This window comes from Arcobacter suis CECT 7833, assembly GCF_003544815.1.
In the GTDB taxonomy this organism is placed as follows: domain Bacteria; phylum Campylobacterota; class Campylobacteria; order Campylobacterales; family Arcobacteraceae; genus Aliarcobacter; species Aliarcobacter suis.
Genome location: NZ_CP032100.1, coordinates 2,592,007 through 2,639,269 on the forward strand (window position 1 = coordinate 2,592,007; position 47,263 = coordinate 2,639,269).

45 protein-coding genes and 1 pseudogene (1 of these 46 cut by a window edge) are annotated in these 47,263 nt (G+C 28.4%); 32 read left to right on the forward strand and 14 right to left on the reverse strand.

Annotated elements, in window-relative coordinates; translation table 11 throughout:
* Nucleotides 1-789, reverse strand: partial view of a LysR family transcriptional regulator gene (locus ASUIS_RS13290; RefSeq protein WP_118887555.1) — the 5' portion only. Its footprint begins 33 nt before the window's first position; 789 of the gene's 822 nt are visible here — the first part of the coding sequence; the start codon lies at nt 787-789; its stop codon lies off the left edge, out of view.
* Between the two features lie 91 nt (nt 790-880).
* On the opposite strand from ASUIS_RS13290, the gene ASUIS_RS13295 reads away from it, so the two are divergent.
* On the forward strand, nt 881-1,756 hold the full coding sequence (locus ASUIS_RS13295) for an AEC family transporter (RefSeq protein WP_118887556.1): 876 nt from the start codon (nt 881-883) through the stop codon (nt 1,754-1,756).
* Nucleotides 1,757-1,951: 195 nt separating this feature from the next.
* On the opposite strand, the gene ASUIS_RS13300 is transcribed toward ASUIS_RS13295, so the two are convergent.
* Together ASUIS_RS13300 and ASUIS_RS13305 are read right to left on the reverse strand one after the other, a co-directional pair.
* Entirely contained in the window at nt 1,952-2,704 is a 753-nt protein-coding gene (locus ASUIS_RS13300) for a hypothetical protein (RefSeq protein ID WP_118887557.1), read from the reverse strand.
* A 222-nt stretch (nt 2,705-2,926) separates the two neighbouring features.
* The gene (locus tag ASUIS_RS13305; protein ID WP_118887558.1) at nt 2,927-4,153 is read right to left on the reverse strand and encodes a BaiN/RdsA family NAD(P)/FAD-dependent oxidoreductase; all 1,227 of its coding nucleotides are present in this window, start codon (nt 4,151-4,153) and stop codon (nt 2,927-2,929) included.
* Between the two features lie 108 nt (nt 4,154-4,261).
* On the opposite strand from ASUIS_RS13305, the gene ASUIS_RS13310 reads away from it, so the two are divergent.
* Nucleotides 4,262-5,263 carry an AAA family ATPase gene (locus tag ASUIS_RS13310; protein ID WP_118887559.1) on the forward strand — a complete coding sequence of 334 codons (1,002 nt, stop codon included), beginning with the start codon at nt 4,262-4,264 and terminating at the stop codon, nt 5,261-5,263.
* Nucleotides 5,230-6,408 (forward strand): vWA domain-containing protein, encoded by a 1,179-nt coding sequence (locus tag ASUIS_RS13315; RefSeq protein ID WP_226799935.1) that lies wholly within the window; start codon nt 5,230-5,232, stop codon nt 6,406-6,408. The genes ASUIS_RS13310 and ASUIS_RS13315 overlap by 34 nt, the downstream gene beginning before the upstream one ends.
* 1 nt (nt 6,409) lies before the next feature.
* Here ASUIS_RS13315 and ASUIS_RS13320 read toward each other — a convergent pair whose 3' ends face one another.
* Entirely contained in the window at nt 6,410-6,724 is a 315-nt protein-coding gene (locus ASUIS_RS13320) for a cupin domain-containing protein (RefSeq protein WP_118887561.1), read from the reverse strand.
* A gap of 212 nt (nt 6,725-6,936) precedes the next feature.
* Between ASUIS_RS13320 and ASUIS_RS13325 the strand changes: the two genes are divergently transcribed.
* The 9 genes from ASUIS_RS13325 to ASUIS_RS13365 all read left to right on the forward strand — a co-directional run bounded on the left by ASUIS_RS13325 (nt 6,937) and on the right by ASUIS_RS13365 (nt 15,462).
* Entirely contained in the window at nt 6,937-8,205 is a 1,269-nt protein-coding gene (locus ASUIS_RS13325) for an O-acetylhomoserine aminocarboxypropyltransferase/cysteine synthase family protein (protein ID WP_118887562.1), read from the forward strand.
* 12 nt (nt 8,206-8,217) lie between these two features.
* Nucleotides 8,218-8,631: an RrF2 family transcriptional regulator gene (locus ASUIS_RS13330; protein WP_118887563.1), complete on the forward strand. Its 414-nt coding sequence runs from the start codon at nt 8,218-8,220 to the stop codon at nt 8,629-8,631.
* Between the two features lie 20 nt (nt 8,632-8,651).
* Nucleotides 8,652-9,584: a cysteine synthase A gene (cysK, locus tag ASUIS_RS13335; protein WP_118887564.1), complete on the forward strand. Its 933-nt coding sequence runs from the start codon at nt 8,652-8,654 to the stop codon at nt 9,582-9,584.
* Between the two features lie 42 nt (nt 9,585-9,626).
* Nucleotides 9,627-9,857 carry a DUF2061 domain-containing protein gene (locus tag ASUIS_RS13340; protein WP_118887565.1) on the forward strand — a complete coding sequence of 77 codons (231 nt, stop codon included), beginning with the start codon at nt 9,627-9,629 and terminating at the stop codon, nt 9,855-9,857.
* A gap of 8 nt (nt 9,858-9,865) precedes the next feature.
* Nucleotides 9,866-10,570, forward strand: coding sequence for a phosphoadenylyl-sulfate reductase (locus ASUIS_RS13345; RefSeq protein WP_118887566.1), 705 nt, complete (start codon nt 9,866-9,868; stop codon nt 10,568-10,570).
* 12 nt (nt 10,571-10,582) lie between these two features.
* The gene (gene cysD, locus ASUIS_RS13350) at nt 10,583-11,497 is read left to right on the forward strand and encodes a sulfate adenylyltransferase subunit CysD (RefSeq protein ID WP_118887567.1); all 915 of its coding nucleotides are present in this window, start codon (nt 10,583-10,585) and stop codon (nt 11,495-11,497) included.
* A gap of 1 nt (nt 11,498) precedes the next feature.
* Nucleotides 11,499-12,956: a sulfate adenylyltransferase subunit CysN gene (gene cysN, locus ASUIS_RS13355; protein ID WP_118887568.1), complete on the forward strand. Its 1,458-nt coding sequence runs from the start codon at nt 11,499-11,501 to the stop codon at nt 12,954-12,956.
* Nucleotides 12,956-14,050, forward strand: coding sequence for a sulfite reductase (locus tag ASUIS_RS13360; RefSeq protein WP_118887569.1), 1,095 nt, complete (start codon nt 12,956-12,958; stop codon nt 14,048-14,050). The genes cysN and ASUIS_RS13360 overlap by 1 nt, the downstream gene beginning before the upstream one ends.
* Nucleotides 14,051-14,160: 110 nt before the next feature.
* Nucleotides 14,161-15,462 carry an aminotransferase class V-fold PLP-dependent enzyme gene (locus ASUIS_RS13365; RefSeq protein ID WP_118887570.1) on the forward strand — a complete coding sequence of 434 codons (1,302 nt, stop codon included), beginning with the start codon at nt 14,161-14,163 and terminating at the stop codon, nt 15,460-15,462.
* Nucleotides 15,463-15,513: 51 nt separating this feature from the next.
* On the opposite strand, the gene ASUIS_RS13370 is transcribed toward ASUIS_RS13365, so the two are convergent.
* Nucleotides 15,514-16,104: an outer membrane beta-barrel protein gene (locus tag ASUIS_RS13370; RefSeq protein WP_118887571.1), complete on the reverse strand. Its 591-nt coding sequence runs from the start codon at nt 16,102-16,104 to the stop codon at nt 15,514-15,516.
* A gap of 264 nt (nt 16,105-16,368) precedes the next feature.
* On the opposite strand from ASUIS_RS13370, the gene ASUIS_RS13375 reads away from it, so the two are divergent.
* From ASUIS_RS13375 to ASUIS_RS13390, 4 genes are all read left to right on the forward strand, one after another.
* Nucleotides 16,369-17,487 (forward strand): metallophosphoesterase, encoded by a 1,119-nt coding sequence (locus tag ASUIS_RS13375; RefSeq protein ID WP_118887572.1) that lies wholly within the window; start codon nt 16,369-16,371, stop codon nt 17,485-17,487.
* Between the two features lie 91 nt (nt 17,488-17,578).
* Nucleotides 17,579-20,944, forward strand: coding sequence for a transglutaminase family protein (locus tag ASUIS_RS13380; protein ID WP_118887573.1), 3,366 nt, complete (start codon nt 17,579-17,581; stop codon nt 20,942-20,944).
* Entirely contained in the window at nt 20,945-23,434 is a 2,490-nt protein-coding gene (locus ASUIS_RS13385; RefSeq protein WP_118887574.1) for a circularly permuted type 2 ATP-grasp protein, read from the forward strand. It begins immediately after the preceding gene.
* Nucleotides 23,435-23,436: 2 nt separating this feature from the next.
* Nucleotides 23,437-24,330, forward strand: a complete 894-nt coding sequence (locus ASUIS_RS13390) for a transglutaminase family protein (RefSeq protein WP_118887575.1) — start codon at nt 23,437-23,439, stop codon at nt 24,328-24,330.
* Between the two features lie 6 nt (nt 24,331-24,336).
* Here ASUIS_RS13390 and ASUIS_RS13395 read toward each other — a convergent pair whose 3' ends face one another.
* The 6 genes from ASUIS_RS13395 to typA form a co-directional block, all read right to left on the reverse strand.
* Nucleotides 24,337-26,340, reverse strand: a complete 2,004-nt coding sequence (locus tag ASUIS_RS13395) for a methyl-accepting chemotaxis protein (protein WP_118887576.1) — start codon at nt 26,338-26,340, stop codon at nt 24,337-24,339.
* Between the two features lie 293 nt (nt 26,341-26,633).
* A complete protein-coding gene (locus ASUIS_RS13400) occupies nt 26,634-27,566 on the reverse strand; it encodes a M14 family metallopeptidase (protein ID WP_118887577.1) in 933 nt (310 codons plus the stop codon).
* Nucleotides 27,553-28,506 carry a M14 family metallopeptidase gene (locus ASUIS_RS13405; RefSeq protein ID WP_118887578.1) on the reverse strand — a complete coding sequence of 318 codons (954 nt, stop codon included), beginning with the start codon at nt 28,504-28,506 and terminating at the stop codon, nt 27,553-27,555. Before ASUIS_RS13405 ends, ASUIS_RS13400 begins: the two co-directional genes overlap by 14 nt.
* Nucleotides 28,506-29,171, reverse strand: coding sequence for an alpha-E domain-containing protein (locus ASUIS_RS13410; protein ID WP_118887579.1), 666 nt, complete (start codon nt 29,169-29,171; stop codon nt 28,506-28,508). Before ASUIS_RS13410 ends, ASUIS_RS13405 begins: the two co-directional genes overlap by 1 nt.
* Nucleotide 29,172: 1 nt before the next feature.
* Nucleotides 29,173-30,537: a circularly permuted type 2 ATP-grasp protein gene (locus ASUIS_RS13415; RefSeq protein WP_118887580.1), complete on the reverse strand. Its 1,365-nt coding sequence runs from the start codon at nt 30,535-30,537 to the stop codon at nt 29,173-29,175.
* Between the two features lie 186 nt (nt 30,538-30,723).
* Nucleotides 30,724-32,538 (reverse strand): translational GTPase TypA, encoded by a 1,815-nt coding sequence (gene typA / locus ASUIS_RS13420; RefSeq protein WP_118887581.1) that lies wholly within the window; start codon nt 32,536-32,538, stop codon nt 30,724-30,726.
* Between the two features lie 187 nt (nt 32,539-32,725).
* Here typA and ASUIS_RS13425 point away from each other — a divergent pair, with 187 nt between their 5' ends.
* The 12 genes from ASUIS_RS13425 (at nt 32,726) to yedF (ending at nt 41,337) form a co-directional block, all read left to right on the forward strand.
* Nucleotides 32,726-34,342, forward strand: coding sequence for a phosphoethanolamine transferase (locus ASUIS_RS13425; RefSeq protein ID WP_118887582.1), 1,617 nt, complete (start codon nt 32,726-32,728; stop codon nt 34,340-34,342).
* Nucleotides 34,323-35,030, forward strand: coding sequence for a phosphatase PAP2 family protein (locus ASUIS_RS13430; RefSeq protein ID WP_118887583.1), 708 nt, complete (start codon nt 34,323-34,325; stop codon nt 35,028-35,030). The genes ASUIS_RS13425 and ASUIS_RS13430 overlap by 20 nt, the downstream gene beginning before the upstream one ends.
* Nucleotides 35,008-35,367, forward strand: coding sequence for a diacylglycerol kinase (locus ASUIS_RS13435; RefSeq protein WP_118887584.1), 360 nt, complete (start codon nt 35,008-35,010; stop codon nt 35,365-35,367). Before ASUIS_RS13430 ends, ASUIS_RS13435 begins: the two co-directional genes overlap by 23 nt.
* Nucleotides 35,368-35,454: 87 nt before the next feature.
* Complete coding sequence (locus tag ASUIS_RS13440) at nt 35,455-35,865, forward strand: DUF1924 domain-containing protein (protein WP_118887585.1); 411 nt, start codon at nt 35,455-35,457, stop codon at nt 35,863-35,865.
* Complete coding sequence (locus ASUIS_RS13445) at nt 35,862-36,374, forward strand: diheme cytochrome c (RefSeq protein WP_118887586.1); 513 nt, start codon at nt 35,862-35,864, stop codon at nt 36,372-36,374. The genes ASUIS_RS13440 and ASUIS_RS13445 overlap by 4 nt, the downstream gene beginning before the upstream one ends.
* Nucleotides 36,375-36,385: 11 nt before the next feature.
* Nucleotides 36,386-37,189, forward strand: a complete 804-nt coding sequence (locus ASUIS_RS13450; protein ID WP_118887587.1) for a cytochrome b/b6 domain-containing protein — start codon at nt 36,386-36,388, stop codon at nt 37,187-37,189.
* Nucleotides 37,182-37,505 (forward strand): diheme cytochrome c, encoded by a 324-nt coding sequence (locus ASUIS_RS13455; RefSeq protein WP_235659481.1) that lies wholly within the window; start codon nt 37,182-37,184, stop codon nt 37,503-37,505. The genes ASUIS_RS13450 and ASUIS_RS13455 overlap by 8 nt, the downstream gene beginning before the upstream one ends.
* Nucleotides 37,471-37,860, forward strand: coding sequence for a Spy/CpxP family protein refolding chaperone (locus ASUIS_RS13460; protein WP_118887589.1), 390 nt, complete (start codon nt 37,471-37,473; stop codon nt 37,858-37,860). Before ASUIS_RS13455 ends, ASUIS_RS13460 begins: the two co-directional genes overlap by 35 nt.
* A complete protein-coding gene (locus tag ASUIS_RS13465; protein ID WP_118887590.1) occupies nt 37,853-38,518 on the forward strand; it encodes a response regulator transcription factor in 666 nt (221 codons plus the stop codon). Before ASUIS_RS13460 ends, ASUIS_RS13465 begins: the two co-directional genes overlap by 8 nt.
* A gap of 1 nt (nt 38,519) precedes the next feature.
* Nucleotides 38,520-39,722: an ArsS family sensor histidine kinase gene (locus ASUIS_RS13470; RefSeq protein ID WP_118887591.1), complete on the forward strand. Its 1,203-nt coding sequence runs from the start codon at nt 38,520-38,522 to the stop codon at nt 39,720-39,722.
* Between the two features lie 172 nt (nt 39,723-39,894).
* Nucleotides 39,895-41,097 carry a selenium metabolism membrane protein YedE/FdhT gene (gene yedE / locus ASUIS_RS13475; protein WP_118887592.1) on the forward strand — a complete coding sequence of 401 codons (1,203 nt, stop codon included), beginning with the start codon at nt 39,895-39,897 and terminating at the stop codon, nt 41,095-41,097.
* A 3-nt stretch (nt 41,098-41,100) separates the two neighbouring features.
* Nucleotides 41,101-41,337 (forward strand): sulfurtransferase-like selenium metabolism protein YedF, encoded by a 237-nt coding sequence (gene yedF, locus ASUIS_RS13480; protein WP_118887593.1) that lies wholly within the window; start codon nt 41,101-41,103, stop codon nt 41,335-41,337.
* Nucleotides 41,338-41,356: 19 nt separating this feature from the next.
* On the opposite strand, the pseudogene ASUIS_RS13850 reads toward yedF, so the two are convergent.
* Nucleotides 41,357-42,001: pseudogene (locus tag ASUIS_RS13850) on the reverse strand (HD-GYP domain-containing protein); the annotation flags it as partial.
* Between the two features lie 1,011 nt (nt 42,002-43,012).
* On the opposite strand from ASUIS_RS13850, the gene ASUIS_RS13490 reads away from it, so the two are divergent.
* From ASUIS_RS13490 to ASUIS_RS13505, 4 genes are all read left to right on the forward strand, one after another.
* Nucleotides 43,013-43,849, forward strand: a complete 837-nt coding sequence (locus tag ASUIS_RS13490) for an FAD-dependent thymidylate synthase (protein ID WP_118887595.1) — start codon at nt 43,013-43,015, stop codon at nt 43,847-43,849.
* On the forward strand, nt 43,846-44,763 hold the full coding sequence (locus ASUIS_RS13495) for a glutaminase (protein ID WP_118887596.1): 918 nt from the start codon (nt 43,846-43,848) through the stop codon (nt 44,761-44,763). Before ASUIS_RS13490 ends, ASUIS_RS13495 begins: the two co-directional genes overlap by 4 nt.
* A 16-nt stretch (nt 44,764-44,779) precedes the next feature.
* The gene (locus ASUIS_RS13500) at nt 44,780-45,394 is read left to right on the forward strand and encodes a trimeric intracellular cation channel family protein (RefSeq protein ID WP_118887597.1); all 615 of its coding nucleotides are present in this window, start codon (nt 44,780-44,782) and stop codon (nt 45,392-45,394) included.
* 71 nt (nt 45,395-45,465) lie between these two features.
* Nucleotides 45,466-45,921: a hypothetical protein gene (locus tag ASUIS_RS13505; RefSeq protein WP_118887598.1), complete on the forward strand. Its 456-nt coding sequence runs from the start codon at nt 45,466-45,468 to the stop codon at nt 45,919-45,921.
* A gap of 18 nt (nt 45,922-45,939) precedes the next feature.
* Here the strand turns inward: ASUIS_RS13505 and purN are convergent, their stop codons facing one another.
* Nucleotides 45,940-46,518 (reverse strand): phosphoribosylglycinamide formyltransferase, encoded by a 579-nt coding sequence (gene purN, locus ASUIS_RS13510; protein WP_118887707.1) that lies wholly within the window; start codon nt 46,516-46,518, stop codon nt 45,940-45,942.
* 53 nt (nt 46,519-46,571) lie between these two features.
* Entirely contained in the window at nt 46,572-47,036 is a 465-nt protein-coding gene (gene ruvC, locus ASUIS_RS13515; RefSeq protein ID WP_118887599.1) for a crossover junction endodeoxyribonuclease RuvC, read from the reverse strand.
* Between the last annotated feature and the right edge of the window lie 227 nt (nt 47,037-47,263).

Below are 47,263 nucleotides of genomic sequence, written 5' to 3' on the forward strand. Positions count from 1 at the left end.
AATCATTGGTATAAAATCTTTTCTACATATTAGATGAGTTAGTGGTTCATTTGGTATTTTAGTGAGTTTCAACTCATTTGTATAATTATACTTATCGATAATATTTCTAGAAACATAAGCGATTCCCATTCCCGCTTTTACACATCCAAGCATAACTTCATAGTTTTCAATAAATATGGTTTTAAAATCTGCATTATTATTTTGAATGAAATACTCTACTAAAAACTTATAGTGTGAACTATCTTTTTTATAGCCTATTAAACAATTTGCACTTTTTTTATTATTTGATTCCACTAAATACAAATCATCATCAAACTTATTTAAAATCATCAAATCTTTATGGTTTGGCTCTCCTGTTATAAAAGCAATATCAAGTTTATAATCCAACAACTTCTCTAAAATTTGAGGATTTGCATTGGCATATAGTTCTAATTCCATATTTGGGTATTTTTTATTAAGTTTTTCAATAAAAGGCAATAATCTCAAAGCTACATTTGCTTGTCCTGAACCAATTCGAAGAATCTCTTGATGGGTGATATTTTTCATTTTAAGTTCAGCTTCTTCGACTTTTTTTACTATTTCAACAGCCAAAGGATATAATTTTTCACCCTCTTTTGTAAGAATCACACCTGATGGAACTCTATGAAATAGTAAATATCCAAGATTTTTTTCTAATTGTTTAATTCGAAGTGTTACATTTGATTGGGTGAAGTTTAAAATTGAAGCACCCAAAGAGATGCTTTTTTTATTTGCAACTGCTACAAAAACTTTTAAAAGCGCTGATTCCATATTGTTATCCATTATATAGTATATAATTTTGTATTATTTGACATTATATATTAAATTGATTATAGTTGCAAAAATACATAAAGAAGTTACCATGATAGAACTATTATTTAATAAACTTATGCCAATTGTAATACTTATAATTATCGGTTATTATTGGAAGAAAAAAGAGTTACCTTTTGATAAAGATATGATTAGCTCTTTGATAATGAACCTTGGAACTCCTGCTTTATTGATTGCTTCTATAAACAATAAAGATTTAACTGCTGATAATATGATAACTATTTTGATCTATGGAACATCTATTATTTTTATTTATACAATATTTACAATGCTTTATTTAAAACTTGAAAAAAAGCCAATAAGACCATTTCTTCAAAGTTTTATTTTCCCAAATACAGGTGGACTTGGATTGCCAATTGTTTATGTATTGTTAGGAGAAACGGCATTTGTTTATGCTATTACTTTTTCTACTTTGATTAATATTTATCATTTTACTATTGGATTGTGGCTTGCAAATAACTCACTAAATCTGAAAAAAGCCTTACAAACACCTATTTTATATGCTTTAATCATAGCATTAGTTTTAAAAGGAACTCAAACACCTGTTCCAAATATCGTAGAAGATGTTTGTCATATGTTAGGTGGAATCGTAATACCTTTATTACTTTTAGCTTTTGGTTCTTCATTGGTTGGTATAAAAATCATGCAAAATTTGAAAGCTGTAAGAATGGGTGTTGCAAGAGTTATTATTGGTTTTATAGTAGTTTATGTAACTTTTTCTTTTGGAAATTTTGAAAAAATATTAATAGATACTTTAATCATTCAATACTCAATGCCAATAGCCTCAGCTAGTTATCTTTTTGCTCTAAGATTTAATGGACCAGCAGATGAAATAGCAGTAATGACAGCATCAAGTACTATTGCTGTGTTGTTTTTACTTCCGGTTATTATTTATGTGGTGAATTGAAAATAAGGGTGATGCTTCTCACTTTTCTTTTTAGTAAAGAAAAGTAAGCAAAAGAAAAGCGTTCGCGAAGTTCCAAAATAGCTAAAAAATCAAATGAAATCTTAAAATTTGAAAACTCGCTCAGTCGCTCAAACAGTTCAAATTTCTTAACAGATTTAATTTGATTTTTCTTTACGCTATTTTGAAAATGCTCACTTATTCATATTCAGAATCTATTTCTTTTGCCATATCTACAAAGTGTTTACAATTATCTTTTAAATAATATAAATATATATTAGCCTCAAACTCTTCCATATTATTAGTAAGAAAATATTCTTTTAGTTTTTTAATTGCAAAAAAATATTCTTCTAAATCATACTGAATATATTCATTCATTTCATTTCGCTCTTCTATTAGATTTTTAAAATCTATAAATGTTTTCTCTAATGAAAGTAACATATTATTACCAAATAATCTATAAGTATCTGAATTGTGTAATCCTTGTGCAATCTTTTCAAATTGATAACTCATTCCTGAATGAAATAAATCTGAAATTAATTTATTTTTATATTTTTCTTTATGCATTAAATCCACCTCGTCTAACTTATTTGATATATATTTATATTTAGTTTTAACTTCTTTTAATTGTTCATATAACATTTCTATCAGATTTATATCAATGTATTCCATTCTATTATTTTCTGAACTTCTATGTAAGGAGAATCCTTCTTTGGACAATGTCATTCTTGAAATATAATTAAAGTATTTTACTTTTTTTTCATTATTATTTGTAGGATGTCCTATTGAAGCATTTCTTAATTTTCTTATGTTTAATAATACTTCACCAATTTCATAATCCAATTCAAAGACTAATGATAGTTGGCTTATTGCATCTTGTTGAATAAAAAGTGCTTGTAATATTCCATAGGTACAAATATATTGTAAACCTACTCTTTCAGGATAATCCATATTAATATAATCTTTTATAGATAATATAGTATCTCCTATAACATCTAATGAACTACAAATCTGATTCTAATCATCTAAATTTAATATTAAATCCTTTTGGTATCTATTTGTATTAATATGATTTCTTACATTACTTTCAATATCAATTATTTCTTTAATTAGTACATTTATATTTTCCAGAAGATATCCTTTGAAATCGCAAATTTAGTAAAAGTTACTATTTTATTTCCCGAAGTATTTTCCAACCAAATACCCACTAGCCCACGCAAATTGAAGATTAAAACCTCCCCTATTTCCTACTATATCTAGAACTTCACCAGCAAAAAATAGACCTTTACATAACTTACTTTCATAAGTTTTATTATCTACCTCAGCAGTTCTTACTCCTCCGCCACTTGCTTCTGCGTGACCGAAACCTTGGGTGTCTATTATTTTTAGTTTCCATTGATTTAATTGAAATGCTATTGCTTTTATCTGTTTTGCATTTATATCAGAGGCTTTTGTATTTATATCAATTTTACAAATATCTAATAAAACTGGTGCTATTTTATTTGACACCATTCCCGTTAGAATATCTACTGCTTTTTGAGTTGGTAGGTTTTTAAATAGGCTTTGTATTTGGTCGGCTAAGTCATTTCTATTTATTTTGGGAAAGAAATTTATAGCAATTTTTACATCTTGGTATTGGCTCAAGTTTAAAGCTGCTAATTGTGAAATATCAAGTATTGCAAAACCTGAAACTCCATAACTTGTGAATAATACATCTCCAAAAATCTCTTGTTCCAAATTTCCATTTATAAACAGACTTACATTACACTCTTTTTTTACACCTTGAAGTTTTCCATTATAAGTATTTTCAGTTTGAAGTCCTACAAGTGAAGGATAAGTTGGGTTGAAACTATGTCCAAATTTTGAAGCAAAGGCTAAACCAGTCTCATTTGCATTTAGTTGTGGAGCTGCTCCTAAACCATTTGAGATTAGAACTTTGTCATAGTTTTTGTATTCTAATTCTTGTGTTTTTATCACAAATTTATCTTCTATTTTTTCTATATCTTTTATAAAAGTTTCCAAATATAGATTTATATTCAACTCTTTTAGGGCTAGTTCCAAAAGATTTACTACTGATTTTGCTTCATTTGACAAAGGATATACTTTTCCACTTGGTTTTATATCAAGTAAAAGTCCAATACTTTTGCAAAACTTCTCAAAGGCTTTAAAATCAAACTCTTTTAATGCAAAATTTACAAAATCAGGATTTTCACCTAAATAGTTTTTTGAAGTGATTGTTGTATTTGAGATATTACATCTTCCATTTCCCGAAGCCAATATCTTTTTACCTATACTTTTATTTGCATCAAATAAATCTATTTGTAAATTTTTGTTTAATCTTTTGGCAGTAATGGCGGCAATTATTCCCGCTGCTCCTGCTCCTATTATTGCTATTTTCAAATCTATCCCTAAAATATTTTTTTTGATTATAGCTAATAGACTCTTTCAGACTCTTTCAAATATGAGGAACGTTTATTGCAATAGAGTTCCCATAAATAAAGGATATTCATGAATCCACAGAAAATTAAACGATCAATTGAACACTTATGTGAGCGAAAAGTACCTATATTCTTATGGGGACCTCCTGGTATTGGAAAATCTTCAATCATTGCACAAATTGCAAAGGAAAAAGGAATTGCTTGTATAGATTTACGACTATCTTTACTTGACCCAACGGACTTAAGGGGGATTCCATTTTTTGATGCTGTTAATCAAACAGCTATTTGGGCACCAGCATCTTTTTTACCAGATGGAAGCATCAAAGAAGGAATTTTGTTTTTAGATGAGTTAAACACAGCAGCTCCAATGGTTCAAGCTTCTGCTTATCAGTTAATCTTAGATAGAAAAATCGGTGAATACACACTTCCTGATGGTTGGTCAATAGTTGCCGCTGGAAATAGAGAAAGTGATAGAGGTGTAGTTTTTAGAATGGCTGCACCACTTGCAAATAGATTTATTCACCTTGATATGGAAGTAAGTGTTGATGACTGGAGAGCATGGGCGATAAACAATAATATTGATTTATCTATTATCTCATTTATCTCATATAGACCCGATGCACTTTTTACTTTTAATACTCAAAGTGATACAAAAGCCTTTGCAACGCCCCGAACTTGGCACTATGTAAATGAAGTATTACTTTCAACTCCTGAAGATGATTTGATAATGGCACTGATTAGTGGAGCAATTGGTGAAGAGTTAGCCGCTTCATTTTTAGGTTTTAAAGCCGTTATAAAAGAACTTCCAAATATGGATGGAATTTTAGATGGAACTGAAAAAGAGTTTCCAACAGACACATCAGCTTTACATATACTTTGTACTGCACTTGCCATTAGAGTAAACGAAGATACAAGAACAAAAGAGTTAGACAATCTTCTGAACTACTCTTTAAATCTTCCAGGGGAATTTGCAGTTATGATTATCCAAGATTTAAGACAAAGAAGAATTGAACTTGACCATCTAAAATCTTGGCCGTTGTGGATGAAAAAATTCAACACATTGCTTCGTTGATTATGAACTCTGACTTACTTCTTACAAAAGCCAAAAGCCAACTAACAACAAAATACCCATATTTTGGAATGTTGGCATCAAGACTAAAACATGAATCAAATGAAAATATAAAATCTTATGCAAGTAATGGAGTGAGATTTTTATACAATCCTGAATTTATAGAGAGTTGCTCTATTGAAGAACTCTCATTTATTTTGACAAATTGTGTTATGCATCATATTTTATCTCACCAACAAAGAAAACTAAAAAGAAAAGGTTATCTTTGGCAATTAGCAACTGATTATGCGATTAATAATCTTCTTGCTAAAAATGGTATGAAAATACCTGAAGGTGTAAATTATGATAAAAAATTCAAAAATATGTACGCTGAAGAGATTTATGATTATCTAAAAAAAGAGCTAATAGAAAGTGGAATTGATGCCTTTGATGATGAAAAAACTCAACAACACGATGAGCAAAAAAACAATAGAGATAATACTGCTAAATTCAGACAAGTAAAAAATATAAAAGAAGAGCTAGACGAAAAAGATGAAGAACAATGGGAATATGCAGCCGCTCTAGCAAAGGAAGTATCAACTAGAAAATCACTTATGCCTTTGGGTTTTGAAAGACTTGCAAAAAAAGTAGAAGCAAAAGATATTGATTGGAAGTTTGAATTATACAATGCCATAAATCGTCACATGAGAAACAACTATGCTTTTATGCCACCAAATAAAAAACATCTTTACAGAGGTTTTGCCCTACCCTCACTTACAAGTGATACTTTGAGTTTAATAGTTGCCATTGATACCTCAGGTTCTATTCAAGAGGAGATTTTAGGAGCATTTATAGAAGAGTTTAAAGCCATCATGCAAAACTTTCCAGCAGTAAATATTGAACTACTAATAGCTGATGCAAAAGTCCATGCCCATTATAGTTTTAGAGGTGCTGAAGATATGGATTTTGTATTAAAAGGTGGAGGAGGAACAGACTATCGACCAGTTTTTGAATACATCGATGCAAACTTTCCAATGTCAAGTATGCTTTTATATTTCACAGATGGTGAGGGAATTTTCCCAAGAATTCCACCAGCTTACGAAGTTCTTTGGGCATTATCAAATAAAAAAGATAGGATTCCATTTGGTAGGGCTTTGGTGATTTTTTAGTTTAATAAAAAACAGCAAACCAAATTGTAGGTTCATCTAAACTCGTATACTTAACTCTATGTTTTTCCATAACCCCAATATTCAAACAATCACCTTTTTTCAACTCTACAACTCTATCCTCAAACTCAAGTATTGCAAAACCCTCTAAAAGTAAAACAAATTCACTTTTTTCTTGTTCATACCAAAACTTTTCTGGTGAAATTTGTCCATTTGAAACTATTTTTTCTATTTTTATTGTCTCATTTTTGAAAATTTCAAAAAACTTTTCTTCATTTCTATCTACTATTATTTGCTCAAAAATGTTGTATTTTTCCATATTAGGAACCTCCTAGAATGATGATTTATTGGTATTTTACTCAAAATTACTTAATCATTTGATATAATCTTGATAGATTTAATCAAGTTAGTTAATCACCCCTCATTTAAAGGGTATTATATTAATTGTGATTAAACTACTTGACATTGATTTAAAAATGTTCTATAATTTCAACATATAAAGAAAATGAACAAAAATAAGAAAGGGAAAAAATGCAAAAAGAGACAATCGCAATTCACGCAGGTTATAACAAAAAAGAAGGTTATGGCACAATGAGCGTTCCAATAGCTCAAACAACAGCTTATGCCTTTAGAGATTCTGAACATGCTGCAAATTTATTTGCACTTAAAGAACTTGGACCTATTTATACAAGATTAACAAACCCTACAACAGATGTTTTAGAACAAAGATTTGCTGCACTTGAGGGTGGAGCTGCTGCTATTTGTACATCTTCAGGACAAGCTGCATCATTTTTTGCAATTGCAAACGTAGCTGAAGCTGGTGATAATGTAATTATTTCTGATAAATTATACGGTGGAAGTGTTACATTATTAACTTACACTATGAAAAGATTTGGAATTAACGCTAAAGTATTTAAAAGTGATGATGCTTCTGATTTAGAAAGTTTAATTGATGATAAAACAAAAGCTATCTATTTTGAATCATTATCAAATCCTCAAATTGCTATTCCTGATGTGGAAAGAGTTGTTGAGATTGGAAAAAAACATGGTGTTTTAACTATTTGTGATAATACAGTTGCAAGTGCTGCTTTATTTAATCCAATTAAATGGGGAGTTGATGTTGTTGTTCACTCAACTTCAAAATATACAAATGGTCAAGGAACTGCACTTGGTGGAATTATTGTAGAAAGAGCTGGTTTAGCTGAATTTTTCAAAGCAAATGAAAATAGATATTCACACTTTACAACTCCTGATCCATCTTATCATGGATTAGTTTATACGGATGTTCCTCTTCCAAACTTTTGTTTAAGAGTAAGATTATCACTTTTAAGAGATATTGGAGCAACTCAATCTCCACATAACTCTTGGTTATTAATTCAAACTTTAGAAACATTAAGTTTAAGAGTTGACAAACATTCAGATAATGCTTTAGAGGTTGCTAAATTCTTAGAATCTCATCCAAAAGTAAAATCTGTAAATTATCCAGGATTACCATCAAATAAATATTATGCAAAAGCGCAAAAATATTTCAAAGATGGAAAATCATCTGGACTTATCTCTTTTGATGTTGAATCTTTTGAAGAAGCAAGAAGAATCATTGATAGTGCAAAACTATTCAGCGTAGTTGTAAATATTGGAGATAGTAAATCACTTATTGTTCATCCAGCATCTACAACTCACTCTCAAATGAGTCCTGAAGAGTTAGCAAAAGCTGGTGTAAATCCTGTTACTGTTAGACTTTCAATTGGTTTAGAAAATACTGTTGATCTTATTGAAGATTTAAACCAAGCGTTGAATTAAGAAATTAAGAAAATGCCATTAATATCAACAAAAGGTGTATACGGCTTAACAGCCATGTATGAGTTAAGCAAGCATCAAGAAGATACTCCTATGCAAATCAAGGAAATATCTGCAAATGCAAATATTCCTCAAAATTACTTAGAACAACTTTTAAGTAAATTAAGACGAGCGGAACTTGTAAAAAGTATACGAGGTGCAAGGGGTGGATATATCCTTGCTAAAAGTGCTAAAGAGATTAAAATAGTTGATATTTTAATTGCTTTAGAAGATGATATTAAGATAATTGATGCAAAAGCTGAAAATCCAATCTTAAATATCTTTTTTGATGAATCAAAAAATAGTATGAAAAAGATTTTTGATATTTCACTAGATAAACTAGATGAATATCAAGAAAAATATAACGAATTTTTACATTACAGTATATAACTTAAATAAAGGAAAACAAAATGAAATATGCAAATAACATAACAGAATTAATCGGTAACACACCTTTAGTAAAATTACAAGGTGCAAGTAACACAACTGGAGCAACAGTTTTAGGTAAATGTGAATTTATGAATCCTTCACATTCAGTAAAAGATAGAATTGGTACAAACATGATAAATGCAGCTATTAAAGCTGGATTAATTAAAGAAGGTACAACTGTAATTGAACCAACAAGTGGAAATACAGGTATTGCATTAGCTTCTGTTTGTGCAGCTTTAGGAATTAAATTAATTCTTACAATGCCTTCATCAATGAGTATTGAAAGAAGAAGATTATTAAAAGCTTTAGGTGCTGATTTAGTATTAACTGCTCCTGAAAAAGGAATGAAAGGTGCTATTGAAAAAGCTGTTGAATTACAAGAGGCAACTCCAAACTCTTTTATTCCTCAACAATTTGCAAATGCAGCAAACCCTGAAATTCACAGACTTACAACTGCAAAAGAGATTTTAGCAGACACAGATGGGAAAATTGATATTTTCGTAGCTGCTATTGGAACAGGTGGAACAATAACTGGAACTGGTGAAGTTTTAAAAGCTCACAATCCAAATATCCAAATTATTGCAGTTGAGCCAGAAGCGTCACCTGTATTAAGTGGTGGAAAACCAGGACCTCATAAAATCCAAGGAATTGGAGCTGGGTTTGTACCAGATGTTTTAAATACAAAAATTTATGATGAAGTATTACAAGTATCAAATGATGATGCAATTGCAACTTCAAGAAAAATTGCTCAAACAGAAGGATTATTAGTTGGTATTTCTGCAGGTGCAAATATTTACGCAGCACAATTAGTGGCAGCAAGACCAGAAAACAAAGGTAAAACTATTGTTACAATTTTATGTGACACAGGTGAGAGATACTTAAGTTCTGGTTTATATGATTATGATGAAGAGTAAGACTCTTTATCATAAGCTTTTTATTTAAATATAGGAAAACAGATGCACGAAAAACCATATAGGTCAGTTGTAAAAGCCATTTCATGGAGAACTGTTGGTACGATTGATACAATTATTGTTTCATATTTTATCACGGGAAATCTAGTGATGGCAGCTTCAATTGGTTCAATTGAAGTTATTACAAAAATGGCTTTATACTATTTCCATGAAAGAGCATGGAATAAATTATCTTTTGGAAAAGTGAAAACTCCAGCAGTTGATTATCAAATTTAGGTTATAAAATGAGTAACAAAGAATTAATACAAAATATAAATAAAGATTTAGAAAATAAAACTACACCAGAAGTAATTGAATATTTTTTAACAAAATTTAAAAATGTAGCACTAAGCTCAAGCTTAGCAGCTGAAGACCAAGTTTTAACAGATATTATTTTAAAACAAGACAAAAATGCAACAATATTTACATTAGACACAGGAAGATTACACCCTGAAACTTACGATGTTATGGATGCGACAAATTTAAAATATGGTGTAAAAATTGATGTATTTTTCCCACAAAATGAAAAAGTACAAGAGTTATATCAAACTCAAGGGGTAAATGGACAATATGAAAGTATTGATAATAGAAAAGCCTGTTGTAATATTAGAAAAATTGAGCCTTTAAAAAGAGCATTAAAAGATGTTGAAGTTTGGGTTACAGGACTTCGAGCTGCTCAAAGTGTTACAAGGGTTGATATGCCTTTAGTTGAATGGGATGAAAACTTCAAAGTAATTAAAGTAAATCCTTTGATTAATTGGACAGAAGAAAATGTGTGGGATTATATAAAAACAAATAGAGTTCCATACAATAAACTTCACGACAAAGGATTTCCAAGTATTGGATGCGCTCCTTGTACACGAGCTATCAAAGATGGTGAAGATATAAGAGCAGGAAGATGGTGGTGGGAAAACCCAGAACACAAAGAATGTGGTTTACACAAAAAATAAGAAAGGAAAAAAATGCAAATAAGTCAAAATAGATTAACACATCTAAAACAACTAGAAGCAGAATCAATGCATATTATGAGAGAAGTTGTAGCAGAATTCTCAAATCCAGCAATGTTATATAGTGTTGGAAAAGACTCTTCTGTAATGTTACATCTTTTACAAAAAGCATTTTATCCTGCACCTCCTCCACTTCCTTTAGTTCATGTTGATACAACATGGAAGTTTAAAGAGATGATTGAGTTTAGAGATAAAAGAGCAAAAGAAGTTGGTATGGAACTTATAGTTTATACTAATCCAAAAGGGGAAGAGATGAATATCTCTCCTTTTACTCACGGTTCAGCATTACATACAGATGTTATGAAAACTGAAGGATTAAAACAAATGTTAAATATCCAAAAGTTTGATGCAGTATTTGGTGGAGCAAGACGTGATGAAGAAAAATCAAGAGCAAAAGAGAGAATCTACTCTTTTAGAGATAAAAACCATAGATGGGATCCAAAATCTCAAAGACCAGAATTATGGAATGTCTATAATGGAAGACACACAAAAGGTGAGTCTATTAGAGTATTCCCATTATCAAACTGGACAGAATTAGATATTTGGCAATATATTTATCTTGAAGGTATTCCTATTCCTGATTTATATTTCTCAAAAGAGAGAGAAGTAGTTGAATATATGGGTACAAAAATCATGGTAGATGATGACAGAATGCCTGAAGAGTTAAGAAAAACAGCTAAAAAAGAGATGGTAAGATTTAGAACTTTAGGTTGTTATCCATTAACTGGTGCAGTTAATAGTGAAGCTACAACTTTACCTGAAATTATTCAAGAGATGTTAATTTGTACTACAAGTGAAAGACAAGGTAGATTAATAGATAGTGATGGTGACGCATCAATGGAGAAAAAGAAACAAGAAGGATATTTTTAGAATGGCACATCAATCAGACTTAATTGCAGAAAATATAGAACAATATTTAAAAGAACACGAAAATAAAGAAATATGTAGATTTATCACTTGTGGAAGTGTTGATGATGGTAAAAGTACTCTAATTGGAAGACTTTTATATGATTCAAAAATGATTTTTGAAGATCAATTAGCAGCTATTGAAAAAGATAGTAAAAAATCAGGAACTACTGGTGATAAAATCGATTTAGCACTTTTAGTTGATGGATTAGCTAGTGAGAGAGAACAAGGTATTACTATTGATGTTGCTTATAGATTTTTCTCAACTGATAAAAGAAAATTTATTATTGCAGATACTCCAGGTCATGAGCAATATACAAGAAATATGGCAACGGGTGCTAGTACTGCTGATATTGCTATTATTTTAATAGATGCAAGACAAGGAATTTTAACTCAAACTAAAAGACACTCTTATATTGCAAGTTTATTAGGTATTAAAAACCTAATCGTTGCTATTAACAAGATGGATTTAGTTGATTTTAGTGAAGAAGTGTTTGAAAAAATCAAAAGAGATTATAATGATATTATTTCATTCTTACCTCATCATAATGATTTAAATATTCAGTTTATCCCTATTTCGGCACTTGATGGAGATAATATCTTAACTATTTCACCAAAATGTTCTTGGTATAAAGGTCTTCCTTTAATGCCATTATTAGACAATACGTCTATACATAAACAAGAATCTTCATCATTTAGACTTCCTGTTCAATATGTATTACGTCCTCACTTAAATTTTAGAGGATTCTCTGGAACAATATCAAGTGGTGAGATAAAAGTTGGTGATGAAATTACCGTTTTACCTTCAAGAAAAACAAGTAGAGTTAAATCAATAGTATCAAATGATGTTAAAGATTTAAGACCAATTGGAAAAGATGAAACTGTTGAAACTATTGAAAAAGCATTTGCTCCAATGGCTACAACTATTACGCTTGAAGATGAGATTGATATTTCAAGAGGTGATATGATAGTAAAAACTGGAGATATTCCAAAAGTATCAAATCACCTTTCTTGTATGGTAGTTTGGATGGATGAAACTCCAATGAAACTAAACCAAAATTATGTGATTAAAAGAGCAACTTCAGTAATTAATGGTGCATTTAATTCAATTGAGTTTAAAAAGAACATCAATACTTTTGACGAAGTTGATGCAACTGAATTAGCATTAAATGATATTGCAAAATGTACAATATCACTTGATAGAGAAATTGCAGTTGATTCATACTATGAAAATAGATACACAGGAAGTTTTATTATCATTGATAAATATACAAACTCAACAGTAGGAGCTGGTATGATTTTATCTTCTGTTGAAGGTTTTGCAAAACTTGAAGATGAGAAAAAAGTTTATTCAAAAGCTGAAATTGAATTAAATGAATTCATTAGAAGAAATTATCCTGAATGGGATTGTAAGGCAATATAATGTCTAATAATTTAACATTAAATATTGAAAACATAAAAAAAGAAAAAGATGGAATGGATGTCTTAGCAGACATCTTTTTCTATGCTGTTTTTGGAGAATTTGTCAGTCCAGAAGATTTGGAAAGATTCAAATGGTATGGCATTTATGCCCAAGATGAAAAACAAAAACACTTTATATTAAGAGTTCCCCTATCAATGGGCGAATTAAATCTAAATCAAATAAAAATACTTAGTTTTATCTCAAAAGAATTTAGCGATAATAGTTTACTTTTTTTAGATGAACAAAAAGTAGAATTTAGAAATCTAAAAATTTATGATTTACCAAATATCTTTAATCTTCTTCAAGAAGCAAAATTAAATACATATTTTGAAGCAGGACATACAGTAAGAAGAATTCTTACTTGCCCAGTAAATGGTATAGATGATACTCAATTACTTGATGTTGAACCATTAGCAAACAAATTAAATGGAACTTTTATTGGAAATAAAAACTTCTCAAACTTACCAAATAAACTTCAAATTGCAATAAGTGGTTATGAAGAGGGATGTAATGTTCAGTTTACTCCTGATGTTAGTTTTAATGCAACAAAAGATACAAAAGATAAAATTATTTTTGCTATAAAAGTCTTGGATAAAATTATAGGTTATATTACTCCTGCCCAAGTTGTAAAAACTGCAATTGCCATTGCAAATATCTATAAAGATTTTGGAGATAGAACAAATCTACAAAATAGCTCTTTTGAATCTTTAGTAAATAATTGGGGAATAAATAAATTCTTTGATATTTTAAATTCAACAGTAAATTATAAAATAGAAAAAAATAAAACTATCCAAGAACAAACAACTCCAAGAAAACCAAGAATGGGAATAAACAAAAGTAAAATTGAAGAACAAAGTTATATAGGTTGTAAAATTACTTCTTCAATAATTCAAAGTTCAAATTTAGATAATTTATCATCTTTACTTGAAAAATATAGTGCTTCAAAAATTAAAATTACCCATAAAGGGAATATAATAATTTTAGATGCTTTATCAGCTAATGCAGATGATTTTGCAAAAGATCTTGAAAAAATAAACTTTAATCCTTTTGTATAAAATAAGAGAAGCTAAAAATTTAGCTTTTTTTATTCAAGCTAACTCTTATGATAAATAACTTAAAATTATGCACTTAATAACTATAACTAATCAAATGAGCAAATAAAAAAATGAACAAAAATATTTTTAGACCTTTTTTCAATGAAAATACCGATATATTAAACTTTATTAGATACAACACTATTGGAAAAAATAAAAAAGAGTATTTTGACTATACAGCTTCAGGACTTGCATTTAGACAAATAGAAAATAGAATCCATGATGTACTTGAAACTTATGCAAATACTCACTCTAAAGAGGCTTCAAATGCCGATAAAACTACAAACTATTATGAATTAGCAAGGTCTAGTTTAGCTTCAAATTTAGAACTAACAGAGGATTTTGCAATTCTTCCAAGTGGTTGTGGAACAACTGCTGCTATTAAACATTTTCAAGAGTTGTTAGGACTTTATATTCCCCCAGCAACTAAAAAAAGATTTGGTTTTAAAATAGATATAAAAACTGCTCCATTGGTAATAGTAGGACCCTATGAACACCACTCAAATGAAGTTTCATTTAGAGAAGCATTATGTGAAATACAAAGAATAGATTTGGATAAACAAGGTTTAGTTGATTTAAATCACCTAAAAGAGGTTTTAGAAAAAAACAAACATAGAGAAATAATAGCTTCATTTTGTATAGCTTCAAACGTAACAGGAATTATTACTCCTTACGAAGAAATCTCTAAAATGCTACGAGAATATAATGCAATAGTTTGTTTTGATGCAGCAGCTTCAAGTCCATATATGAACATTCCATCTCATCTTTATGATGCTATGTTTATGTCACCACATAAACTTCTTGGAGGTCCTGCCTCTTGTGGTTTATTGATTATTAGAAAATCTTTAGTTGACACAACTATTCCTCCTTCATTTTCAGGTGGAGGAACAGTTTTATATGTAAATAAAACTTCACAAACTTATCAAAAAGATATAGAAGCAAGGGAAGAAGCGGGAACTCCTCCAATTTTACAATTTATTCGTGCATCTTTGGCATATCAACTTAGAAATGAAATAGGTTTTGAATTTATAAAAAAACAAAAAGATGCACTAAAAGAGTATTTCATTAGTGAATTAAAAAAGATTCCAAACTGTGAAATCTACGGAAATCAAGAAGCTTCAAATATAGGAATTGTCTCTTTTAACATAAAAAGTTTAAGTCCCTATGATTTATGTAATCGTTTATCTTTAGAAGATAATTTCCAAACAAGAGCTGGATGTTCATGCGCTGGACCTTATGGACATGATTTACTTGGAATTGAAAAGTTAGATATGAATAATCGACCAGGTTGGGTTAGAATCTCTATTCATTTTTCACAAACAAAAGAAGAGATTAAAAATTTAATTGATGGGATTAAAAAGATTATTCTTTAGTTTATTATTAATAAAAAGGAAGCCAAAAAGATTTGGTTTCCTTTTTTTAAGTTAGAATTTGTAGTTAATTCCTGCAAACATAGTAGTTGAATCTTCAATTTCCATTTTGGCAGTCATATCAATACCTGAATCAGTCCAATTGAATGTTTTATCTATATTATATTTTGTATAAGCTAATCCTACTTCAAATTCTACATTTTTCGTAATATCATAAATAGCCCCAACTTGAGCACCATAAGCTAATCCTGACATTTTTGCTGTTCCAAGTCCATCAATATTTATTTCTTTATATTCTCCATTACCAATATGAACTCCAGCAAGTAATCTGAAATCATTATTAATAGGAATTAAATAGTCATAATTACCTAATATAACTGTAAAATCAGTATCTTCTCCTGTGAAGTTTGCATGAGATAAAGAAATTCTATGAGTTTTATCAATAATAATACCTGCTTTTAATTTTAAAGAAGTATCTGTCATATCATCTGATACATTTACAATTGTTCCAGAAGAACTCGAACCATTAACTTTATAATTTGCAGCTCCTCTCTCAGCTCCTGCACCTAAGAAATATTGCAAATCCATTGCTAACATTGATGTACTAGCAGCAAATAAACTTGCAGTTACTATTATTTTTTTCATTTTTTAACCTTATTTTTTATTTTCTTAAACATAAAATTATATGTTCCATTTTATTATATCTATCATATATATTATTCTGTTTTTTCCTATTGTTTTCTACAAAGATAATTTTTATTAGTATAATATTGTAACATTATATGTTATATTATGCTTATTTATTACTATTAAAGCTTTCAATTGACCTATAATAAATTAATTTTAAAATTACACAAAAACTACATACTTCATTTAAACTTCATTAACCAACAAAGCATACAATCCTACATGAATTTCATAATATTTTTTTGCATCTTTTTTATTGCTTTTGCTTTTCAAACTTTGATAATAAAAAAGCGTCTTATAAATAAACTTGATTTTACTTATAAGACCAAAAAATATCTTAGCCTAATTTTATATATCACTTTTTTGGGTGTGATTTTATACCCAATGGCTAGGTATTTTCCAGTAGTGCCAAACTGGCTCTATTTTGCACTTTCATTGCCAATTGGGGTGATTTTTCTAACATTTATTATTACTTTATTACATGAAATCATCTCATTTGGAATTAACAAAACCCCATTCAAAAAAAATCGAAGAGAATTTTTCAAAAAAGGCTTAGACATTGGTGCTATCTCTTTTGTGGTTGCAACAAATGCAAAAGCTATAGATAATGCTAGAAATATTGAACTTGAACTTGTAGATGTAAAAATAAACAACTTAGCCCTACCCTACACCATTATTCAAATAAGTGATATTCATATTGGTGGACTAATAAATAAAGAATTTATAAAAAAACTTGTTGATAAAATAAATATTTTAAATGGAGATATTGTTGTAATCACAGGTGATTTAGTAGATACAAAATTAGAATTTGCAGAACCCGCACTAAATGAACTTAAAAATATAAAATCAAAATATGGAACTTATTTTATAGTTGGAAATCATGAATATTTCCATGGAGTTAAACCTATCATTGATTATGTAAACTCTTTGGGAATAAAAACTTTAGAAAATGAAAATGTTTATATAGGTGAAAAAAACAAAGGTTTTAATCTCTGTGGAGTTTATGATATATTTGGATTTAGATATGGTGCTTATGAACCAGATATTAATATAGCTTTACAAAATATTGAAAACTCACCAACTATTCTTTTAGCTCATCAACCAAAATATATAATACAAATTGAAGATACAATAAAAATTGATTTAGCTCTTTGTGGACACACCCATGGTGGACAAATTTTTCCATTTAATTTTTTAGTAAAACTTGAACAACCTTATGTAAAAGGTCTTCATCAGCACAATGAATTCACACAAGTTTATGTAAATAAAGGCACTGGATTTTGGGGTCCACCCATGAGACTAGGCGCTAGTAGCGAAATTACTATTTTAAAACTTTCTTAATTCTAGGCTGTATCACTTATATACAGTTATTTAATAAATTTACTTATCTTATTCATGTATAATAATTTTAATTAAAATAAAAGGATTTTGAATGTCTTTGAAAGTAGTAATTTCTCATAAAACTCACTATAAATATGATAGAGCTATATCTTTGTCTCCACATATTATAAGGTTGCGTCCAGCTCCTCATAGTAGAACTCCTATTGAAGCTTATTCTTTAAAAATCAAACCTGATAATCACTTTTTAAATTGGCAACAAGATCCATTTGGAAATTACCAAGCAAGATTGGTATTTCCTGAAAAAACTAAAGAATTTGAAATTGATGTTGAAATCATTGCAGATTTAATCACATTAAATCCTTTTGATTTCTTTGTTGAAGATAGTGCTACAAACTTTCCTTTTGAATATAAGAAAGATTTAAAAAAAGAGTTAAAACCTTATTTAAAAATTGAAGAAGATGGCAAATTATTAACTGAGTTTGTTGGTAAAATTGATAAAACAGAAAAACCAATTATTGATTTTTTAGTTGAAGTTAATCAAAAAATTAACCAATATGTAAACTATACGGTAAGACTAGAACCAGGTGTTCAAACTTGTAAAACTACTTTAGAAAAGAAATTAGGTTCGTGTAGAGATTCTGCTTGGCTTTTTGTACAAGTTTTAAGACATTTAGGACTTGCAGCACGTTTTGTATCTGGATATTTAGTTCAATTAACAGCCGATGTTAAATCACTTGATGGACCAAGTGGTCCTGAAGCTGACTTTACAGATTTACATGCTTGGACAGAAGTTTATATTCCAGGTGCTGGATGGGTTGGACTTGATAGTACAAGTGGATTATTTGCAGGGGAAGGTCATATTCCATTAGCTTGTACACCTCATTATAATAGTGCCCATGCAATCGAAGGATTTAGTGATAAATGTGAAACTGAGTTTGAATTTGATAATAGTGTTACAAGAATTTTTGAATCTCCAAGGGTTACAAAACCTTATAAAGAAGAACAATGGAAAGCTATTTATGACTTAGGTTTCAAAGTTGATGAAGATTTAGAAAAAAATGATGTTCGTCTAACAATGGGAGGAGAACCAACATTTGTTTCTATTGATGATATGGAATCAGCTCAATGGAATAGTGAAGCAGATGGTGAACATAAAAGAGAATTAGCAACAAAACTTGCAAGAAGACTTTTAGAAACTACAACAACAGGTGGACTATTACATCATGCCCAAGGAAAATGGTATCCAGGTGAACCACTTCCACGATGGCAAACAACAATTTACTGGAGAAAAGACAAAAAACCAGTTTGGGAAAATCCAGCACTTCTTGCAAATAAAAATGATGTTTTTGAGTATACAGCTTCTGATGCAAAAAACTTTTTATCAACTCTTGCTTCTGTTTTAGGTGTTAGTGATGAAAATATAAGTCCAGCATTTGAAGATCCAATCTATTATATTATGAAAGAAGCTGAACTTCCTATTGATATTGACCCTTTAAAATATAATTTAAAAGATCCACTTGAGAGAAAAACAATTGCTGAAAAATTAGCACAAGGTTTAAATAATGAAGTTGGATATGTTTTACCTTTAAATTTTGGAGTTACAAAATGGATAAGTTCAAAATGGGAATTTAGAAGAAATCACCTATTTTTAAGTGCTGGAAATTCACCATTGGGATTAAGACTTCCATTAGAATCATTAGTAGTAAAACCACCTATTGAACTAGAAAAAAGTTTTGAAACAGACCTTTTTGCCTTTGCTCCAGAGCTTGGAGATTATATTAAAGATGTGAAAAAAAGAGCGAAAAAAACTAGTAAAAAAACAACTGAGAAATTTAATTCAAACACTTTTGTAAGAACTGCAATTACATCTGAAATTAGAGATAGTAAACTTTGTATTTTCCTTCCTCCAATTGAAGATACAGAAGTATTCCTTGATTTAATTGCTTCAATTGAACAAACTGCAACTATATTAAATTTATCAGTAATAATCGAAGGTTATGAACCACCACACGATTTAAGAACAGATAGAATTAAAGTAACTCCAGATCCAGGTGTTATTGAAGTTAATATTCAACCTGCAACTTCTTGGAAAGAGTTAAGTGATAATTTACTTGCACTTTATGAAGATGCTAGACTTTGCCGACTTGGAACTGAAAAGTTTATGATTGATGGAAGACACACAGGAACAGGTGGTGGTAACCATGTTACTATTGGTGCATTAAAACCTAGTGATTCTCCACTATTAAGAAATCCTCAATTACTTAGAAGTTTAATCACATTCTGGCAACACCACCCAGGTTTATCTTATCTATTCTCAGGGGCATTCATTGGTCCAACTTCACAAGCTCCAAGGGTTGATGAAGGACGTCCTGAAAATCTTTATGAACTTGAAATTGCCTTTTCTCAAATTCCTGAGCATGGAGATGTACCATTTTGGTTAACTGATAGATTATTTAGACACATGTTAACAGATATTACAGGAAATACTCACAGAAGTGAGTTTTGTATAGATAAACTATATTCTCCTGATAGTAGTACGGGTAGACTTGGTATCTTAGAGCTTAGAGCTTTTGATATGCCACCTCACTCACAAATGGCACTTTTACAAATGTTATTAGTTCGAGCTTTAGTATCTTGTTTTTGGCAAAAACCATATAAACATGATTTAGTTAGATGGGGAACAAGATTACATGATAAATTTTTACTTGAACATTATGTAAAAGATGATTTAAAAAGTGTAGTTCAATACCTAAATGATGAAGGTTATGAGTTTAAACTTGATTGGTTTGACCCATTTTTTGAATTTAGATTCCCATTATATGGAATGACAATGATAGAAGGAATGCCAGTTGAAATAAGATCAGCAATTGAACCTTGGCATGTTTTAGGGGAAGAATCAAGTTCTCAAGGAACGGCTAGATATGTGGATTCATCGGTTGAGAGATTACAAATAAAAATTGAAAACTTCAACGAAGAAAGATACATAGTAACTTGTAATGGAGTTCAAGTTCCCCTATCAAAAACAGATATTGAAGGAGAGTTTGTAAGTGGAGTAAGATACAAAGCTTGGCAACCATGGTCAGCGTTGCATCCAACCATTAAAGTTGATACACCTTTAACTTTTGATATAATAGATAAATGGAATACTAGATCTATTGGTGGGTTTAATTATTTTGTGGCACATCCAGGCGGAAGAAGTTATGATAGTTTCCCTGTAAATTCTTATGAAGCTGAATCAAGAAGAATAAATAGATATTGGGACTTCAATCACTCTCAAGGTGAAATTGAAGCTTACGAGCCATCAATTTCAGGTGAAGCAAACACTATTTTTGCAGTGGAAGCAACTAGAACTTTAAAAAACACCAAAGGAAGTAAAAAACTTCTTTTCAAAGAAATGCCAAAAAATAAAGAGTATCCTCATACATTAGATTTAAGACAAAGGTGGATTAAAAAGTAAATGTCAATTTTTGATAGTTGTAAGTTAGAATCATCATTTGATGAGATGTTTGATGCCCAGTGTAATGTAAAACCCCATTGGAATGAGATTAAAAATGGTTTAGATAATGCAGGAATTAAACAACTAGAACAAAAACAACTAGAAATTGATTGGAGACTTGAAGATAACGGGGTTACTTATAATATTTATAATGATCCTGAAGGAAATAATAGAAGATGGAATTTAGACCCTATTCCTATGGTTTTAACATCTGCTGAATGGGATGAAATTTCAAAGGGTTTAAAACAAAGGGCAAAACTTTTAAATCTAATTTTTAAAGATTTATATACTGAACAAAGATTAATAAAAGAAGGAATTGTTCCTGCTGAAATCATCTTTGCTCACAAAAGTTTTATTCCTGAAGTTTTTAATTTTGAGAATATTGATTATTACTCTATGAGATTTTATGCAACAGATATAAGCCGTGGTCCTGATGGTAAATTTTGGGTTATAAATGATAGAACTCAATCACCATCAGGTCTTGGATATGCTATAGAAAATCGTCTTACGATGAACTCTATATCAAATGATTTATATCCAAATGTTGAGATTTTAAAAATGGCAAAATTTATAGAGGGTTTTAAAAATATGTTAAAATCTCTCTGCTCTTCCAATCAAGATAATCCTTTAATTGCACTTTTAACTCCTGGTCCTTTAAATGAAACATATTTTGAACACTCGTATATTAGTTCTTTTTTAGATTTAACTCTTGTTCAAGGGGAAGATTTACTTGTGAAAAACAACCAATTATGGTTAAAAAGTTTAAATGGTTTACGAAAAGTTGATACTTTATTAAGAAGAGTTGATTCACAATATTGCGACCCACTGGAACTTAGAAATGATTCACAACTTGGAGTGGCTGGACTTGTAAATGTAATTAGAAAACATAATTTATCAATGATAAATCCAATTGGTGTTGGTATTTTAGAGAATATTGGACTAAATCCTTTTATGAAAAATATTGCCAAATATCTATTAGATGAAGAGTTAATATTGCCACAAATCGCAACTTGGTGGTGTGGACAAAAAAATGAACTTGATTTTGTACTAAAAAATATTAAAAATCTAATTATCAAAAAAATAGATAGAACTGATAATATAGAAGTATATTTTGCAAATAAATTAAATGATGAAGATTTAAAAAACTTAATAGAAAAAATTCAAAACAATCCACACTATTATGTGGGTCAAGAAATAATAGATTTTTCAACAACTCCTTCTTTTACAAAAGGAAAAGTAGAACCTCGAAATACAGTAATTAGAGCTTTTTCATATTTACATGAAGATAAATATCATGTAATGCCAGGAGGTTTGATTAGAGTTTCTCCCACAAAAGACTCTTTAGTTGTATCAAATCAAAAAGGTGGAACAAGTAAAGATTTATGGATTCTTGGTAAAAGTGATGATTTTTCTGGAAATAATATCTTTAAAAATAGGTCGTTTATTGATTCAAGATTAGAAAATATTTCAACAAAAAGAGCAGAAAATCTTTTTTGGTTAGGAAGATATTTAACAAGAGCTATAACAACGGCTAGAATGATTAGATTTAATTTAAAAAATATGCTTAATCTAAACAGATATGATGATAATACAAACTCAAGAAAAACAAATAGAATTTTAAATATTGCTTTAACCCATTTAACTATGAGTTATCCAGGATTTTTGGATGAAAAATCTATTTTTCCGTTAAAAGAGATTATCTCATTAATTAGGGACAAAAACAGAGTTGGAACTCTTAGTTTTACCCTTGATATGTTATCAAACCTAAATTCTAGTGTAAAAAATCTTCTTGCAATGGAAGCTTGGAGAATTTATGAAAGAATGCAAAAAGAGTGGAATACTTATAATAAAAAAGAGTTTCTTACAAATAAAGATCACATAAATGAACTTGATAAATTATTGATTTATTTGATGGCTTACAAAGAATTAATTGATGAAAGTATTTTCAAAGAACAAGGTCTGATTTTATATGATATTGGTTGTAAAATAGAGACTTCTCAACTATTAATTTCAAAATTAAGATCTTTGCTTACTCAAAAACTTGATAAATTAATTGAATATGACGTTTTAGATTCTATGTTAAACTCTTATGAAAGTTACAACTCATATAGAGCTTATTATAAATCATCATTAGCTTTAGAAAATGTATTAGACTTTTTAATATTTAATACAAAATATCCAAAATCTTTGATTTATATAATAAACCAATTATTAGCCGATTTAAAAGAACTTCCAAAAAATATTGATAACTCTCACCTAAGTAGTTTTGAGGAGCCTGTATTTAAAGTATTTTCTATGATTACTTTAACAAATACCAAAAAACTTTTGGAAACTCCTGAAGATGAATATGTATATAAAGAATTGGATGAATTTTTATCAATACTTTCTGATTTATTAACACAAACATCTGAAGAATTAACAAAAACATATTTTTCACACTACAACGAGTAACTATGATTTATGAAATATACCACGAAACAAAATTCGATTATGTCGCTCTTGTAACTTTTAGTCATAATTTAGCAAGATTAAAACCTAAAGATTCTAATACTCAAAAACTATTAGAATACTCTTTAAAAATAGAGCCAACACCTTATGAAACAAATGAATTTTTAGATTATTTTGAAAATACAAATAATTTTATGCTTATTAGGGAAGCCCATAAAAGCTTAAAAGTTATTGCAACTTCAAAAGTTGAAAGAATTAAAGAAGAAATAGATAAAGAGTTAGATTTATTAAAAGATATAAAAACCTCTGTAAAAGATTTGAAACAAAGACTCAGTTCTTATCATCCAGATGATGTTTTAGCAAAATATTTTTTATTTGAAACTGACTCTATTCCTATGCCATCAGCAGAAATAAAAAAATATGTTTTAGAATCTTTTGATGAAAATAGAAATATTATTGAAGCAACTAATGAATTTATGGCAAGAATTTTTAATGATTTTAAATTTGTTTCAGGTTTTAGTGATATTACAACTCCAATTGAAGTGATTTTTAAAGAGAAAAAAGGGGTTTGCCAAGATTTCGCACAATTTGCAATTTCAGCACTTAGAAGTATTGGAATTCCTACACGATATGTGAGTGGTTATATACAAACTCTTCCAGCCCAAGGAAAAGAAAAACTTTTTGGAGCAGATGCTTCTCATGCTTGGTTTTCTATTTATATTCCTGATTTTGGTTGGGCTGATTTTGATCCTACAAACAATAAAATTCCAAATGAAGAGTATATAATATTAGGATATGGAAGAGATTATTTAGATATTTCTCCTTTAAAAGGAGTTGTTCAAAGTAGTGGAAATAGTTCGTTGGGTGTTAAAGTTGATGTTAAAATCTTAGCAGATTAGAAGAGTTTAAAAACTCTCCCACTCTGCGTCATCTTTTGTTTTAGTTTTAGTTGCAGTCACGTGATTTGACTCATGTTTTACAGCTTTTGGTGTTACTTTTGTGTTTGATACTATTTTACTTTGGCTTTCAGCAGCATGAATAGCTTTTGCAGCAGCCTTTACGCTCTTAGCCTTAACCTCGTTTTTACCTTTGAATTCTTTTTCATCAGCATTTGATACAACTAATTTCGCTATTTGGTCTGTTAATACTGCTACATCATGTGTTTGACTTGCTACCATAGCATTTTGTTGTGTTTGTTGATCTAATTGATTTACTGCATCATTTATTTGTTCAATTCCTAGTAACTGTTCTTTTGAAGCATTTTGTATATCTTGGATTAGATTTATTGTATGAGTAATATTTTGATTTAACTGTTTATATCCTTCTATCATATTCCCAGCTATTTGTTTACCTTGATTTGCTTTTGTTGTTGCGTTTTCAACAATAGATTTTATCTCTTTAGCTGCTTCTGCTGAACGAGATGCAAGATTTCTTACTTCTGCTGCAACAACTGCAAATCCTTTTCCAGCTTCTCCAGCGGTTGCTGCTTCTACGGCTGCATTTAAAGAAAGAATATTTGTTTGGAATGCTATTTGATCTATTACACTTATTGCTTCATTTATTGCATTTACTTGTATATTTATTTCATCCATTGAAACTGTTGTTTGATTTGCTAGTTTTTCACCATGTGTTGCAGAGGCTGTTACTTCATTTGAAAGGCTTGCCATTTTTGAAATATTCTCTGTATTATTTCTAATATTAGAAGTTATCTCTTCAATAGCTGCTGCTGTTTCTTCTAAAGAAGCTGCTGCTTCATTTGAGCTTTGATTTAATTTATCTACATTTACAAGAAGGATATTTGAGCTTTCATCTAAAGTCAATCCATTTGTTTTATTTTCAACTAACATTTGAGTAATTGAGTTTTGCAAAGTGTTAATACCTGTTACTAATTTCTCAAATAATCCACCTCTTTCATCATTTGGGTGCATATTTAAAGTTTCTAAATAGTTAAGTCTTGCATATTGTTCTAAAATATCATCAACTTCTGCAAATCTATCTCTTGTACTTTTTATCATTTGGTTTACATTATTTTTAAACTCTTCTAAAGAAGCATTTGAAGTTGACTTTTCTATAAATTGTCCATACCATCCATTATTTACTCTTGTCATTACTACTTTTGCATCTTCGATTAAGGCCACATCTTGGTTTAATGTATTTTCTATTTGTTTTATATTTTCATTTACAAACAGTGCCATCTCTCCGAATTCATCTTTTGCACTATCTTCTAGTAATGAAATCTTTGTTGTTTTTTTGTTTAAATAATCAAAGAAAGATAGAAGTCCATTTTTGAAATCTGTCAAAGACTTAGTAACGATATTTGAAATTAGTAAAGAGAATGCTATAAATACTAAAACTGAAACTATTACTAAAATTAGTAAAATATTGTTTAATAAACTATGTGCTTCATCTTTTAATTGTAAAGCATTTTTATTTATCTCTACTATTTTACCTTCTAAAACCACTCCTGATTCTGACATTGTTTTAATAGTATTTTTTATTTGTTCTGTTTCTTCTTTTATACCATTATTTTGATTTTCTATTATTTTTGATACGACTATATTAAAGTTATTAACATATTCTTTCGAAGAAACTAGTATTTCACTACTCAATTCTATATTTTTTGGAAAAACTAATTTCGCTTTTAATTCCAGTACAGATTCATCTAATGCTTTAAAGTTATCTATTACTTTTTGTTTATTTACATCATTTGGAGTTCTTAAAAATTGATAAACAGAAATTCTTCCTTTTAACAATTGTTGAATAAACTCTTCTGTTTGTATTGCCACTTGATTTCTTGAATTCTCTAATCCACTATAGTGAAAATATACAAATCCCGATACTACTACTATTATTACAAACATAAATGGAAACAATAAAAGTTTCATTTTTGTGTTTATGTTTTTTATCATTATTTTTCCTAATAAATTAATATTCTACATTATATACTATTTTTATTACATTTAGTTGTAGAAAAATAGCATAGAAATAGCAATTTTTATACAATAATCTATAAAAGTACTATATTTAAACAGTTAAATAATTTAATAATTAACTTATATGTTATTTATTAATAAAATAATAACTAATGAATTTAGATAAAAAGATATATTTATGATAGATAAATTTAAAAAAAATTAGCTCAAAATATGTTAGATTTATTTATGTTAAGTTAATAAGATATAGAAACAAAGATTAGCTAAAATTAGCCTATCTTTGCAATTCTAAAAGCAACTGCATGTTCATATATCAAAGAATTACTATAAAAACAAGTAATCATTCCATTACATGGAGCTAAAAATTGATGAATAACTTCACCTTCTAAAGAGTGTACTATTTCCCCAATAACTTGGTCTTTTGAGACATAATTTCCTGGAAGTTCTTTTGAAATAAAAATACCACTTCTTGGTGATTTTACAACATCTATAGAGTTTCTATCAATTACAGTTGATTCATAACCATTAAAAATATGATAATCAACTATTTTTGTTTTATCCATAAATCTAATCATTGCTTGATTTATTTGACTTGCAATTTTTTTATCAACTTGATTATCACTTGGACAGATAATTGAAAATGCTTTTGTTCCCCAAAGTTGCCAATTATATTGTAAAGTAACAGTATCTATTGATTTCATAGTTCTGTGATGAATCATTTTAAAACCAAACTCTTTTGCACTTTTTAAATCTTCATATCCACTTTTATATAGTTTTATATAAGGTAGACAAGTTGCTGGATCTGGTCTTCTTTCAAGAATAATTCCATAATCATAACCACTAATTGCATCAAATACTTTTTTAGCAATTCTTTGAGTAGTTTCGCCCAACTCATAACCTGGGAACATCATATTTATATCTGTGTTATCTAAAGGCCAAAATCTTTTTCCAATATTTAAAGCATAATGATTAATTGATGGAATTATTAAAACATCACCTTTTATTTTCTCTTTATCAATCTTATTTTTGAAAAAATCAACCATTGTTGAAGCACAATATAAAGGTAAAATTGAATCCCCTTCCATTGCACCAACAATTGCAACTTTAGGAGCTTTTGGGTTTGTTCCTTTAAATAAATAACCTTCTACAACTAATGGAGCTCGACTTAATGATTCAATTCTTAGTATTTCAATTTTTTCCACTATTATCTCCAAAAATTCTAGCTATTAAAGAACCCTCATAAACAACTGGATATTCTCTTAGAGTAAATAATATTCCATCATTTGGAGCAAACAATGTAGCATGGATAGTTCCAGTTAAAGGATCAACAATATCCCCTATTTTTTCATCTTTTTTGATAATTGCACAATGGTCAAGTGCAGGAACAAACAATCCACTTTTTGGTGCATTTAGATAATAAACTTCTCCAACTTCTGAGTTAAAGGCTTCTCTTACAATAAAATCATCTTTACACTCAATAATGCCTTCTTTTTTCATAAGGTTTAAAATACCCAATAATAATTGATGTCCATAAGCTTTTGTAAGTCTCATTCCAACACCCATTTCAACAACCAGTGTTTTTGTGCCCATAGAATTCATAGTGTGTGAAAAAGTTGATTCTAAAACTGTAACAGCATCATGAATCCAAATAAAATCACAATTTAACTCTTTAGCAAGGGGCAAAGTAGATTTTGAGAATTCTTTATTTATTCTAATTTGAGGAATTTCTCGTAAGAAAATATTACTTGAGTGAATATCAATAGCAATATCACTCCCTTTTACATCATTTGCCAAAGCATGAACAACTTGTCCGGGCAAAAATTCATTTGCACTTCCTGGAAAAGTTCTATTCAAATCAACATCATATAAAGGAAATCCTCTTGTTATCGTATCTACACCCAAAGAGTTAACAGCTGGATAAACATCAATTATCCCTTTTATTTTATCACTATTATTATTTAGCCAATCAGATAAAAGATATATAACTAATTGACCTTCTAACTCATCTCCATGGATTCCACTTACAATTGAAATTCTTTTTATTTTATTTTTCGATTTTTCTAAAGGTTCAAATCTAGTTCTTTTTATAGATAATTTTTCGCCTACTGGTAATTCAGATGTAAAAATCTCTGTTGTATTCATTAATCCTCAACTATTATTTTATTAATCTTAGCATTTATAGAGTTCATTATTGTTTCATGAGACTCGTTTTTATCATGAGGCACAAATTTTGATGCTGGTGCTAATCTAGTTACAATTTTATCTATTTCTTCCATAATTACAAGTGAAAATTCCTTGTCTTCTCCCAATCGTAAATGGAAATCAACTTTTTCAACAAGTTTCCCAAGTCTTATAAAATAATCACTTGTATTTCTATGTTGTTTTCTTGTTAATTCACCCCAAACTTCACTAATTAAAGATTGAATTTTATCAATAAATTCATAATCCAAATCAAAAGTATTATTACAAGAGTGTTTTAAAAGAGTTGATAATTCTATTACTGAACCAAAAGCTTCTGTATCCATAACACTTCGGCAAGTAATTGCGTTTTCTCTTACATAACTCATTAAAAGACTTAAATTTGCTTCATGATTTCCACAAATTCCAGCTTTTAAGAACTCTTTTGCAGTTGAATACTCAATATCAATATCTAACTTTTTGTAAAAATCTTTTCCTTTTTCTTTATCCGTATCAATTACCGCATCAAAGGCAATTACAACTTCAATTAAAGTAGCTTCGATTCTCTCTAAATATCTTCCAAACCAATATAAATTATTCGCCACATTTGCTGTTAATAATTGTTCCATTTTATGCCTCCATAACCCAAGTATCTTTAAATCCACCACCTTGAGATGAATTAACTAAATAATTTCCAGCTTCCATAGCATATCGTGTAAGTCCACATTTCCAAACCTTTGGTTCATCACTCATTACAACATAAGCTCTAAAATCGGCTTTTCTTGGAACTATTTCATCATTTAAATAACACTCTTCATCATAAAACTCTATTAACTCTTGAGCTATAAACCTTCTAGGATTTGCTTTAATAATAGTTTTCAAATCTTCTAACTGAATTTTTGTCATAGAATGACCAAACATAACACCATAACCACCTGCTTCTGCCACATCTTTGATTACAAGTTTTTCCATATTATCAAAAACATATTTTTTATCTTCTTCAAAATAAGGTAAATATGTTGGTGCATTATCTAAAATAGGCTCTTCTCCTAAATAATATTTAATCATTTTTGGAACAAAATAATAGATACCTTTATCATCAGCAACTCCATTTCCTGGGGCATTCATAATGGCTACATTTCCAGCTAAATATGATTCCATGATTCCAGGAACTCCTATTAAACTCTCTTCATTAAAGAATTTTGGATCTAAAAACTCATCATCAAGCCTTCTATAAACTGCTCCAACTCTAACTAATCTTCCATCATAATTTTTAAAATATAAAATTTTATTTTGTACAACTAATTCATTATTTCTTACAAGTTGAGCGCCTGATTTTTTTGCTAAATATGCATGTTCATAATAAGCTGAATTAAATCTTCCGGGAGTTAAAACTACATTTATTCCACCACAATTAACATAATCCATAGATTCTTTTAACATAGATGGATACTCTTTAATAGGTTTGATTTTTAATTTTTCAAAAAACTCTGGATAGATTTTTCTATAAGTATCTCTAATTGATAAAGGATAACTAGCTCCACTTGGAACTCTTAAATTATCTTCTAAAATAACCCATTTATCTGAAACTGTATCTTTTACTAAATCGATTCCATTAATATGTGTTCTGATTTTTTTTGAAGGAGAGAATCCTTGAAGTTCTTTTAAATACCCTTTTGCTTGGTAAATAAACTCTTCAGGAACAACATTGTCTTTTATGATATTTTTTGTAGTATATAAATCTTCTAAGAATAAATTTAAAGCTTTTATTCTTTGACTTAAACCTCTATCGATTATATCAAACTCTTTTGTCTCTATAATTCTTGGTATTACATCGAATGGTAAAGATCTTTCAATAAAATTTCCATCTTTATAAAGATTGAAATTAACAGCAAACTTATCCATATACTTTTGGAACTCTTTTATTTTTTGTCTATCTTGATTTGAAAAGGTTTCCCAAAAAATTTCAGATACACTACTTTTTTCATTACTCAAATTACACCTCCTGAACTGATAAATTCTAGTCTCATTTGTCTGAAAATAAACTAAATTATTCTTTTATCAAACAATTTGGTTGTATAATTATTATACATAAGTTTATGATTATTTTATATTATCTAAAAAAAAAGGGAAAGGATAAAATATCCTTTCCCTTTTAGAAAATAAGTAAAAAAATAGAAATTAGTTATATTTCTCTTTTTTTGCAGTTCTTTTTCTAACTGTTGGGTCAAGTTCTCTTTTTCTAACTCTAACAGAAATAGGAGTTACTTCAACAGCTTCATCTTCTTCAATCCACTCTAAAGCATTTTCTAAAGACATTGATCTTGGTGGAACTAATTTAATAGCTTCATCAGCACCTGATGATCTAACATTTGATTGTTGTTTACCTTTAGTTGGGTTAACATCTAAATCATTATCTTTTGCGTGTTGTCCAATTACCATTCCAACATAAACTTTATCTTGAGGTTTAACAAACATAATACCTCTATCTTGTAAATTGAAAATTGAATATCCAACAGCTTCACCAGCTTCCATAGAAACTAATGCTCCGTATTTTCTTGATTCAACCATTCCAGAATATGGTCTAAACTCTAAGAATGAGTGATTCATAACACCCTCACCTTTAGTTTCAGTTAAGAACTCTGTTCTAATACCAATTAAACCACGTGCAGGAATTTCAAACTCTAATCTTGTATAACCAGCACCCATTGGTACCATATTTGTCATATTAGCTTTTCTTTTTCCAAGTTTTTCGATAATTGCACCTGTATGCTCATCTGGTAAGTCAATTACTAAATGCTCAAATGGTTCAGTTTTAACACCATCTTCAATTTTTGTAATAACTTCTGGTCTTCCGATACAGAACTCAAAACCTTCTCTTCTCATATTCTCAGCAAGAATACAAATTTGAAGTTCCCCTCTTCCGTTTACTCTAAATTTACCTTCACCAATTTGCTCATAATTCATAGCAATATTAGTATTCATTTCAGCTGCTAATCTTTCGTTAATTTTGTTTGAAGTAACAAATTTACCTTCAGTTCCAGCTAATGGAGAATCATTTACAGCAAATGTAACAGATAAAGTTGGCTCTTCAATGTGCATAGGGTCTAGTGGCATTGGATTGTTTGGATCACATAAAGAATCTCCAACATCAATAGTTTCAAAACCAGCAACGGCAACGATATCACCAGTTCCAGCTGTTTTAATATCAAATCTTTCCATACCTTTGAATCCAATAAGTTTAGAAACTCTTCCTTTTACTTTTTCACCATCAGCTTTAACTAAAACTACAGTTTCACCCATTGAAATAGTACCGTTGAAGATTCTAGCAATTCCGATTTTTCCAATGAAGTTATCGTAATCTAGTGTAAATACTTGTAATTGTAAACCATTTTCATCAGAACCAACTGGTTTTGGAACTTCAGTTAAAATTGTTTGAAATAATGGAGTTAAATCTTTGTTTTCGTCAGATAAAGCTAATTTTGCATAACCATCACGAGCTGCTGCATAAACAACTGGGAAATCTAATTGTTCTTCAGTTGCATCCATTTGAGCAAAAAGGTCAAATACTTCATCAACAACTCTATCTGGATCTCCACCTGGTTTATCAATTTTATTGATAACAACGATTGGTCTATGTCCTAATGATAAAGCTTTTTTAACAACGAATTTTGTTTGAGGCATAACACCTTCTTGAGCATCAACAAGTAATAAAACAGAGTCAACCATTTTTAAAACCCTCTCAACTTCTCCACCAAAGTCAGCATGGCCTGGAGTGTCGATGATGTTAATTCTTACACCTTCATAATCAATAGCTGTATTTTTAGAAAGAATAGTAATACCTCTTTCTTTTTCGATAGCATTGCTATCCATTACTCTTTCATCTACATTTTGGTGTGAAGAAAAAGTTCCTGATTGTTTTAATAACTCATCTACTAGCGTAGTTTTACCGTGGTCAACGTGTGCAATTACTGCGATATTTCTAATGTCTCTCATATATTCTCTTTGCATAAATTTTCGCGATTATACTAAAAAATAGCTTAAATAGACAAATCAATACACAAAAGCCTTAAAATGTAATCTATTTGTCCAATTATGAATTTATTTTCATAATTTGTTAATTACATATTAACAAAATACAAATATCATTACAGCATCTAATTCAAAACAAAAAAGGCTTTTTTTGAAACCATTTTCACAATATAAATTAATAGTAATAAGTGCTATATTATTTACAGTTTTTTATAACTTTTCATTTTTTAAAAACATATTAACTACTTATTCTTTTGAAGGTATGAATATACTTTATATATCTTCTATTATGATTTTATTTACAAGCTTGCTTATATTTTTATTTACTCTTTTATCTTCAAGATATACAACAAAAGCTCTTTTAATTACTGTTTTATCTATTTCTGCATTTACAGCTTATTTTATGGATACTTACCATGTAATTATTGATGATAGTATGATTAGAAATACTTTACAAACTAACCTTGAAGAATCAGCAGATTTGTTTAGTATTAAACTAATTATTTATACTTTTTTTCTAGCAATACTTCCTTCTTATTTGATAATAAAAACTAAAATAGTTTATAAACCATTTAAACAAGAACTTTTAGCAAAACTAAAAACCATTCTTTTTTCTTTAGCAATTATTTTAATAATATTATTTAGTTTTAGTAAATTTTATACTTCATTTTTTAGAGAACATAAGTCATTAAGATTTCATACAAATCCAATTTATTGGATTTACAGTATAGGAAATTATGTTAATAAAACATTAAATAGTGATATAACAAATATCCAAGTTATGGGAGTTGATGCCAAAATAGCTACTGATGAGAGTGGAAATTTAGAAAAAAAAGAATTAATTATTATGGTTGTAGGTGAAGCTGCACGAGCAAATAGATTTTCATTAAATGGTTATGAAAAAGAGACTAATCCTTTATTAAAAAAAGAAGAAATTACAAATTTTCCAAATATGTACTCTTGTGGAACTTCAACTGCTGAATCGGTTCCTTGTATGTTTTCTATATTTGGTAAAGCTGATTATGATTATAAAAAAGGAATATCAACTGAAAATATTTTAGATGTTTTAAAACATACAAATGACATACAAATTTTATGGAGAGATAACAACTCTGATTCAAAAGGTGTTGCACTAAGAGTTGATTTTGAAGATTTTAGAACATCAAAAACAAACACTATTTGTGATGAAGAGTGTAGAGATGAAGGAATGTTAGTTGGACTTGATAAATATATTGAAAAAAATAAAAACAAAGATATTTTAATAGTTCTTCATCAAATGGGAAATCATGGACCTGCTTATTATAAAAGATACCCAAAAGAGTTTGAAAAATTTACTCCTGTTTGTAAATCAAATCAATTAGAAGATTGTACAAAAGAAGAAGTTAGCAATGGATATGATAATGCAATTTTATATACTGATTATTTTTTATCTAAAGTAATCAATTTCTTAAAACCTTATTCAAATAATTATGAAACGGCTATGCTTTATATGAGTGATCATGGGGAAAGTCTTGGAGAAAATGGACTTTATTTACATGGTCTTCCCTATTTTATGGCGCCAGATGAACAAAAACATATTGGTTCACTCATGTGGTTTGGTGGAAAAGATATAAAAGAAGATATTGATATTGAAAAACTATCAACATATAAAGATGAAACTTTTTCACAAGACAATCTATTTCATACTTTGTTAGGTTTATTTGAGGTTGATACAAAAGTTTATAAAAAAGAGATGGATATTTTATACAATGCTAAAAAACCTGAATAATCATATATTAATTACAGCTTTTTTATTAATAGCTGTAATTGCTCTTTTTCAATTTAGTAATTTAGATATATTTGTTCAAAACTTTTTTTATAACTTTGAAACAAAAAATTGGATTATAGATAAAAATGAACCTATTTTAAAATTCTTTTTTTATGATGGAATTAAAAATTTACTTATTTTATTTGCAGTAGCTATTTTATTTTCTTTAATTTTTTTAAGAAAAAGAAAATTTGTGCAAGAATATAAAAAAGGTTTAATTATTGTTTTATTAGCAGCTATTTTTGTTCCTTCAATTATTGGGTCATTAAAAGCTATTTCAAATACTCCATGTCCTTGTAATATTATTCATTTTAATGGAACTTATCCTGAAATTAAAGCTTTAGATTCTTATCCAAAAGATTTTGTACAAACTTCAAAAGCAAAATGTTGGCCAGCAGGTCATGCAAGTGGTGGTTTTGCACTTATGGCTTTATTTTTTTTATTTAAAACTGCTAAAAATCAAAAAAGAGCATTAATTGGTGCTTTAATAATTGCTTGGAGTATGGGAACATATAAAATGCTTTTAGGTGACCATTTTTTAAGTCATACAATTATTACTATGTTGTTAGCTTGGCTTATTATTCTATTAATAGTAAAATTCACACAATTTAAACAAAAGGTAACCCTTGAGAAACCAACCAAAATATAATTTTTTTAAAAATACCTCTTATGCATTAAAAGGATTAGTTGATTTAATAAAAACAGAAAAATCTTTTAAAATAGAGTTAGTTATCACTCTTATTTTATTTCCTGTGATTATTTTTATTGATACAACTCTTACAAACAAAGCTTTAATGTTTATCACTTTAATGGGAATGTTAATAGCTGAAACTACAAATAGTGCCATTGAAAGAGTTGTTGACTTAGTAACTTTAGAACATCATGATATGGCAGGACGAGCTAAAGATGTGGGAAGTGCTATTGTTTTTTTAAGTATTTTTATTTTTGTTGTTACTTGGACAATACTTTTAATAGATATTTTATAAACTTTGTCAAGAAATTGTAAATAAAACTCACCACAAAACTTTAAACTATTCCTTTATACTTCTTTTATATTAGAAAAGGAGAAAAGAATGAAATTTTTAATACTTGCAGCTTTAGTTTTTAATTTCGGATTTTCAGCAGTTGTTGATGATTATTTAAGCTCTTTAAAACAAGAAGTTTTAAAAGAGAATCCTAAATTTACAGCTTTTGATGCCAAAAGAGGTGAAGAAATTTTTACCTCAAAACATATGGGTAAAAAAGGTAAAGAGATTGCATGTACGTCTTGTCATGGAATAGATTTAAACAAATCAAGTGAAAACTTCTTTACAGGAAAAGTTATTGAACCACTTTCGCCAAAAGCAAATCCAAAAAGATTTACAGATAGAGCGGAAATCGAAAAATGGCTAAAAAGAAACTTTAATGATGTATATAATCGCGAAGGAACTGCCCTTGAAAAAGGTGATGTAGTTACTTATATATTATCTAAGGATCAAAAATGAAATATTTAGTTTTTTTACCTATTTTTTTAAGTTTTTTATTTGCAGATGATGGTTTTAGTACAAAAGCAGATGTTGCACCTGTAAACAATCAGCTTTATATAAAAGAGTGTGGAAGTTGCCATTTTCCTTATCAAGCAGGATTACTTCCTGCAAATGCATGGAATAAAATGATGGCAAATTTAGAAAATCACTTTAATAGTGATGCAAGTTTGAGTCCTGAAAATTTTCAAACTATTTCAAAATATCTAAATGATAATAGTGCTGAAAAAAATATGCAATATAAAAGAAGTAATAGAATTGTTTCTAGTTTAAATGCAAATCAAGTTCCTGATTCAATTTCAACAGCTCCTTATATGATTAAAAAACATAGGGAAATAAGAAAAGATTTAATAACTCAACCAGAAGTAAAAGGCTTATTTAACTGTATTGCTTGTCACACAACGGCTAATAAAGGAATGTATGGAGAAAGAGATATAAAAATCCCAAACTTTGGTAAATGGGAAGATTAAAAGGATAAATAATGCAAAAATCATATATTTGGTCATTACCCACAAGAGTTTTTCATGCTTTGTTTGTAATATTCATACTGTTGACTTTTTTGAGTGCGCAAGAAGATCAATGGTTAAATATTCACGCTGTGATTGGTTATGCTGTTTTGATTTTGGTATTGTTTAGAATATGTTGGGGATTTTTTGGACCTAAATACTCTTTATTTAAAGATTTTCCATTAGGAAAAACAAATATAAAAGATTTTTTTAATCACATTTTTGAAGAAAAGTTAAAATATGTAGGTCACAATCCACTAGCTTCTTATGTGATGATTTCTATGTTTGTTGTAGCAATTTTGGCAATAATAACAGGTGTTTTAGCCTTTGGTATTCAAGAAGGAAAAGGAATTCTTTCTTTTCTAAATAGTTCTTTTTTTAAGAAAATGGAACTTTTTGGTGAAATTCATGAATTCTTCTCAAGCCTATTTATAGCTTTAATAGTTGCTCATGTTGGTGGAGTTTTAGTTGATAGATTTTTACATAAAAAACAAGAAACTTTAAACTCTATAGTTACGGGTTATAAACTTACAAGTGAAAATGAAAGTATAAAATTAAACATTTATCAAAAGATGTTCTCCCTTCTTATGTTTATATTTTTTATTGGATTTATTATCTTTAATATTTATAATCCAAAAAATATTTTAGTTGCTTCGAAATATGAAGCAACAGACTACAAGACACAAAATGAACTTTTTGTAAACGAGTGTGCATCGTGCCACACTCTTTATCCCTCCCAATCTAATGCCAAAAAAATCATGGGAATTAATTATGTCTGATTTAGAAAATCATTTTGGTGATGATGCTTCTTTAGATGTTGAAACAAATAAAAATATTTTGGCTTTTTTACTTAAAAATAGTGCAGAAACTTCTACAATGGAAGCTAGTTTCAAATTTTTACAAAGCACAAAAAATCAAGATATAATAGCCTTGAGCAAAACAACTTTTTGGGAAAAAACCCACAAAGATATACCAAAAGAAATTTTTGATAATGAAAAAATAAAAAGCAAAGCAAACTGCAAAGCTTGTCATAGTGATATTGAAAAAGGATTAATTGAAGATGAAAATATTAAAAATCTTTCTGATTTTAAGTAGTTTATATCTATTTTTAAATGCTGATGATGACCATAAAAAATATAAACATTCATATAAAAATCTTGATTTTTTACATCTAAATCCTACTCAAATGGAAAAAATAAAAACTATTTTAATTGATTTTAAAAAAGAGTATAAAACTTTTTATGAATACAAAGAAAATCAAGAAGATTTACTTGAAGATTTGATGGAAGATAAAAATTTTGATGAAAAACAATATCTTAAAATCATAAGTGATATAAAAATAAAAGCAGCTATTTTAGAAGTTGAAAGATTAAAAAAAATACACGCAATATTAGATGAAAAACAAAGAGAAGAATTTGCAGAATATTTGGAGGAGTGGGAAATTGAATAAAAAAGTTTTATTAATTGAAGATGATTTACAAATGCAAAAATTTATATCTGAATATCTCAAAGATTATGGATTTGATTGTACAGCTTTTGCTCACCCAAAAGATGCTATTGAAAATTTTAAACATGAAGAAAATTACGAAATAATAATACTTGATTTAATGCTTCCTGATATGGATGGTTTTGATTTATTTAAAAAACTAAAATCCATAAGAAATATTCCTATTATTATCTCTTCAGCACGAGGTGATATAGGAAATAAAATTCATGGTTTTGAGTTAGGAGCTGATGATTATTTAGCAAAACCCTATGAACCAAGGGAATTGGTTTTAAGAATTGAACATATCTTAAAAAAGAGTTTTAATAAAACCATTAAAATAAATGATTTTATAATAGACAAAGAAAATAGAACCGTTTTATTGGATAATTTTCCAATTGATTTTACAAAAATAGAGTTTGAAATTTTTGTTTTCTTAAGTGAAAATCTAAATAAAATCTCATCGAGAGAACAAATTCTAAATGCAACTTCATTAGATATAAATACAAAAAACAGAACCATAGATATGCATATTTCAAACATAAGATATAAAATAGGTGACGATTCAAAAAATCCTAAATACATAAAATCTGTTTGGGGTATTGGTTATAAGTTTGTAGGTTAAAATGTCAATATTCAAAAAAATCTCAATTTTATTTATTTTAAGTCTTGTTTTGATGAGTGTTATAGGTTTTTGGACTGATAACATTAATTCAAAAAGAATGAATAAATTAATTCAAGAAAAATACCTAACAATTATAGAAGATATTTTTAAAAATATTGAAAATAAATCTTACATAGAAACTATTTTTAAAAAAAACAATTTAACTCCTTTTAAAGAATCTGGAACTTCTAGTAATGAAATAATTTATACTCAAAACTATACTTTTGGGAAAATTGAGATTTTAAAAGAGATGTTTGATGATGAATTTATTATAAAAATAAATTATTTAGATGAAGAATATATTTTAAAAACTCCCGATGAAAAAAATCTAAATGAAAAAAACATCTTAAATTTTCTAGTTTTTCTTGATATTTTTGTACTTTTTCTTATATTTTTATATATTTTAAATTTGCTAACTCCTTTGAAAAAAATTACTAAAGAGATTACAAATTTTGCAAATGGTGAACTTTCAAGCAGAATAAATATAAATTCAAAGGATGAAATAGGAATCCTTGCTGATTCATTCAACAAAATGGCAACTTCTTTAGAAAACTCTATAAAAACAAGGGAAGAACTCCTAAGAGATATTGGACATGAACTAAGAACTCCCATCGCAAAAGGTAAATTTGCCATAGAAAAAATAGATGATTTTTCTCAAAAAGAGTTATTAAAAAAGATATTTATTGACTTAGAAATATTAACAAATGAGCTAATAGAATTAGAAAAATTAAATCTTACAAAACTAAATATTACAACATTTAGTGCAGAAACTTTAATAATTGAATCCCTAGAAAAACTATATTTAGAAGATGAATCAAAAATAGAAATAAAAATAAATGAAGATTTTAAAATAAGTGGTGATTTACACTACTTATCAACTACACTTAAAAATCTAATTGATAATGCCCTAAAATACGCCATTTCATTTCCAATAATTATTGAAACAAATAAAAATGAAATCTCTATTTTAAACAAAGGAACTAAACTCTCAAAAGAGTTAGAATATTATCTAAAACCCTTTACTCAAGAATTAGCTCAAAGAGATGGATTTGGATTAGGACTTAGTATTGTAAAAAAAATCATTGATAAACATGGTTTTCAAGTTGATTATTCTTATGAAAATGAATTTAATATTTTTAGAATAAATTTTATTAATGGTAAATAAATTTTTACCATTTCAAAGACTTATAAGTAACTTTTAACTATGATTCCAACCTTAGATTTGTGGTACAAATAGAGACAATTACTTTTTAATCTCAACTCCGGATAGTAATACTTTTTTATAAAAGATTTATCCAAAATTTCAAACTCAAAACACAATGTTGAAAGGATTTTGCATGGATTATTTCAAGCAATTTAAACAAAACTATTTAGTTAATTTTTGGCGTCCAACACCTGCTGTTATTGCACTTGGTGTACTAGCAGCTTACTATTTTGGTATAACTGGAACCTATTGGGCAGTTACAGGAGAATTTACAAGATGGGGTGGACATATTCTACAATTCTTTGGTGTTGATATCAGCAATTGGGGATATTACAAAATTATGAAAATGGAAGGAACTTCTTTAACAAGAGTTGATGGAGTAATGATTATTGGTATGTTTGCTGGTTGTATTGCAGCTGCATTTTGGGGAAATAATGTAAAACTTAGAATGCCTGCAAGTAATATTAGAATTATGCAAGCCTTAATTGGTGGAATAATTGCAGGATTTGGAGCAAGACTTGGAATGGGTTGTAATCTTGCAAGTTTATTTACAGGAATTCCACAATTTTCTCTTCATGCTTGGTTTTTTACAATTGCTATGATTATTGGTGTTTATTTAGGAACAAAAGTTACAATGCTTCCTTTTTTCCAATCAAAAATCAAACTTCAAAAAGTATCTTGTAGCAAAGAATTACAAAAAGATGAAACACAAGTAAAATCATTTTTTAAATTTGGTACATTTGTATTTATTGCCGCAATTATTTGGGCTTTATATCTTATATTTTTTGCAAATAGTCAAAAACTAGGTATTGCGGTACTTTTTGGATGTGCTTTTGGTTTATTAATCGCAAAAGCTCAAATTTGTTTTACTTCTGCATTTAGAGATATTTTTACAACAGGAAGAAATGAACTTGCTATTGCTATTATAATTGGTATGGCTGTATCAACTCTTGGTGTTTTTAGTTACATTATGATTGGAACTCCTGCAAAAATTATGTGGGCTGGACCAAACGCAATACTTGGTGGATTATTGTTTGGCTTTGGAATTGTTTTAGCTGGTGGTTGTGAATGTGGTTGGATGTATAGAGCAGTAGAAGGACAAGTTCATTTTTGGATAGTTGGAATTGGAAATGTAATTGGAGCAACTTTCCTTGCATTTACTTGGGATAGTTTTTCATTATCGCTTGCAACTTCTTGGCCAAAAATAAATCTTCTTGAATCATTTGGTTCTTATGGCGGATTATTTATGAACTACATCTTGTTATTTTTACTATTTTTATTAATTCTAAAACTAGAAAGAAACTACAAACAAAAACTAAAGAATAAAGGAAATTAACCTATGAAAGAGAATATTACTCCTGATTATAGACTTGATATGCAAGGTGAACCTTGTCCTTATCCAGCTATTAAAACACTTGAAGCAATGGATAGTTTACAAAAAGGTGAAATCCTAGAGATAATCAGTGATTGTCCACAAAGTATAAATAACATTCCAATTGATGCTAAAAATCATGGATATAAAGTCTTAAATATAGATAGTAGTGGTCCAACTATTAAATATTTAATACAAAAATAAAGGGTTTATTTCCCCTTTATTAAAACTTATCTTTTAAAGAATCTCTAATTTTTAGAAATTCATCTAAATGTTCAAAGAAAATATCAACTAATGTTGGGTCGAAATGATTTCCTCTTTCTTCTTTAAAAAGATTGAATATTTTTTCATCACTCCAAGCTTCTTTATAAACCCTATCACTTCCCAAAGCATCAAAAACATCAGCAAGGGCTGTGATTCTTCCATAAATATGAATGTCTTCTCCACCTAAGCCTCTTGGATAACCACTTCCATCCCATTTTTCATGGTGTTCATTTGCTACAATTGCAGCCGTTTTTAAAAGTGGTCTATTTGAATGTTTAAGCATTTCATATCCTAAAGCTGAATGAGTATCCATGATTTTTCTCTCAGCTTCATCAAAACGACCAGGTTTATTTAATATTGCATCAGGAATTGCAACTTTTCCTATATCGTGCATTGGACTTGCTTGTTTTAATAACTCAGCTTCTTTTTCATCTAAACCATAATACAAAGCCAAAAGTTTTGAGTATTCTGCAACTCTTTTTACATGATTTCCAGTCTCTTTGCTTCTACTTTCACCAATAGCACCCATAGTAAATACAACTTCTTTTTGTGTATTTTCTATTTCGTGATTTAGATTTGTAATTTCCGTTAAACCATCTTCAATTTTTGTTTCAATTTCATCTACAGATAAACCAACATTTTTGTAAATTTTATAAGCTAAAAAGCTTAAAAAACTAATTACAATAATTAAAAGTACCAAAATACTAAAATATGTAATATTTATAAAATCACTTGAAAGTTTTTCTATTTTATCTTCTATATCCGAACTATATTTTTTATTTATATTAATGATATTTAGACTTATATTTCTTATTTCAAACTCTTTATCTTCAATATCTTTTATTTTAATAATATGATTACCCACTTTTTCAACTATTTGTAAATATTCTTGAGTATCAGTATTATCGTAACTATTTATCAATAATTGAATTTTTCCTAACCACTTATTAAAAGTTTCCCTATCTCTTTTTTGATAAAGAACCTCTTTACTATAATATTTCACATCCCCAAATAATTGAGAAAGTTTAAAATCTTTTCGTTCGATTATTTCATGATCAAGTCTTTTTCTTATATCATTTTCAATAGGATAATCACTATCAAATTGAGCAATTAATGATATTTTTTTCTCTTGTAACAAATAAATTGCATCAAAAGCTTTTTCTATTTCTTGTTCACTTTTAAATAAAAGATCAAGTTTTTTAGCAATAACTTCATCTTTATGAATATCACTTATTAAAAAATCTATCAAATCATTTTTATCTTGTTCTTTAAAATTTTCTTGTATTTTCTCAAACTCTAATTCATATTTAACAAAATCTTCTTTTGCTTTATCTAACTTATCAATTGAATCTAAATTTATAGTATCTTTTAATAATTCATTCATTCTTTCTTGCATAGAAACTAAATTATTAATAGATTGTTTAGTTAAATTATTCTCTTTAATTTGATAAATTACTATGGTATTTATAATCCCTATTGCCGTAATAATGAATAAAATTGATATAAAACTAATTTTAATTATTTTCTTTATACTCATATCTATCCTTGGAATTAATTATCTATGTATGTAGTTTTTTGTATAATCTGCATTAATTATACTATAAGGTGCTAAAAAATGATAAAAATGATTAATAAAAAAGAGAATATATTTGATGATAATATCGCTTTTGTAGAGAATTGGGACTTTTCAAAAGCAAACCTAAATGAAGAAAATAGAATATTAGCCATCACTCAAGTTGCCTCGATTTGTTATCAATCACCAAAAGCTTTAGGAAGTGAAAGTTTATACAATAGGCTTATGGCAGAATCTCAAGGTTTACCATCATCATCTTTTGAATTTGTACCTGTATTACTTGACCCAACAAATGAAAAACATAAAGAAATTTTAGCACCAGAATTTTCAAATGTAAAAAAATTTGGAGAGCAAATTTGTGATGGGAAATACCTACTTACAAATTATAGAGCTTTGGTTTATGATTTTGAAAACAATCCAAAAGCTTATAGTTTTGATATTAGAACTATTTACAATACACTTGAAGAGTGTGAAATCATAAAAGCACACTTCAAAGTATTTTTATATAAAGTTGATTTTCCAACTCGTTCTCAAATGGTAAGACACAGAGTTAACTGGCAAGAACTTAGTAGAAGATATGTAAGTGGGAAAAGAGTTCCTTTTGATTTTTATGTAAGTGAAAAAATGAAAGATGTTACTAGCGAAGCTGGAACAACTCAACAAATTTTAGATATTTGTTTAGAGCACTATTACAAAGCTTTAGAAGATGGTGTAAAGCCTCAAGAAGCCCGAAGAATAATTCCACAAGCTGGATATTCACAAATTTGGGGAGGTTTCCAACCAACTCAACTTGAGAACTATTTTAAACTAAGATTAGATTCTCATGCCCAATGGGAAATTAGAAAAACAGCAGAGGCAATGAAAGAACTTTTAGCTTGAATTATCAAAAGATTTTAAAAGAGATAGAAAATGAAATTCAACCTTTTTTAAATGAAGGAAAATTAGCAAACTATATTCCAGCTTTAGCAAATGTTGATGACAAAAAGTTTGCCATGTCAATTCAACTTTTTGATGGAACTTCTTATCACATTGGAGATTCAAATTTAAAATTTTCTATTCAAAGTATCTCAAAAGTTTTTACTTTTACCTTAGCTTTAAATCACTATGGAAAAGATTTATATAAAAGAGTTGGACATGAACCATCAGGAAATCCCTTTAACTCTTTAATTCAACTAGAGTATGAAAATGGCATCCCAAGAAATCCTTTTATAAATGCAGGTGCAATTGTTACAGCTGATAGTTTAGTTTCAATTTATAAAAAAAATACTTTTGATAATATTTTAGATTTTATAAAAAAAACTTCAAATGATGAAACAATAGTTTATGATGAAGAGATATTTAAATCAGAATTAGCCCATGGTTTTAGAAACTTTGCTTTAATAAATATGATAAAAAGTTTTAACAATATAAACAATAATATAGATGATGTAATTGACACTTATTTTAAACAATGTTCAATTATGATGAATAGTTCACAATTAGCAAAATCAATGCTTTTTTTAGCAAATCATGGAGTACATCCTTTGACAAATGAAGAGATAATAACTGAATCAAAAGCAAAAAGAATAAACTCTTTAATGTTAACTTGTGGTCATTATGATGCTTCAGGTGATTTTGCATATAAAGTTGGACTTCCAGGCAAAAGTGGAGTTGGAGGCGGAATTGTTGCAGTTGTTCCTAAAAAAATGGCAATTTGTGTTTATTCTCCAAAACTAAATTTACAAGGAAATTCCCTTGTTGGCACAGTTGCTTTAGAACTATTTACCACAAAAACTGGTTTGTCAATTTTTTAAATTTTAAAGGAAAAATATGAGCGCTTTAGAAATTGCTGATATTATTGGAATAATTTGTTTTGCACTGAGTGGATTCTTAATTTCTGTTCATTATAAACTTGATATTTTAGGTGTTTTCATCTCTTCATTTTTAACAGCCCTTGGTGGAGGAATGATTAGAGATGTTTTAGCTGATAGAACTCCTTATGTTTTTACAACAAATCTTCCTGTTATTTTAGTTGTTGCAACAGTAGTAATTGCTCTTTTATTTAAACTACACAAAATTGATGATTTAGAGGGTAAAACTGCGTTTATTATCTCTGACGCTGTTGGTCTTGTATCTTTTTCAATTACAGGTTCTATCGTTGCTATTCAAAATGATTTTAACTTCTTAGGAGTTCTAATTTTAGCTTTTCTAACAGCCGTTGGTGGGGGAACAATAAGAGATATTTTAATAAACAGAATTCCGTCTATTTTAGTATCTGAGTTTTACGCAACGGTTGCATTAATCATAGCTTCAATTATATATGTATTAGAGCTTTTGCAATTAAGAAGTTTACCTACTATTACGATAGTTTTTATTTTTGGTGTAGGATTAAGACTTCTTGCTTATTATAGAAAATGGCATTTACCAACTTTATCAAAGGAATAATTTTATCTTTTTAACTGTTCATTTACTTTTTGTAGGTATCATTGCATAATTTTCAAAATTTAGGAGAAAAAATGATAAAAAAATTTCTATTTACAGTTTTATTAGGTTTAAGTGCATTCGCAAATTCACTTACAATAGGAACTGATATTCCAACACTTACAGTTAAAGATCAATTTGAGAAAGATCATACAGTTGATGCAAATATTAAAACAATAATTTTTTCAGCAACAAAAACTGAAGGTACGACTATAAAAGAGTTTTTATTAACAAAAGATAAAGATTATTTAACAACTAACAAAGCTGTTTATATTGCAGATATTACAGGTATGCCTAGCTTAATTACTAAGTTTATTGCAATGCCTAAAATGAAAGATTATCCGTTTTCTGTTCTTTTAATAGACGAGGCTAATAAAACACTATTTCCAGTTAAAGAAGATATGATTTCTATTATTTCTTTAGAAAATGGGAAAGTTACAGATATTAAATATGTAAAAACTGCTGCTGAATTAGGGCAAATTTTAAAATAATTTTTTAGCTACTAGCTTTTAAGCTAGTAGTTTTTCAAATGCTTCAATAATAGCAATACTTTCCAACTCTTTGATTCTATTTTCTAAACTATCAACGGTTTCATTTTGAGAAATTTCAAGCTCTTTTGTAAGTATAATTTCACCTTCATCATAAACTTCATTTACATAATGAATTGTAACTCCAGATTTTTTTTCACCATTTTTTATAACAGCTTCATGTACAAATCTTCCGTACATTCCAACTCCGCCATAAATAGATGGCAATAAGGCAGGATGAGTATTTATTATTTTATTAGAAAATGCATTTAAAAGTTTTGATTCAATTTTTTTCATAAAACCCGATAAAAATATATAATCACAACCAAATTCAGTTAATAATCTTGCAATTTTATCATCTATATCTTGTCCTGGATATCTTTTTTCATTTATAATGAAGTAAGGAATATTATAAGATTCTGCTCTTTCTAAAACACCTGCATTTGTATTATTTGTAATTACAACTACAATTTTTGCATTTAGTTTTTTATCAAGTATTGCTTTTTGTATAGTTTCAAATCCACTTCCGTTATAAGAAGCTAATATTCCAATTTTTTTTATCATTATTTATCCTAAATTTTAAGGGGTTGGATTATATCTATTTTAAAATTAGTTTACAATCTTTGAGCATGGGTTAAAGCAATCGCAATAGCATCTGTAATATCTAGTGGTTTAATCTCTTTTTTAACCCCTAAAAGTCGTTTAACCATAAAAGCAACTTGCTCTTTTGTAGCTTTTCCATTTCCTGTTACTGCTTGTTTTACTTGAAGTGGAGTATATTCTGCAAAATTACCAAATTTTTGTAAAATTTTTAATGAAATAGCTCCTCGAAATTGAGCAAGTTTTATAACTGTTTTTGGATTAAAAGCATAAAACATATCTTCAATTGAAACTTGATCTATTTCATGTTTGTCAAATATCAAATCAAAACCCTCTGTCATCTCAACAATTTGTTCTTGAAGGATTTTTGTTTTTATTTTTATAAGCCCCGCTTCAATTAATTTTACACTATTTCCATTCTTTTCAACAATGGCATATCCACAGTTTCGAGTACCCGGGTCAATTCCTAATATTTTCAACTTTTCACTCTTTCTGTTTAATTTCTATTCACATAGTTCTATAGCCCGTATAATGGTATCTTTTAAATAAAATTTTACTTAAAGGAAAAACTTTATTCACTACTTATTCACTATGTGTATAACTTGTTTTCTTTAGTAAATTTATCCTATTTCCCTATAAATGAAGCTGTTTTATAAAAAATTTTGATATAATATTTACTAATTACGATTAAAGAGTTTACAAATAA

Coding starts and splice junctions, on each gene's coding strand:
- ASUIS_RS13295 (WP_118887556.1), top strand. CDS start 881: ATGATAGAACTATTATTTAATAAACTTATGCCAATTGTAATACTTATA.
- ASUIS_RS13300 (WP_118887557.1), bottom strand. CDS start 2,704: ATGGATTATCCTGAAAGAGTAGGTTTACAATATATTTGTACCTATGGA.
- ASUIS_RS13310 (WP_118887559.1), top strand. CDS start 4,262: ATGAATCCACAGAAAATTAAACGATCAATTGAACACTTATGTGAGCGA.
- ASUIS_RS13320 (WP_118887561.1), bottom strand. CDS start 6,724: ATGGAAAAATACAACATTTTTGAGCAAATAATAGTAGATAGAAATGAA.
- ASUIS_RS13325 (WP_118887562.1), top strand. CDS start 6,937: ATGCAAAAAGAGACAATCGCAATTCACGCAGGTTATAACAAAAAAGAA.
- ASUIS_RS13330 (WP_118887563.1), top strand. CDS start 8,218: ATGCCATTAATATCAACAAAAGGTGTATACGGCTTAACAGCCATGTAT.
- cysK (WP_118887564.1), top strand. CDS start 8,652: ATGAAATATGCAAATAACATAACAGAATTAATCGGTAACACACCTTTA.
- ASUIS_RS13340 (WP_118887565.1), top strand. CDS start 9,627: ATGCACGAAAAACCATATAGGTCAGTTGTAAAAGCCATTTCATGGAGA.
- ASUIS_RS13345 (WP_118887566.1), top strand. CDS start 9,866: ATGAGTAACAAAGAATTAATACAAAATATAAATAAAGATTTAGAAAAT.
- cysD (WP_118887567.1), top strand. CDS start 10,583: ATGCAAATAAGTCAAAATAGATTAACACATCTAAAACAACTAGAAGCA.
- cysN (WP_118887568.1), top strand. CDS start 11,499: ATGGCACATCAATCAGACTTAATTGCAGAAAATATAGAACAATATTTA.
- ASUIS_RS13360 (WP_118887569.1), top strand. CDS start 12,956: ATGTCTAATAATTTAACATTAAATATTGAAAACATAAAAAAAGAAAAA.
- ASUIS_RS13365 (WP_118887570.1), top strand. CDS start 14,161: ATGAACAAAAATATTTTTAGACCTTTTTTCAATGAAAATACCGATATA.
- ASUIS_RS13370 (WP_118887571.1), bottom strand. CDS start 16,104: ATGAAAAAAATAATAGTAACTGCAAGTTTATTTGCTGCTAGTACATCA.
- ASUIS_RS13375 (WP_118887572.1), top strand. CDS start 16,369: ATGAATTTCATAATATTTTTTTGCATCTTTTTTATTGCTTTTGCTTTT.
- ASUIS_RS13380 (WP_118887573.1), top strand. CDS start 17,579: ATGTCTTTGAAAGTAGTAATTTCTCATAAAACTCACTATAAATATGAT.
- ASUIS_RS13385 (WP_118887574.1), top strand. CDS start 20,945: ATGTCAATTTTTGATAGTTGTAAGTTAGAATCATCATTTGATGAGATG.
- ASUIS_RS13390 (WP_118887575.1), top strand. CDS start 23,437: ATGATTTATGAAATATACCACGAAACAAAATTCGATTATGTCGCTCTT.
- ASUIS_RS13395 (WP_118887576.1), bottom strand. CDS start 26,340: ATGATAAAAAACATAAACACAAAAATGAAACTTTTATTGTTTCCATTT.
- ASUIS_RS13405 (WP_118887578.1), bottom strand. CDS start 28,506: ATGAATACAACAGAGATTTTTACATCTGAATTACCAGTAGGCGAAAAA.
- ASUIS_RS13410 (WP_118887579.1), bottom strand. CDS start 29,171: ATGGAACAATTATTAACAGCAAATGTGGCGAATAATTTATATTGGTTT.
- typA (WP_118887581.1), bottom strand. CDS start 32,538: ATGAGAGACATTAGAAATATCGCAGTAATTGCACACGTTGACCACGGT.
- ASUIS_RS13430 (WP_118887583.1), top strand. CDS start 34,323: ATGCTAAAAAACCTGAATAATCATATATTAATTACAGCTTTTTTATTA.
- ASUIS_RS13440 (WP_118887585.1), top strand. CDS start 35,455: ATGAAATTTTTAATACTTGCAGCTTTAGTTTTTAATTTCGGATTTTCA.
- ASUIS_RS13445 (WP_118887586.1), top strand. CDS start 35,862: ATGAAATATTTAGTTTTTTTACCTATTTTTTTAAGTTTTTTATTTGCA.
- ASUIS_RS13450 (WP_118887587.1), top strand. CDS start 36,386: ATGCAAAAATCATATATTTGGTCATTACCCACAAGAGTTTTTCATGCT.
- ASUIS_RS13455 (WP_235659481.1), top strand. CDS start 37,182: ATGTCTGATTTAGAAAATCATTTTGGTGATGATGCTTCTTTAGATGTT.
- ASUIS_RS13460 (WP_118887589.1), top strand. CDS start 37,471: ATGAAAATATTAAAAATCTTTCTGATTTTAAGTAGTTTATATCTATTT.
- ASUIS_RS13470 (WP_118887591.1), top strand. CDS start 38,520: ATGTCAATATTCAAAAAAATCTCAATTTTATTTATTTTAAGTCTTGTT.
- yedE (WP_118887592.1), top strand. CDS start 39,895: ATGGATTATTTCAAGCAATTTAAACAAAACTATTTAGTTAATTTTTGG.
- yedF (WP_118887593.1), top strand. CDS start 41,101: ATGAAAGAGAATATTACTCCTGATTATAGACTTGATATGCAAGGTGAA.
- ASUIS_RS13490 (WP_118887595.1), top strand. CDS start 43,013: ATGATAAAAATGATTAATAAAAAAGAGAATATATTTGATGATAATATC.
- ASUIS_RS13500 (WP_118887597.1), top strand. CDS start 44,780: ATGAGCGCTTTAGAAATTGCTGATATTATTGGAATAATTTGTTTTGCA.
- ASUIS_RS13505 (WP_118887598.1), top strand. CDS start 45,466: ATGATAAAAAAATTTCTATTTACAGTTTTATTAGGTTTAAGTGCATTC.